Below are 57,671 nucleotides of genomic sequence, written 5' to 3'. Positions count from 1 at the left end.
GCACTTAATATCGCGAATACGCCAAAGCCTAAAAATATCCCTTGGGGTGAAAACTGATTCAGGGCGATAAGCCCTAACACTAGCGGTAAAAACGTGCCTAAGTCAGCAAAGGCGCCACTGGTTTCACCGAGTACACGGTTTAGCGGTTGAGTCGTAAAATGGGTTGGGGTTTTGCCCGCGGTCATAGAGGTTACCACAATTGAACATAGCCTCACTACGCAAAATAAATGCCAGATTTTTAAGGACTTCAGGGGGGAATAGGGAACGATTTTCTGCAGTTTTTTTAAGCGAAGAGACATTTTGGCTACCGAACGGATGGTGCCTTGGCCTAAATGTCAGCGATGGACTTTTAGCGGAATAGACCCTAGGGTCTATTGCGCTAAAGTTATGCTCTGCTAAGGGATTGAATGTTAGGTACTCTCGCCCCCTGATTACATTTGGTTGTGCATGTCGTTGAGTGCTGAATGTAATAGGTCATCGTCATTCGGATTCGTGTGAAGTTCTGTTACATCAAATAGGTCGAAATGACGATCTTTATGTTGCTCCTTGTCATTATCTAATAATGGGTTTTCAAAATGGTTCACCTCAGGGATAGCGTACATCGGTGCATCAATATCATTGAAGTGATCGCTTGAGGATAGCGATGGCAATAACTCCACTGGCACAGAAGGAGATAGGTTCACTGCTGTTGGGCTAAGTCCTAACATTTGCAGGTAGTGATCAACCGGTGAAGCTTGGGCTGCAAAGTGTGCATCCGTTGTAGTGAGAGGAGTTGTCCCACTAGTACCATGACTGGATGATAACGAAAGCTCGTTGAGATTCCCTTTATATTCCGTGGCAGCATTCAAAGGGAGAGGGTAGTCGTTATTACCTATTACGGCTTCATCACCGGCCTTTACTCCTGCCGCTGTCATGGACTGCATGCTATCTTCGTTTCGTATCACCTCATTGAAGTTCAATATTTGAATTGGCTCATCGTCCTGCTCGTCGCTGGCAGGGGGGGCGGGGTAGGCAATGGCCGGGCTTAATGATAGTTCACCGAGGGAATACTCTCCCACCCAACCATTGAAGCCGGTGCCGTTGGGCAAGATCACTTGGATATTGTGCATATCGCCAGTGTTATGCAGCCACATCCGCGTGGAATCGAATCCGCTATCGCTAGTAGCAATGATGCTGTGGCCTTGCGCGTGCCAGAGTAGTACATCGCTCATATGCAGAGTGGCGGCATTCTCGGCGGTGGGCGAAATGCTTTGTACCACCTGCCCGAACTTGTCGACCACTTGTGCATGCACCCCAGTGATACTCAGATCCATATTCCCCACAGCAGCTAAACTGCCTTTATCCAGCTCGTCGGCAAGACCCTGATACTGGTAGCCTCCAGCGCGGACTGCAGCCAAGATGCCAGCAAACACATCATGACCGGCCACAGGCTGCCCCTGCACTGCCCCCCAGACCTGCGGCAGGGCCACATGCTGGACATTGGCGCTGTCCGCTGGGGCGCTCAGTTGGCTGCCGGCTGGCGCGCCGCTGACCTCAATCTCGATGTCATGGGCCGTGCCATCCACGCTGTGCACCGTCAGCTGTTCGGTGATGTAGGAGTTGGGCAGCAGGTGCTGGACGAAGCTGTCATGCCCATCCACTTGATAGGTCCAATGGCCCTGGGCATCGATGCTCAGGCTGCCGAAGCTGCCCTTGACCGTGCCGGCCTGGAAGCCGCTCTGGCCGGCATCGTCATCGCTGGCGTGCAGATCGCCCGAGGTCTGGGGGTGCACACCGGCTTGCACATTACCGCTGTCCACGCCGTAGATGAAGGTGCTGTCGTTGCGGCCAGTGATGTGGATGCTAAGCATCTGGATAGAGCTGGCCCCGGCGCTGTCGGTGACGACGATTGGAATGTCGATGTCGCGCACCTGGCCAGCGGTCAAGCCCTGATAGTCATGGTGGCTAGGGTCGAAGCTGTAGCTGCCGTCGGCGTTGAGCGCGAAGCCCCCCACCGCAGCATGGGTGGTGAAGCGCAGCACATCGCCGTGATCCGCGTCCTGCGCCACCATCTGGCCGCGCAGCAGGCTGCCGTCCTCGGTGACTGACTGGCTTTGCGCTTGCAGCACTGGCGCATCGTTGCTGCCCTGCACAGTCACCGTCAGCACATGGGTGGTGCCGTCAACGCTGCTAACGGTGAGATGCTCGGTAAGACTCTCGCCAGCCTTGAGGGCTTGCACATCGGCTTTGTTGTTGTCGACTTCATAACGCCAGGCACCGCTGGCGTCGATGCTGATGTGGCCGAACTGCGTGGCCACGGCGTTCTGCGCTACGAAGGCGGCTTCGCCGGCATCTGCGTCCGTCACTGTCAACTGGCCGTGAGCCTCGAGGGTGCTGGCGGCACTGACGTTCTGATCTTCCACCAGCTGGCCGGTGTCGGCACCGCTGATCACCGCGCCGTCGTTCTGACCGTGAATGGTGATGTTGACCTCATGCGGGGTGCCGTCGGCACTGTGCACTGTGATGGTTTCGAGCAGGGTTTCGCCGGCTTTGAGCGCCTGCACATCGGGGCGGCGGCTGTCGAGCTGGTAGACCCAGTCGCCGTTGACGTCGATGCTGAAGGTACCGTGCGCCGCGTGGTGGTCGGTCATCGCCTGCATGGACGACTGGCCCTTGTCGGCGTCCTGCACCTCGATGAAGCCGGAGATCTGCTGGCCATTGTCTTCCAGCACATGCGCAGCGTCATACAGCAGCGGGGCGATGGCCGGCACGAAGGCGCCGCCTTGCACCGCGCCGCCGCTGCTGGCCGCCTGCATGTCCGGGTACAGCACGACGGCCGCATTGAAGGGCCCGCTGAAACCGGTCACGTACTGGTTGAAGCCCGACAACTTGTCGGGGTCGCCGGCGTCGTGGGGGAAGACATTGACCGGCATACCGGTGGCGTCCACCAGCACCACCTCATAGCCCTGGCCCTTGTTGTGCCAAGCTCTCAGGTCCATCACCGGCACGGTGGTCATGCCCCCCTCCGCGTGGTAGACCTTGGACAAACTGCCGTCGGGCGCACGCAGCGCCACCCCTGTGTTGGTGAACGACATTTCAGCATCGATGTAGTTGCGCGGGTCGGTATTGGCTAGCAGCACCTCGCCCATGAATTCGAACTCGCGGTGCTGGCTGTCCAGCAGCTGCACGCTAATCTGGGTGTAAACGTCGGCCGAGTCGACCTGCGCTGCTTGAGCCTGCGGCACAAAGGCAGCGACATCATCCTGGCCCTGGATAGTCACGGTGATGGTCTGCGGTGTACCGTCGATGCTGTGCACGGTGAAGCTGTCGGTCAGGGATTCGCCGGTCTTGAGCTGCTGGATGGCGGGCAATTTGTTGTCCGCCTCATAGAGCCAATAACCGTCCCCGCCAATGGTGTAGCGTCCGTACTGCGTGTTCACCGCATTCTGGGCAACGAATTTAGCCTCACCGGCATCGGGATCGCTGACATTCAACTGGCCAAAATGCTCGAGGAAACCCAGAGCATCGACCTGCTGATCCTCGGTCAAGGTGATGGCGTTTTCCCCACTGATCACAGCCGCATGGCTGACCGGCACGAGACGAAGCTCCAGGGTCAAGTCGGCCGCATTGGCCGTCTGGTGATTGCTGCCCTCTTCGGCATGGGCCGTTACCTGGATGCTGACTGTACCCTGGAAGCCCTGCGGCGCACGCACGGCCAGGGTGTCCTGGTTCCAGCCAGCGGTCTCAATCACTTGACCGGCGCTGCTGACGATGGCGCTGTGCGTTCCATCGGTGAGTGTGAAACCCACCGGCAAGCCATGAATCCCATAACTCAGCGTTTCGCTGCCATCGGTGTCGGCGAGCTGAAAGCCTAAGTAAGGCTTGAGCAGCGTGTCGTGATCGCCCAGTAACACATGCTCGGGCGGGCCGATCTGTATGTTGTCGATAAGGACGCGCGCTTCCCCCTGCCCGCTGGCGCGTAGCTCCAGCCGCGAATTGCTGCCGTTGGCGAGCAGATCGTAGTCATGGTGCAGCATGGAATAGCTGCCCGCCACCGGGGTGATGGTGTCGATCACCTTGCCTTCCCACAGAACCTCGAGGGGCGTCACCGCAAAACCGGGACGAGCCGAGAGATCAAAGCCCAAGTGCACTGCCTCACCGGCTTGGGTGGGAAGTTCGCGGTAGATATTGCTGCCCCAGCTGGCGGTCAGACTCAGTATCTGATTGTTGCCGCTGCCGCCGTAAAGCCGCTCCTGGCCGATTTCCACGCCGCTACTCTCGTCCGTGTGCCAGCCCGTCGGGGACGGGTCAGTCTGCGTCCAGCCAACACCGGGCAAGGAGATGCTGTCGAAATCGGTGGTGATAGTCGGCGCCGTCACCCGCAGCGGTGCATCAGCGACAGGTGTGATGTCCAGCTGCACATGGGCCTCGCGGGTGGCGCTGCCATCTGTCACGCTGAACTGCAGGTCGATGTCCTGGCCGCTGAAATTCGCCGTCGGGGTGAAGGTGAAGCCGTGGGCGGCATCGCCGGTGAACGTGCCGTGCGATGAGGTCAACGAGCCGGCGACGATGTGCAGGCTGCCGCCGTCGTCGGGGTCGGTCGCGCCCACGGCTTGCAGCAGCTCGGCTTCGGTGAACACGCGCGGCGTGTCTTCGTTGACCGCGCCCAGGTCGCCGGCCGTGGCCGCCGTGGCGTGAAGCACCTGCGGGCCGTCGTTGGCGCCGGTGAGGGTGATGGTCAGGTCCTGCACCGAGCTCGCGCCCATGTGGTCGGTGACGAACACCGGGATCACGAGCGTCTGCGTCTGGCCGGCGGCCAGATGCTGATAGGCCGCGTTGGACGGGTCGAAGCTGTAGCTGCCGTCGGCGTTCAGTGTGAAGCCGGCCACCGCCTGGTCGATGCGGAAGCTCAGGGTGTCGCCCGCATCCACGTCGCTGGCGTGCATCTGGCCGCTGAGCAGGGCGCCGTCTTCACTCACCGACTGACTTTGCGCGAACAGCACCGGGGCGTCGTTCTTGCCGTAGACCGCCACCGAGATCACATGGCTGCTGCCGTCGGCACTGGTCACCATGAAGCTGTCGGTCAGCTGGGCGCCAGCCTGCAGGTTTTGCACCGCCGCCTGGCCGTTGTCCACGCTGTAGACCCAGTGGCCGCTGGCGTCGATGCTGAAGCTGCCGTAGGTCCCGGCCACATCCTTCTGCGCGTTGAAGTGGTTTTCGCCGGCATCCGCGTCGCTGATGTTGAGCTGGCCGCTGGTCTGCAGCTGGCTCGCGTGATCGACGCTGATGTCGGTGACCGAGATGGTCAAGTCGCTGACATCGGGCACGGTCCCCGCCGCGCTCAAGGGGGTGGGCAGGCCGTCGATGGGCAGCTGGCCCATGGGGCTGTTGGCCTGGTTGTAGTGGGACAGGCCGCGGAAGTGCAGCTCCATCACGTCGCCGCTGTCGTGCAGATAGAAGCCACTGCTGCCGCCGACGTTGCCGTCCAGCACCAGCCGGGCGCCCGGGTGGCTCTTCAGCAGGTCCACCACCTGGCCCATGCTGATGTCGTGGCCGAACGCGCCGAGACTGCTGCCGCTGGCCAGCACATGGCCGTTGGCATCCACCACGCTAGGGTTGCCGCTGGTGAAGGCCAACCTCATGGAGCCAAGGGCGCCAACATCCCCGGCATCGATGGCGTGGCCGATCAGGTTGTAAGGCGCCCAATTGCTCTTAATGGTGCTGACGATGCTGGACCAGATGTCGTGCCGGGGCTCGTCCGCGCCCTGGATGCTCAGGCTCAGGGTGTGGGCCGTGCCGTCAACGCTGTGCACGGTGAAGCTTTCGGTGGCGCTTTGCCCGGCGTGCAGGGCCTGCACAGCGGGGCTGTTGTTGTCGGCCTTGTAGACCCAACTGCCGTCCGCACCCAGCGAGAGGTGGCCGAACTTGCCAGCCAGGTCTGAGAGGGGCGTGAACTGGTCGCCGCCGGCGTCAGGCGTGCTGGCATGCAGCTGGCCGTGGGCGATGAGCTGGCCGCCGCTGACGTTCTGGTCCTCGGTCAGGGTCTGGTGGTCCTCACCGGTGATGACCGCTGAATCGTTCTTGCCGGCGATGCTGATGTTGACCGTGTGCGCCGTACCGTCGGCGCTGCGCACGGTGAAGCTGTCGGTGACGTTCTGGCCGTCGCGCAGGGCCTGCACCTCGGGCTTGCTGTTGTCGATCTGGTAGTGCCACTGGCCGTTTTCATCAAGGCTGAATTGCCCATAGCTGCCCGCCGTGCCGCTTTGCGCGATGAAGTGGGCCTCGCCATCGTCGGCATCGGCCACCGTGAGCTGGCCGCTCAGTGCATCGGACCGGTCTTCCTGCGTGGCGCCGGTCTCGACCCCGCCAAAGGTGGCGGCGTCGTTGGCGCCCCTCAATAGGATGCTCAGGGTCTGCGTCGTGCTGGCCCCTGCGCTGTCGGTCACGGTGATGGGGATGCTCAGCGTCTCCCTCTGGCCGGCGGCCAGGTGCTGGTAGCTCGGGTGGGCCGGGTCAAAGCTGTAGCTGTCATCGGCGTTCAGCGTGAAGCCGTCCACCGGGTGCCCCAGGCTGAAGGCCAGAGTGTCGCCCACATCGATATCGCTGGCGTGGAACTGGCCGCTCAAGGCGGGGCCGCCTTCGGTGGCGGTCAGCAGGCCGCTGTCGGTGGCCGTCCCGGTACCACTACCGGCACTGGCCTGCCAGGCGTGGAAAGGCGGCCAGATCATGACCTGATTGACGTAGAGGCTGGCCTGGCCGTGCGGCCCGGTAATGTGGTTCGGGTCGCCGGCATCGTGGAGGCTGAGGTCCAGCTCGGTCGTGCCCTTGGGGCCGAACACGCGGAACTCGTGGCCAGGGCCCTGCTGCTGCCAGTCCACCAAGGTCTGCAGCTTGAACTCCTGCCCGGCCGCGAAGACCTGGGCCGCCTGCCCGTCCGGCCCGATCAGGGCCAGGCCGCCCAAGCTCACCGTGACGCAGGTGTTGGCATAGGCGCCGATGGGGGCCTGGCCTTGCAGGATCTGCTGAATGTCCAGGTACTGCGCGATCCGGCTGCTGCCGATGTTGTTGATGACCAGGGGCAGGACATCGCTAGATTCCACCTCGGGGTGGTAGTCCGGCGCCACCTGCAGATGGAACTGCGGCGCGTCATTGGTACCGGTCAGCGTCACCGTCACGGTGTGCTGGGCGCCATCGGCCCCTTGCACCGTGAAGGAATCGTTCAGGGTGGCGCCGGCGGCCAGCTGCTGGATGGCCTTCTGGCTGTTGTCGGCGCTGTAGCTCCATTGGCCCTGGGCGTCCAGGCTGAAGCGGCCGAGGCCATCACTGCCGAGCACATCGGTCTGCGGGATGAAGTGGCTTTCGCCGCTGTCGGCGTCGGTGATGGTCAGCTGGCCCGAGGCCTGCAGCTGACCGGACTGGACGGACTGGTCCTCGGTCACCGCGCCGGTGAAGGCACCACCGATCACGGCGCCGTCATTGGTACCGGTGATGGTGATCGTCAGGTTCTGCGTGTGGCTGGCCCCGGCGCTGTCGGTGACGGTGACCGGGATCACCAGATCCTCGGTCTGGCCAGCGGTGAGGTGCTGGTAGGCGGCATTGCTCGGATCGAAGCTGTAGCTGCCGTCGGCATTGAGCGTGAAGCCATCCACCGCCTGAGCGATGCTGAAGGTCTGCGTGTCGCCGTGATCCACATCGCTGGCCACCATCTGGCCTTGCAGCAGGCTGGCGTCTTCGCTGACGGATTGGTGCTGGGCCTGCAGCACCGGCGCGTCGTTCGTGCCTTGCAGGGTGACGGTGACGGTGTGGGCTGTGCCGTCGGCGCTGTGCACGGTGAAGTGCTCGCTCAGGCTGTCGCCGGCCTTGAGCTGCTGGACCGCCGCCTGGCTGCTGTCGGCGCTGTAGCGCCACTGCCCGTCTTCGCTGAGGCTGAAGCTGCCATGCAGGCCCTGGATGTGGGGCTGCGCGACAAAGTGCGCTTCGCCATCGTCGGCATCGGCAATGGTCAGCTGGCCGGTGGTGAGCAGGGTGCTGTCTTCGCTGGCTGTGCCGGTGCTGACACCGCCGATGGTCGCACCGTCATTCGTACCCGTCAGGGTGATCGTCAGGTTTGCGGTGCTGCTGGCACCCACGCTGTCCGTGACGATGATCGGGATGGTCAGGGTTTGCGTCTGACCGGTGGCCAGGTGCTGATAGCTGCCATGTGCAGGATCGAAGCTGTAGCGGCCGTCTGTGTTGAGCGTGAAGCCATCGACGGCGTGGGCGAGGCTGAAGATTTGTGTGTCGCCTCTATCCACATCGGAGGCAGTTATCTGGCCAGTGAGCAGCGTACTGTCTTCGGTCACTGCTTGGCTTTGCGCGGTGAGCACCGGTGCATCGTTGGTGCCCATGACCGTGATGGTGACGGTGTGGGTGGTGCCGTCGGTGTGGGTGATGCTGACCGTGTCTGTGGCCGTTTCACCGGCCTTCAGTGCCTGCGTGCTAGCGTGGCTGTTGTCCAGTGTGTAGGTCCAGGCGCCACTGGCATCCATCGCGAAATTGCCCAGCGTGGTGTGCTGCTGCAAGGGGACGAACTCGGCGCTTTCGCCGGTGGCCACCAGATGCCCTCCGGTGACCGCCGACACGTCTTCCTTAACCACGCCGACATCCACGCCGCCAATGACGACGTTATCGCGTTGCCCTTGGATGGTGATGGTGATGTTGTGGCTGCTGCCGTCAGCACTGTGCACCGTGAAGGTGTCGGTGGCGGTCTCGGTGCTCTTGAGTGCCTGAACTTCGGGCTTGGTGTTGTCGAGCTGATACTGCCACTGCCCATCTTCGCCGATCGTCAGGCTGCCATAGCTGCCCGTCGTGGCTGTCTGGGCGATGAAGTGAGCTTGGCCGTCGTCTGCATCGCTGATCGCCAACTTGCCGCTGACGGACAGGGTTTGGTCTTCGACGACCCGACCAACATCGGCGCCACTGATGTGGGGCGCGTCATTAGTGCCGGTCAGCCTGATCGTCAGGTTCTGCGTTGATGTAGCTCCCTCGCTGTCCGTCACCGTCACCGGGATCGTCAGGGTTTGGGTTTGGCCTGCCGCCAGATGCTGGTAGCTTGCGTGGCTTGGATCAAAGCTGTAACTACCATCCGCGTTCAGCGTGAAGCCATCGACCGACTGAGCGCTGCTGAAGGTTTTTGTGTCGTTTGCATCCACATCAGTGGCGACCATGCGGCCTTGCAACAAGGTGCCGTCTTCTGTGACGGCCTGCGTCTGCGCCGCCAGTACCGGTGCGTCGTTTGTGCCCTGAATGGTGACGGTCACGGTATGGGTCGTGCCGTCCGTGCTGCTGACGGTAAAGGTGCCCGTAAGCGTCTCGCCGGCCTTCAGTTGCTGGATTGCGCTTTGGGTGTTGTCTGCGCTGTAAGTCCAGTTTCCCGATGGGTCGAGCACGAAGTTACCGTAACCGTTTGCACCAGCGCCATGCTGGACGGCGAAAGCAGCCTCACCGGTGTCGACATCCGTCACATCAAGCTTACCGCCACAGCTCAGAGTGTGAGTGGCGCTGACGCCTTGATCCTCGGTGATCCTGCCATTGCTGACGCCGCTGATCACGGCGCGGTCGTTGACGCCGGTGACGGTGATGGTGAGGTTCTGCGTGCTGACTCCCCCTGCGCTGTCGATGACCGTGACGGGGATGACGATGTCTTGTGTCTGGCCCGCAGCTAGATGCTGGTAGGACGCGTGCGCTGGGTTAAAGCTGAAGCTGCCGTCAGGGTTGAGAACAAAGCCCGCAACTGGGTGAGCGACTGAGAAACGCTGGGTATCGCCAGCATCGACATCGGTGGCCAGCATCTGACCGGTCAGTCGCGCGCCATCTTCGGTGACGGCATGGGTCTGGGCTTGCAGCACCGGCCTGTCTTCAGCACCCTTGATGGTGATGGTGACAACCTGCTGCGTGCCGTCAGCAGTCGTCACGGTGAAACGGTCGGCCAATGTCTCGCCAGCCTTGAGTTGCTGGATGGCCGTTTGGCTGTTGTCGGCGGTGTAGCTGTAATGGCCGCTCGCATCGATGCTGAAACTGCCGTAGTGGCCAGCACCGGCCACGCCAGTTTGCGCCACGAAGACGGCTTCGCCTGCATCAGGATCGACAACCGTGAGCAGGCCGCTCGCTCTGAGTAGTCCGCCGGTAGACACCACGCCGTCTTCATTGACCGCATTGGCAACTCGACCGCTCACCACGGCGGCGTCGTTCGTGCCGGTAACGGTGATAGTCAAGTTCTGGGTGCTGGTTGCGCCCGCGTTGTCGGTCACCGTGACGGGGATGACCATGTCTTGCGTTTGACCGGCGGCCAAGTGCTGGTAGCTGGCATGGGATGGATCGAATTTATAGCTGCCGTCAGCATTGAGCGTGAAACCATCGACAGTCTGGGCCGTACTGAAAACTTGTGTGTCTCCGGCGTCTGCATCGGTGGCGACCATCTTGCCTGTGAGCAGGGCGCCGTCTTCAGTGACAGCCTTCGTTTGCGCCGCAAGCACCGGGGCATCGTTGCTGCCCTGGATCGTGACGGTCACGGTATGAGTTGTACCGTCTGTGCTGCTGACGGTGAAGGTGTCGGTAAGTGTTTCACCGGCCTTCAGTTGCTGGATCGCTGCCTGCGTGTTGTCGGCGCTATAGGTCCAGGTGCCCGATGGGCCGAGCACGAAGCTGCCATAGCCGTTCGCCCCTGTGCCGTGCTGGACGGCAAACGTCGCTTCCCCAGTATCGACATCGGTGACAGCCAGCTTGCCGCCGCAGCTCAGGATATGCGTGGCACTGACCTGCTGATCTTCGATCACCGAGCCGGAGTCGGTACCGCTGATGACGGCGCCGTCATTACTACCGGTGACGGTGATCGTCAGGTTTTGCGTGCTGGTCGCGCCCGCGCTGTCTGTCACGGTGATGGGGATGAGCACATCCTGAGTCTGGCCCGCCGCTAATTGCTGGTAGCTGGTGTGACTAGGGTCAAAGCTGTAGCTGCCATCGGCGTTGAGGGTGAAGCCATTCACCGGCTGCGCAATACTATAGATGAGCGTATCGCCGCTGTCGGGGTCGGTAGCGGTGAACTGACCAGTGACCTGCGCGCCATCTTCTGTTGCGTGCACTGTCGCAATGGGGTTGAGTGTGGGGGCGTCGTTAGTGTTGGCCACCGTGAGCGCGAAGGTGGTACTGACTTGTGCACCGTTGGCATCGGTGGCAGTGATAGTCACTTGCATGGTGCCGACATCGCCGTTGGTGGGCGTACCCGAGAAGGTGCCGGTGGCCGCATCGAAGTGTAACCAGGCCGGCAAGCTGCCTGCGCTCAAGGTCAATGTATCGCCGGCATCGATATCGGCAAAGGTGCCCGTAGGGATGCTGAAGCTGAAGGCCGAGTCTTCGGTGGCGGTGGTTGTGGTCAGCGCATGTGCCACTGTGGGGGCATCGTTGCTGCCGGTTATCGTGATGGTAATGGTGTGCGCCGTGCCATCCGTGCTGAGTACGGTGAAACTGTCGGTGGTCTGTTGACCTGCTTTGAGCGCTTGTACGGCGGTGTTGGTATTGTCAGCTTGATACATCCAACTGCCGTCGCTATGCAGAATGAAGTCGCCCAACTGACTTTTGGTCGAAGTCGCCTGAAACACCGCTTCGCCGGCATCCACGTCGGCTACCGTGAGTGTGCCAGTGACCTGCAAGAAGTGGCCACTACCTGCGGTTTGGTCTTCTGTGACTGCAGCGACATCTGTTCCTGTAATCACGGCGCCGTCGTTGCTGCCGTTGAGCTTGATAACCAAGTCCCGTGTACTGGTCGCGCCAGCCACATCGGTCACAGTAACTGGAATGGTGATAGTCTGCGTCTGGCCAGCCGCCAGATGCTGATAACTGGCATGGCTTGGATCGAAGCTGTAGCTGCCGTCCGCGTTGAGGGTGAAACCATCAACCGGCTGAGCGATGCTGAAGCTCAAGTTATCACCGGCATCGGCATCGGTCGCGACCATATGGCCGCTGAGCTGGGTGCCGTCTTCAGTGACGGCTTGGCTTTGGGCCGCGAGCACTGGTGCATCGTTGGTGCCCTGGATGGTCACGGTTAACGTGTGGATCGTGCCGTCGGCGCTGGTGATGGTCAAGGTATCGGTGAGGCTGTCGCCGGCCTTGAGCTGCTGGATAGCTGCTTGGGTGTTGTCGGCGCTGTAGGTCCAGGCGCCAGTGCTGTTCAGGCTGAATTGTCCGTAGCCGCTGCTGCCGGCCACATCCGTTTGGGCGGTGAAGTGGGATTGGCCAGCATCGGGATCAGAAATCGTGAGTTGACCACAGGCTTCGATGTTCCCTGCGATGACATTGGCATCTTCCGTGGCCGTCGCTGTATCTACACCTGCAATGATAGCGCCATCGTTGCTACCGTTAATCGTAACGGCAATAGTGTGTTGCGTACCGTCAATGCTGTTTATGGTGACTGTATCTGTGAGTGATTCGCCGGTTTTTAGGGCCTGAACTGCAGCGTTGCTGTTGTCGAGCGCATACGTCCAGTCGCCGCTTGCGCTGAGCGTGAAACAGCCATGCGTTGCGGCGAGATTATTTTGCGCAATAAATCCGGCTTGGGTTGAGTCCACGTCGCTGATGGTGAGTTTTCCGCTGGCGGTGAGCGTGTTGTCTTCGCTCACTGCGCCGATATTGACGCCACCAATTACTGCACCGTCGTTGGCACCCGTGACTGATATTGTGAGGTTTTGATAGCTGGTCGCGCCAGTGCTGTCGGTCACCGTGATCGCAATCACCACGTCTTGCGTCTGACCGGCGGTCAGATGCTGGTAGCTGGCATGGCTTGGGTCAAAGTTGTAGCTACCATCCGCGTTGAGCGTGAAGCCGTCAATGGCGTTGACAAGGCTGAAGGTTTGCGTGTCGCCCGCATCAACATCGGTGGCAATCATTTTGCCGCTGAGTTGTGTGCCGTCTTCCGTCACACTTTGCGTTTGCCCAACTAGCACGGGCGCGTCATTGCAGCCCTGTATCGTGACAGTCACTGTGTGGCTAGTGCGGTCGGCGCTGGTGACGGTCAAGGTATCGGTGAGGCTCTCGCCAGTCTTGAGTTGCTGAACGGCAGTCTGCGTGTTGTCAGCGTTGTAAGTCCATACCCCTGAGGAATCAAGGCTAAAGTGTCCGTAGCCGTTGCTGCCAGCCACATCGGTTAGCGCAGTGAACTGGGCTTGGCCTGCATCGGGGTCGGTAATGGTGAGTGTGCCATGTGCCTGTAATTGCCCATGCTGGGGAGATTGATCCTCGACAAGCGTTGCGGTGTCGGTTCCACCGATAATTGCTTTATCATCAGCACCTTTGATCAGAATCGCGATCTTTTGGGTTGTTCCATCCAAGGCTTGTACAAACAGGGTTTCAGTTAAGGATTCACCATGCTTGAGGGCTTGTATGCTGGGATTGTTGTTGTCTGCTGTGTAGGTCCAATGGCCATGGGTGTTGATGGATAATATGCCGAATTGACCTTGGAGTTGTTCAGCTGCAAATCCTGCTCGCCCGGTATCGGGATTGCTTACCCAGAGTTGACCGTCTGTATGGAGTTGTCCTTGAGAAAGGCGTTTGTCTTCAAACACTCTCATCACTGATGTGCCCATAATCACAGAGTGATCATCGGTACCATGAATGCTGATGGAGATGGTTTGCTGTGTGCCATCTTGGGTTTGTACCACAAGGGTATCAGTGATGGATTCTCCGGTTTTGAGTGCTTGAATTGCCGTCTGCGAGTTATCTGCGGTATAGGTCCAGTGGCCTAATTCATCAATGATGAGGGTACCAAACTGACCATATTGCTCGGTCGCTGTAAATAAGTGTGGTTCGTGGTCGTTATCTGTAATGGCAAGGTTGCCATTAGCCCTAAGCATGCCTTGATGAATGTTGTCATCTTCGGTGAGTGAGGCCGAGGTTGTACCTGATATTTCGGCCTTATCATCGGTCCCGTTAATCGTGACTGTGATGTTTTGCGCGGTACCATCGGCGCTGTGGATGGTAAAAGTATCAGTAAGATGCTCACCCGATTTAAGGCTTTGAACGGTGGCCAGTGAGTTATCGGCGCTGTAGATCCAATGGCCGTTTACATCGATCGTGAGATAACCATATTGTCCCTGTAATGAGCCTGCCGAAAAATGGGTTTGATCCCTATCTGGATCTTGGATGCTTAATTGGCCTGATACTGTTAATTGACCGTTGTTCGCCTGAGTATCTTCCGTCACTAAACCTATTATCTCGCCCTGAATGATGGCGACATTATCAGCGCCATTCACTTGAATACTGACTTGTTGGCTAACAGGATGGCCTGATTGATCTGTTGCGGTGACGGTAAAGGTTTCCGTCACTTGTTGGCCAGAGACTAGAGCAAGCGTGGCGGTTGCATGGGTGTTCAGTTGGTATTGCCATTGGCCCGTGAGTGGATTGATACTCAGTTGGCCATATTGACCTTGCCCGTCAAGTACAGCCCAAGAAACTGCATCGTTATGATCTGGATCGATACTGTGAAGCTGCCCTGTAACAGCAGGCAAGGAGTCCGCCGCATTAATGCTGGCGAGGTGCGACCCTAAAATTTGGGGCAGATCGTTACTGCCTTCGACATCGATGATGATGACAGTGTTTACTTGTTCGCCATTGGGGCTGCTGACGGTAATAGTAAATTGTTCGGTTTGATGCTCACCTTCGGCTAATGCATCAGTGCTAAGTGCATTATTATCGAGTTGGTAATGCCATTCGCCCGTTGTTGGATCGATATCAAGGCGACCAAATTGACCTTGATTAACTGCGACAGTCCATTGGAGTGGGGTTACTGTTCCCCCATGGGCATGCAGTTTTCCAGAGGCGCTCGCGACTGGGGCATCTTCTTTAACCGATTGATGGCCGGCTTGTTCGTCAATGGTGAGTGGGTTGTGCTGTTCAGTGCTAATGATTTGGGGGCGCACAATTTGAGTTAATGTGGTTCTTGCCATTGATACCGTTAATGCTGCCGGTTCAATCTGCTGCTTAACATGTCCAATTTCAGGGAGTTGGCTGAGGGTAACAAGGGGCAATTGTGTGTCGTCAAAATGTGGACCTTGCCCTAAATGGGTTGATTCACTCGAGCCATAATCTTGGAACTTAGGGGCATTTTTGGTTTGCGTTTCATCCGCTTGCTGCGGCAGTTCTGACAAGGTTTTTTCCGAGTCTGTGCTAGAGCTAGCTGACTGGGCTGTTAAATGACGGTTATCAATGTCTACCGTAGCGGATTGCGAATCAGGCTTTTGCTCTGTCGATTCTTCGGTATTAACAAGCTGCGTTGCTGCGTGCGAGGGTAAGCGCCAAGACTTGCTTGCCACAATATCTGGGGTTGCAGTGCTTTGGACTTCACCCTCTCTAAATTCCTTTACCTTGAGCTTGGCGACATCTTTATCGAGTTTTTTAGCGGCAATTTCAGACTTTTTGGCGAGTTTTGCTGAAATGCGACTTTTACGTTTTGCGGTTGAGAGCGTTAATGGTTTTTTTGGGCTCATAGTTCGTGCTCCCTAGCGTTCACCAAAGGCTTCTGTCACATTGGTAAATACGGGTTTCCACAGGTATTGGAAGACGGTTTTATCCCCAGTGACAATATCCGCTTCACCTGTCATACCGGGGATCAGTTCAAGCTTATCGGGTTGATCGCCAAAGTAGGGCTTATCAATCGAGATTTGTACTTTATAAAAGACACCGCCTTTTTCATCAGCATCAGTGCTTGGGGAGATGCGTTTGACGATACCATCAAGTGCCCCATAGCGACTGTAATCAAAGGCATCAATTTTTATGCGCGCTTTTTGTCCCACACTGACAAAGCCAATATCCCGAGGGGAGAGTTTGGCCTCAAGTAGGGCTGTCGGCGTGGTGGGAACAATCACCGCAACTGTGCCACCTGGTTGAATCACACTCCCTGATGAGGTGTTCGGAATGGATTGAATAATGCCATCAACAGGAGAGGTTATGGTGTTTTGTTGTACCTGCGAATCGGAGGATTTTAAACGTGCGGTAATCCCTAATAATTCAGCTTGTGCATCTGTGCGAGCTTCACCAACCTCTTTTAGCAATGTGGCTTGTTTTTGCTCCAACTGCCGTTGAAGATTTTCAATATCCCTTGCCAATACCTGTTGTTTACCTTCCATACTTTTTAGTTCACGTATGTAGGAGTCTAATTTTTGTTGCGATTCCAGCATAGTGAGCTTAGAGACTGCCTGTGATTCTTTGATCGACTCCATCATATTGATGGTTTGTTGGGCTGAAGTGATTTGATGTTTCAGTGGCGGAATTTCTTGATCAAGACTTGCCAACTCGGCTTTCGATTTCGCGATTTCCGCGAGGGAAGATTGAATGATGGCTTGTTTTTCGTTATTCATCCGTTCGAGATCACTAATATGTCCTTTCACAAGATTGGGATGACTTTCAAGGTAGCTAGCAAAGTTGGCCTCTCTGGATTCGATAAAAGCACTGTAACGTTCAATTTTGAGCACCAGATTAGCTTGTTTACTTTCCAGTTCTTCAGCGGCAGCTTGGCTATCGATGGCGATAAAGTTGGCGAGAACATCGCCTTTTTTCACTAAATCTCCCTCAGAGACCAAGATAGAGGCTAAGGTTCCCCCTGAAAAACTCTGAATCACTTGTTGATGTCCAAGGGGGATAACTTGACCTTTCGCTTTGGCAATTTCTTCAATATTAGTGAACAGTGACCACACAAACATAATGAACACTGAACCCGCAATAAAGTAGGTGATTTGTTTGATGATGCGCTTTTCTGCAGGTGCTTCAATGGCTTGAGTGAACTCGTGTTCTGGCAAAGAACGATGGTTAAGTTGACGATCATTCATTGTGTGTGGTCTCCATGCTAGCCATTGATTGGTTTTCATCGCTTGCTGCGGGTTTGTTTGGGATCGGACCTGCATAAACCACAGAGCCTTTATCTAAGATAACGACCTTATCAGCGTGCTGGATCAGTTCTTGATCATGGCTAGTAAATAAAATAGTGGTTTTGCCCTTTAACTTGGTTAAGGTTTCGATAAAGGTTTTTTTCGCAAAAGGATTACGGTTGGCGATAGGTTCATCCATGACAAGCAAAGGCGATTTTTTTAATAGGGCACGAGCTAGGCTGATATAGCCACTCCCTACCACCGAAAACATATTGGCTCCCTGTGCGGATAAACTGCGATGTAAATCGCCACCGAGCACCTCTTTTAAAGCGTCTCCACCTGCCTCATACAGTGCTTGGCACAACTCCTCATCGGTGGCATCGGGTTTAGCCAGACGTAAGTTATCTGCTAACGATCCCGGCAGTAGTTCGGTGTGGGTCGGGCTGAATGCGGCCCATTGGCGTAAGGCTTCAGGATCAAATTGTTTCAGGTTTTTGCCATCTAAAGTGACAAAGCCGGCTTGGGTATCAATCACGCCTACGGCTGTCAGCAATAAGGTGCTTTTACCACTGCCATTAGGGCCGATAATGGCGACAGTTTCTCCTGCTTCAACATCAAATGTGACGCCAGAGAGTGCAGGTTCTGCTTCAGCAGTGTAACGAAGGGTGACATGCTTAAAGTTGAGTGCAGGCGCTTTATTTAAGTTAGGCCCATCGAGGCGGAGTTGATTAAATTCGGTCGTCACCTCCATAAAACGATCAAACTGGGTGACAGTGCTGTTTATCATGTTAATTTTAGGCGCCGAAGAAAAGGCTAATTGGGCGGGGCCTGTGATGCGCCAAATCAACATTCCACAGGCGATTAAAGCGCCGGGTGAAATGCTCTGATTTAACACTAAAAAAATGCCACAAAACACGGTAACTAGGGCTGTTATTAGCCCCATGGCATGGGCTACTGCCGCATTAAGTCCATTACGTTTGGCATATATAAATTGTTGTCGGCAGTGCTCGCGGCAACGACGGATAAAATCTGCGTACCAGCCTTCGGTTTCCCCTGCGGTTTTCAGCTCTAATACATTCTTGGCTAGTTCATTGAGGCTGTTTTGGTAGTCATTGCTGATGGTTGGGCTGGTGGCTTGGGTATAACGGTTTAGGGCTTTCATCACTAGGTAAAACAGAATCAACATACAAAGTGGTACTAATACCAGCCAACCACTGAGAACTGTGATGGCAATAAGCGCCACGATCGTAAAGGGCAAATCAATCAGCCCACCCCCGCTAGGGCCTGACAGTAATCCTCTCACCTTTTCGGCGTTACGAAGTCGTGCCAAATGATTTGATAGTCCAACTCGGGATAACATCATCAAGGGCATACTGAGGAGTTGATTAAAGGATACGGCTGACAGATCTCGCGCCAATTTATTGCTTGCGCTGGCCAGCACTTTGGCCCGCAGCAATCGGCTAGAAATAAAAATGCTTAAAGCAAGGAATGCACCAATTGCGATACCAGGTAAAATATTGGGGGCTTGTCCTCCTATTACTCTGTCGTATACCGCCATGGTAAAAAGCGGTATCGCTAATCCGGTTAAGCTGGCTACGAGGCTTAATAAAAAAACGGGTTTGAACCACTTTTTTTGCTGCTTAAACTGGCTGGCAAAGCGACTCCTTTTTTGATTGAGGGAAGGCAGGCTGTTAATAATAAATACTTTTCCATCAGAAGGGAGTGTGATTGGCTGCCATTGATTGTGTGGGCCTAAATATTCAAAGGTGTGCTGGTTGCGCCGTCCTATCTGCGGCTCTCCCTCTTCAGGTAGGATAAGGAAAGGATAGATTGTATGGCTGAGCGTCTCGGGATCAATAGAGCGTAAATCGGCCACAACATGATGTTTTTTAAATAAGACATACGCATCTAAATAACTCGCATCATCCACTAATGCGCTGCGTTCAATATTCTTGGCTTGGGCATTAAGTCCGAGTTGAGTAAATAGTGTGACTAATAGGGATTTTAAGTTTGGGACAGACTGCGCTTGGTTATGCATTGTTAAAGCTCCCCATTTGACGACATAGTTGCGTCCCCTTGCGATGAAATATGGATGCGATAGTCACTGATCGCTGCAATTTCCGTAAAATAGGAGGCCACAATCAGGGTGATGTGGTTTTTGAGTTCGAGTAACAAAGCGAGTAGGCGTTGCTGAGAGTCTGCATCGAGGGAGACCATAGGCTCGTCGAGTAACAGTATCGAAGGGGATTGGGCAAGCGCTCTGACAATGGCGATGAGCTTGATAGCCCCCTTATTGAGCATTTGGCTGTCATTATTACCCACTAAGGTTTGATAACCCGCAGGTAACTGCGCAATCGTGGCAGATAAGCCCAGTTTGTCTGCGAGAACCATGGCATAGGCTTCCCGCTCATGGCGAAACAGAGTCAGATTATCCAAAATGGAGCCCGCAAGTAACGTAGCCCATGGCGACACATAGCTAATGGATTGGCGATACTCCAGCGGGTCATGTTCAGTTAATGGGATAGAATCAATCTTGATGGCACCCTCTGTCACCTGATGATAGCCGCCCACGGTACTTAACAATAAACTGGCATGTGTGAGTGGATTTGAGGTTACAGTGACAAGGCTACCCGCGGGGATTGTTAGGTTAATTTGCTTAAGTTTTGCCCCTGTTTGTTGTGCTGATACCTGCTCAAATTGAATGGGGCCTGAAGGTAATTTTTGCTGGTAAACCTGAGTACCATTCAAGGACTCTGGAGGGGAGGCTATGATTTCGTTAACATCTTGCATCGCAGACTGAGCGGTAACAAACTTCGCTTTTAAACTGCCAATTGCACTTAAGGGCGCGACGGCTCTGCCTGCAAGGATTGAACATGCCGCTAATCCCCCCGTTGTTAGATCGCCATTTAATACTTCAAAACAGCCAATCAGCACCAGTGCCAGTGTGGTAGCCTGCGAAGCCCCCTGAATCCATTCTTGTAACTGGGATGATAGCCAATCAACCTCATTTTGCTGCGCTAACCTTTGGTAGTTGATTTTTTTGTAGGCATAAGTAATTCGCGATTCCAACGCGAGGGATTTTGCCGTCGTTAAGCCTGATAACACTAAAATGAGTAAGCGGGTTCGTTCATCGTCACTGATGGCGAGTTCTCGGGTGGCGACGGAGAGTTTTTTGCCTATTTGCCACACGCCAATGCCAGCTATCCCCCAAACCAATATTGGGATAAAGACTAATGGTCCGCCAATATAGGCTACTAAGGCTAAAAATATGATAACAAATGGAAAATCCATTAAGGCGACAGCAGCTTGCCCTGAGTAAATCTCCCGCATGGTAGCAATGCTGGTGATACCGTGGAGTATTTTACCTGATCCTAATTGCTCTACGTGGTGGTAATCCGCCTTCATCAGTCGATCGACAAATTGAGCTGTGGTTTGTAGCTCATAGTTCGACGCGTTGAGGGCAAGTAACCAGCTGCGTGTATAGCGTAGTACTAGTTCTAGTAATATGGCGATTCCAACGCCAATCGCTAATACACTGGCGGTGCCGTAAGCTTCATTGGGCAAAATCCGATCATATATTTGTAACATTGTGAACGGTAATGCCAGTGACAGCACATTAATCAGGGTAGATGAAAGCAAAAGCTCGGTAAATGATTTGTGTTGTGCCAATAGACGTAAAGACTCAATCATGTTTCGTACACCTTAAATAGCATTACATTCATCACGAAAATCAAAAACCGCATTAACATCTTAATTAACACTATCATTAACAATTTGTAGTGTACAACACCAAGCAAATGAATTTTATTGCTTATTTAGTTTAACTTTTAATGTTTTTACTCTGCTTTGTTGTTAACATTATGTTTGCTTTATGTTAGTTGCTGTTCAGGTGTTTTCAGTGTTGTAAGGCAGCTTAATCATTATTTGGGGCGATAGTTGTGTATGAGTAAATTATGGGCAAAATAAAGTACATCATCATTTTTCTCGTCGTGTTTGCACTCGGATTGGTGCTGGTGAAGGGCGTGGATCGCATCATTGCTAATAGCGTTATCGCGCGTGATTCTGAGATGCTTGCAAGTAAATTTCAGATGTATATTACTGAGTCAGCAGAACAAATACTTGAAATGCCGCGCTTAGACCCAGGTGTGACTTGTACCGCAGAATTAGAAAGCCTATTGAAACAGAAAACCTTTGATTCCAGCTTTGTCCGCTGGCTGGCGATTTATAAAGATAACCAAGTGCTCTGTCAGTCTGGCGTAATACCCCATGATTTAACGGCATTGAAAGCCCATAAGGTGAGAGAGAATTTAAGTATTGCGGTGGCAAGCCATAATACTCAGACAAGTCACGAATTATTTTTAATGCGTCACATGGAGGGGATTGATTACATTGCCAGTATCACTCCCCTTAGGCCGAGGTATTTTGTTCCAGTGGATTGCGAGCGATGTCTTGAGTACAAGGTGAGCTTAGATTCAGATCCTTATATTGAGTTTGGATTTGATAATTTTGCTGATGAACCTGTGGTTTACCATGTCGTTCAAGAGCAAAATCCCTACTACCATGCGACCTTTGAGCTATCGGGGAATCGTGTTTTCCTTGAACAATATTCACAGCTAGGTTGGCGGGTCAGTGTGGCAACCGGGATTGTCTTAGGTTTGTTGGCGTGCTTAGTGTATTGGCGCTGGAACAACCATCAAATTTCCCTTGATAGTCAAATAAAACGGGGCATTCAGCGGGGGGAGTTTATTCCCTATTATCAGCCTATTGTCGATAGTAGTACGGGAATGCCTGTGGGGGCAGAAGTGCTGGTGCGCTGGCTTCGGCATGATAATCGGATGATCCCACCCAATCAGTTTATTCCCTTTGCTGAAGCGAGGGGACACATTCTTCCCATGACGACGAGTATGTTGAACAAGGTCATTAATGATATTCAACTGCTAGGGGGGCAATCCCCGCCGTTATTTTTTAGTATCAACATTGTGCCTGCTCATCTTGAAAATGATGATTTTTATCATCAATTACAAGAGATTGTCGAATCAGGAATGCTGGGGCATCACAGGTTGTCTTTAGAAATCACCGAGCGACTCCCAATTAAGGATATGACGCTAGCTCGCCAGACACTCGATAAGATTTATGCGCTGGGTATTGATCTTAAGTTGGATGATGCTGGCACGGGCTATGGCTGTTTTAGCTATGTTCAGCATCTAGGGATCAGTACATTGAAGATAGATAAGATGTTTGTCGATACCATTGGTCAATCCCATAACTTTAATGGCAAAACCTTAGATGCCATTATCTCGTTTGCAAACGAGTCTAAGTTGCATGTTATTGCGGAGGGGGTGGAGACGGTTGAACAGCAAGGATATTTAGGTGAATTAGGGGTTAAACTTATCCAAGGTTACTATTACTCTAAACCATTGGCTGCGGAAGATTTTTTCAAATTTACTCTTGCTTAATGCTTGTAAACTATCGCCGTGCGATGCGTAAATTTGTCTTGTTATCATCGCAAAGCACAAGTTGAGGTTAACTCATTTTGTAGATTGTATTTACCTATCTGTTAACCCGAGTTGAGGTTAGCTTGTTAGATAAAAAAAGAGAGCTTAGCCAACGGGATTCTAAGCTCTCAAAGGTTTGCAGGGGGAGCGATACTCGCGTTGGCCTCGATTAGGCTTTAGGCGAGTCAACATGGTTATTGCTTATGTTTAGGGCCTTGTTTGTTTTTCATTGGGTCGCCTTGATATCCTAAAGCTTGCCAGTCGAGGCGTGTGCCTTTGTTGTGGCAATCATTACAGTTAAGCGCTTGCTCTTTAGGTGACACCATGTGGTTGATACGCCACCACATTTCAGTGGCTGCAAAGTCATATTCACCGCTGTATTTGATGCCTTTTTCCAACATGGTTGGGTTAGCTTCCATACCCAGTTTCGCCGCTAAATTCCAATCAAACTCGCTCCAATATCCGCCTTTGCCATAGGTTTTTGGCGTGATAAAAATGTTGAGCTTTTTATCGTAAATTTGCTTACCAGTATGGACCTTAAAGGGATAAATTTTGGCTTTGGCATCGTTAATGTCGCCCATGGGGTAGGTCAGTTTAGTGACGACATTCGAGTCCATTTTGTCCCCAGCCATATATGCGTTTGCAGTGCCGTTATACCAAGCGTATTGAGGCTTAACCATTTTTTCCCAAACGAAGTTACCTTTTTTCTTCTGGTAAGTATGTTTGCCATATTGATCAACAGTTTCAGGCTTATCATCCCCCGCAGTTGACCAATCCCACTGCATCTTGGTGGGTTCATTCTTAGCAAAGAAGGGAATATGGCAGGTTTGGCAAGCCACGGTGGCGGTATGGGTATTGAGCTTTTTGTTGCTGTGCGGCGCGCTATCGTGGCAGTTTTCACAACCGATATGGTCGATACCACCTGGTGATACGCCCATGGCATTACCTGATATTTGATGTTTTTCAGTGGTATGGCAGTTTTGGCATTGGAAGTTATTGCCATCACTGTCCATGTGAACATCGGTTGCTTTATCGGGATAGGCCATGGAAGAGTCGAGATCGCCGTGTTTGACCGCATCACCACCGCCGCCGTAGAAGTGGCAGCTACCGCAGTTATCCCGCACTGGCGCTCCGACATTTTGGGCTATCTTCGCTAGATCGAGCTTAGCCATAGGTTCGCCAGCGCCCGCAGGATCTTTTACATAGGTGCCAGTAGTGTCGTGACAAATTAAGCAGTCAACTTTAGTTTTATCTTTAAAGTCAAAGGTATTGTCCTTCCAACCATAGCCAGCGTGACAGCTAGTACAGCGAGGCTCGTTGCTGGATATGGCGACACAGAAGTTATTAATACTGTTTTTCTTACCCCGAACCACGGTTCTATCGGGTAGCTTTTGTTCTAACTCCCATGTCCAGTGGGAGGTTTTCATCATATCTGTGGCTTGTTCTTCGTGGCAGGTTAAGCACTGAGTTGTCACCTCAGAACCTGTGGTGAAGGGCCCTTTGAGCACGTCTTTATGGGGATTGGCGGCTTGCGCTTGCAGTGCCATACCCGCTAAGGCGATAAAGAGAAGTTGTTTCATTTTTGGTACTCCTGCCCCCAGCGATGCCGTAGGCTGATAGCAATGATCAATGACGGATTAGAAGTTAATGGTCAGTGAGGCGTTAACATCAAAGGCCTTATCCACTACCGGCAGCATTGAGTAGGCTGAGCCCGCTAACACATCATCAATTTTTTGAGGGGCACCCACTGGCGTACCGCTGCCTGTGTATTCATAGTCGTAATAGAGTCCGGCCAGCTTGATAAACATTTTTGGATTGATATCAAAGATGTAATAGGCTTCGCCGACGTGTCCACGGGTGGCTAACTTGCTGCCGATAGGGTCATCTTGGGCTTGGGTAAAGGGCGTCCAATATTCGGAACCATAGTTATATTCCAAACCGAATTTGCCGTAGGGGGCGGGGATTTGAATGCCCACATAGATGCCATAGCCGTCTTTGGTATCGGTATCATCGCTGGTTTTAGGCACCATGATGATTTCAGTGCCAGTGCTATTTAACTCGGCTTCAAATACGGCGTCGGATAACATGCCGCCAAACATACCAGCATTGCCATTAGGCTCAGCGCGTGTCCAGCCTAGTGAGGCAAACCATTTGATATCGTTAGCCTCCTCACGCGCAAAGCCAATACCGCCGAGGTACATATCACCAATTACGCCGCTAGGTTGCACTCGGGTGACAAAGTTAAAGTTGTCGAACTTTTGCATATCTTGGTACATGGTGGGGGCAAAAATGCCCGCCAGTTGGGTTGGGAAAGCCATTGTGCCCTTAAAGCCGTCGTTCACGTCTTTGGCACCAAACAGGGTAAATTGCAGGAAGTTAGTGCCATCGTTAATGGCATCGATATTAAAGCCGCCGAGGTGAGTATCTTTGGTGACGATATCGCCAAACATTTCGCCATTACCCCATTGGGATTCAAAGCCTTGGCCATAGCAGAAGCGTACTATTTGTCCTTCAATTCCAGTGAGTTCCCCTAGGTTGTAACCTAATGTGGCACCGTCAAAGTTAAAGTTGACTAAATGGCCTGAAGGCGTGCCGCCGCGCAGTTCGTTTTCGCGGTAGTGGCTTGGTGGGCCGTAGGTGGATGGGCGACGACCAATAGAGAGGTAAAACTCAGAGCCATTGATATTTTTCCAGTCGAAATAGGCGCGCTCGACCCGTAGCCAGTCACCGCTGGTGTTGCCGCTGCTGGTGCCATCCATAGTGAATGACCGCCAAGAATCAAATACTTGTACGCCGGTTGAGTCGCCCCAGTTTTTATACATGCTCAAACGACCAGCAAAGCTGACGTTATCCCATACTTTGGCTTTCAGATTTAATCGCAAGCGAGTGGTGTAAAAAATATCGTTATCTATGTCCTGTACACTTTTGGGGGCGAGTACATAGGGCATCACGCCTTGTAACATGCCATTTTGGAAGGCGGCTGCAAGGTCTGGGTTGGCTTGCATCATTTTTCCGAGTGGCGAGTTAGGATCGTTTGGCATACCAAAAACGCCCGACATTGCTTTGGCACCAAAGTCATTGAAATTGACATTAATCGCAGGGTTCCAAACCACATCTCTGTAATGCAGCGAGTGGGCTTTGGTTCTAAAGTCACCAGTAATTTCAAGGCGATCTAATGACGTGTGTCGCTCGGTTTTATCGACACGACTATTGAGTTCATCGAGTTGTTCAGTTATATCGGTAAGCTGTTGTTTAAGCTCAGCCATCTTTTGAGTATCTGCTTGAGTGTTATTGGCTGCGGCAAAGGCTTGGCCTGACATAAACAGCGCATTGGCAACCAGTATCGAAATGAGTGTACGCATAGGGTTTCTCCCTGAGTATTGTGTTGGCACCGATTCAAGACCCTGTGCCAAATTTACCCAACAGGAGTCCCTGAGGTGTGCTCCCCATGTTGCTCTTATTGGGCTTTGATTTTTATATCAATGGGTTAACTTACAGTTGCAGGCCTGTGGTTATCCCTTTGCTTTAGGCTTGGCAGCGATTAACCGCAGGTTTGCGGCTGCTCAGAGTCGGCGGCATGGTCATACAGGAATTGTTGTATGTCCTTGAGGTCTTGCTCGGTGAGGCCGTTGAATGCCTCGGGTTTGAGTTTGTGCTTATCTTTATCGAAGAAACGATCCCATTGGCTCATGGTTTTGCTCATTGGGGTAAGCTCTCCACCTTCGCCTGCTTGGCTGTGGCAGGCTTTACATTCTTTTTTATAAAGGTGTTTACCTTTTTTAGGATTCCCACCTTCAGCAGCATAGGCTTGGGTAGCTAAGCAACCCATCAGCGCGGCTGCAATTGCGATCTTAGTTGAAGTTTTCATCATCTCATCCTTTCTTAGGTGTCATCTGAATGACTTTGTTGATGGAATGTAGCTATTGATTCCACCTTGTGAATAAATTTATCAAAGGTCGTGAATTGTTTATTTGAGGTGTGTCACTTTCATTAAAAAAATCTAATTGATAAAAATCTAATTGAACGGATGTGATGGTGAGTTTGGTAAAATTAATCTAATTAAAAACAATTAGTTATTTTTGGGTTGAAATTGACTTTTTGCGGAAGGTAGCGGCTGGTGGGAGAAAAAGTGCTAATAATGGACAGTGATCGAGCTAACATTTTGTAGAATTGGCTATATCTAAAGTAGTCGTTCGTAATCATTTCTCGAGATGAATGCGCATTTTTACTCTGCTATTTCGAGCACATTTTGACTCTAGTGTTTCGAATAAATGTTGGGGTCCAAAGCCGACGCTTGTTTGAGCCATAAGGGGGCTTTTTGTAGATACTGCGCGCTATCAAAAGCACGCAGCGTCTACATCAGAGTATCGCCCGTCTGTTCCTTGCGTTTACTGATTAAGGTTGTTGGCGAGTGGGAGCCAATACAATCTCACGTACACAAACATTTTGTGGTTGTTGCCAAGCAAATAATGTAGCTGCAGCAACGTTTTCGGGAGCAATCACGCCACCCATTTGTTCTTTCCAATCATGGTAACCCGCTTTGATGGCCTCATCCGTGGTATGGCTTAGGAGCTCTGTTTCAACTGCGCCAGGGGCGATAGTGATCAGGCGTACGTCATCCATTGCCACTTCTTCACGAATGTTTTCGGTTAAGGCATGCACGGCAAATTTAGTGGCGCAGTAAGCCGCATGATTGGGAAAGGTTTTACGACCTGCCACCGAGCTGATATTGATAATGGTGCCGTTTTTGTGCGCCTTCATGCCAGCTAATACAGCGTGAATACCATTGAGTACGCCCATTACATTGATATTGAGCATGCGGCTCCATTCGTTAGGATCTTGAGTATCAATTTGCCCAAGTAGCATGACGCCAGCATTATTGATAAGGCAACCCACAGGGCCAAACTGCGCTTCTGCTTGGCTAATCGCAGCCTTGATAGCGTCTGCATCGGTTACATCAACGCTGATGGATAAACTGTTTGGTAAAGCAAGGGCTTGCATTGCTTCTGCGCGGCGAGCCAGTAGCAACAGCGGATGTCCTGCTGCACTAAAACTTTTGGCGATAGCTGCGCCAATGCCGGATGAGGCGCCCGTGATAACAACGAGGGATTTATTAGCGTTGGTCATTTGAGTTTCCTATCTTTACTTACGGATAATAAGATTAATTGCTGAATATCTAGCTTGGGTATCAGTATAGGTGGGGATTTTTAGGCTGGAAAATACTTATTCCCACTGGATGTGATAGGATTTGCCTATGACATATGCTCGGCAGACAAGGTGAAGGCTGATGGTAGATTTACGCTTATTGCGCTTTTTTATCGCAATTTATGAGGAAAACAATATTACCGCGGCGGCAACACGTTGTTATGTCAGCCAACCTTCTCTTTCTGCAGGGCTCAAGCAATTAGAGGAAGAACTGGGCGGCCCCCTATTTGAGCGCAGTAAAAAGGGCGTTAAGGCCTTAGACAGTGCACACTATCTTTATCCTCTGGCGGTAAAGTTAGTGGAGGAGGCGAGTAAATTACCCGCGCTGTTTATGGCGAAAGCGAGTCGGCAAAAGTTGCGCTTAGCCGTGATGCCTGATTTGAGTCAACGCCGCCTAGCTGGGCTATTAACGCAAATTAATCAGGCCATTAGCCATTTAGATTTAGAGCTGGTGGACTATCAAAGCACTGCGGATTGTCGTTTGACTTTAGATAGCTTACGCCATGAGGATGAGGTGTTTTTTCCGCTTTGGGAGGAGGATTATGTGCTGTGCGTGCCGACTGAGCATCCGCTGGCACAGGCCAACCGTATTCGCCCCGAAGAGTTAAGCCAATATGACTTTATTGAATGTCCGCCCTGTGAAGCGCACCAGCAAACCATAGGGTTATTGGCATGCAGTAATTTGTCACTGAATCTGGTCGCAAAGGCAGATTCGAAATCTTTGGTGATGTCATTGGTGTTGGCGGGATTTGGTGTGAGCTTCCTGCCCGATGGATTAATCGAGGATGAGCCTCGGCTTAAACAGATTAAATTTGATGGTCCGAGAATGTTCCGCCGTATTGGGCTGTGTTATCCCTCCCATCAGGCAGTTGCGCCAACCTTAGCCAAATTGTTGCGGTATTTAACTCAAGCAACCGCATAAATACCGCTCTTAATCATAGGATTTGGCTAAGTAAAAAGGCCAAATCCTATGTGACTAAGATTCAAACTGACTAAGATTCAAACTGACTGATGAGTTTCTAGGTAAGGTGTTAACAGGGCTTCAATGCGCTCGATTTCGCTCTGGGCATACAAAAGCTCGGATTCCGTTAAGCGCGATTGAGCTTGCTGTTGATACAAGAGTTGATCGCTATTCATCCCGTATTTGCCAAAGTTGCGCAGCAGTATGCTCGACCAAATAAAGGCTTGTACGGGTTTATCCATCAATTCATGACGATAGATTTCTACCAAGGCTTGCATCGCATTCTGATTGCCCAAGTCGGCGGATTTACGGTACCAAGTTTCGGCGGTTTGCAGCCCTTCGCGACTCGGATGGTCACCCTTGCGGTAGATTTCTGCTTGGTTAAGGTAGTAATAAGCCTGCTGCTCATTGGGGATAGGATGTTGATGCAGAAAGTTATTACACAGGCTTTGGGCTTCGCGGATCTCTAAGGTTCCTAAGCGTTTACTGAGCTTATCGTATGCGGTGAGATAGTCGGTATTGTGGCTCATAGCCGCCAGTTGGTAATACATTAAGGCTTTAATCGGTTGGCGTGAGACTCCTAAGCCTTCTTCGTAGATTTTACCTAGGCCGAATAGGGCTTCCTCTTGCCACTGGGGCGCCAAAGCTTCGAACTCAGTTCGTGCCTGTAGATAGTCCTGGTCATTTTTTTGGGCTAGTAGCTTAAGGTGTGCCAGCGCCAACTTAGCAAAGACATTGCCAGCAGCACTGGATTTTTCTAACCAATGGCGTGCCTTGTCATAGTCGACTGCAAAATCTTCACCATAGAGGAAACGTTTACCTAGGTAATACTGGCGAAAATCATCTTCAGCCGCATATTCGCTGAGTAGGTGCTCGGCGCGAACGAGATCCTTCGGACCGCCCTGTCCTGTAGCCAGCATATGAGCTAGGTTATCCTTCGCTAATTCATCACCCGCGGCGACGGCTTTTTCAAAGTATTTACGAGCTTTATTATAGTCGGAGGTGATGCGTTCATCATCCTTGTAGAGTGTCCCTAAGTGGTAATTTGCCTCTTGTTTGTTTTGTGCTGCGGCTTTTTCGAACCAGTAAATGGCTTGACTCGCATCGGGATCGAGAAAAGGTTGCCTTAGATACAAGTAGGCGAGCTCATATTGAAATTCGGCTTGCCCCGCTTCGGCATTGGGTTTGAGCTGTTCTACCTGCGCGATTAACTCATCGGGGGTTTGCGCCTGCGATGAGAGCAAATTAGGTAGTGTTAGCATAGCTAAATATTGGGGATCTAATTCAGCGGCTTTTTTATACCAATCGTTGGACGCCTTGGCATCGGCGGGCACTTGTGGAAATCGGCCCGAATACAATTCGGCAAGGGCAATGGCCGCAATTGCAAATCCTTTATCCACCGCTTGATGGATAAAATCTAAGCCAGTTTCTACTTGATTTTGGTTGATCAGTGTTAGGCCATGATTGAGTAGTGCCGAAGGATCACCTGCGGCAAGCGCTGCGGCTTGAGCTTGTTTTTTTTGATATTTAGCAAAAAAAACAAACAGCACAACAAAAGCGATAATTATCAGTATCAACAACATAGTATTCCGTCACTATCGATATTTTGGCAGCACAGTAAACGTGGAACAGACTAAAATTGCAAGTTTACAGTAGGACGTAGAGTCGCAAAGTCCAATACCCGCCATAAACAAGTGCTGCTATTAAAGACGTATTTGCGATGCATTGTGAAGCGTATCATGTAATGACTCGGATTAAATGAGCTGGTTACGAGACTCAGGTATGCTATTGCCCGTATTTAAAATGGAGCTAAGTGTTTATGAGAAAGCTGTTGTTGTGCCTGTCCTTCCTTTTCACTCCCATGATGGCGTTGGCTGCAAGTTATGTGGCGGGTGACGCGATAAATCCTATTTCATTGCAAGATCAAAATGACAGGGCGGTCAGTGTTACCGACCAAACTAAAGTGGTGCTCTTTAGCCGCAGTATGAAAGGCGGTGATATCATCAAAGAAACCCTCACCTCTTTAGCGGGTGATAAGTTTCCTGCGCAATTAGTTTATGTGGCTGATATCAGCGGTATGCCGTCGCTGATTGCTAAGTTTGTTGCTGTGCCGCAAATGCAAGAATTACCCTTTGCGATTGGGTTAGACAGGGAAGGGGAAGTGAGCCGTTTACTGCCGGATTCTAAAGATATGGCAACTATGATTTTATTGAATAATATGAATATTCAGGAAATTGCCTACTTCGACTCCAGTGAAGCCCTAGGCCAAGCCTTAGCAAAATTAAATGAGTCACAGCAGTAATACCGCTGCAGTAAATCCGATTTGAGGGGGAATTTCCCCCTCGCTCATCCCCGACTTATTCCTGCATAATGTGCAGATGATGATTTTCCATTCACTATCATTTCAGACTCATCCTATCGCTCTTTCCCGATAATCCATCCTTGCATAAGGCAGGATTACCCGCTTTAACAATGCATTGTTGGGCGTTAACAAACATCAAGCTCTTTAGCGGGACTCTTATGCATAATTACTTGTTTTAAAAATAGTTTTTTTCAGCTTATTCGAACTTAACAATTGGTGGAATAAAAAGTTAGTTATTAAGCATAAAAATTCGTTGCGTTAACTAAAAAAATATCGTTTACTGCGCACGTTTTTATGACACATAGCGACTTTTTACCATCTGACCCAAAGGAGACTCTGGCCCAATGAGCCAATTTCAATCTATTGATGTTGCTGATTATTATGATGCTCAAACCTTCAAGCGTATCGAAGAGTTTGCCAAGGATAAAGCGACTCCATTCGTAGTGATTGATACCAGTATCATTGCGAAACAATACGATGACATGGTTAATAGTTTTCCTTATGCCGATGTTTATTATGCAGTTAAGGCGAACCCTGCGGCGGAGATCCTCACGTTACTCAAAGACAAAGGGTCAAACTTTGATATTGCCTCGATTTATGAGCTAGATATGGTCATGAATGTCGGGGTTACAGCTGACCGAGTGAGCTATGGCAATACCATTAAAAAGCGCCAAGATGTGCGGGCTTTTTATGAACGTGGCGTGCGTATGTATGCATCAGATTCTGAAGCCGATCTGCGAATGATCGCTGAGGAAGCACCGGGTTCTCGTATCTATGTGCGTATTTTGACTGAAGGTACAGACACTGCTGATTGGCCGTTATCGCGCAAATTTGGTTGCCAAAACGAGATGGCCTACGAGTTATTAGTGTTGGCGAATGAATTAGGCTTAGAACCTTATGGAATTTCGTTCCATGTCGGTTCACAGCAGCGTGATATCGGTGCGTGGGACTCTGCGATAGGTAAAGTGAAGAGCATCTTCGACCGTTTACGTGATGAGCATAATATCGTCCTGAAGATGATCAACATGGGTGGCGGCTTCCCTGCTAACTATATTGATAAAACCAATCAATTGGGTGTGTATGCTGAGCAAATCACTCACTTCCTGAAGGAAGATTTTGGTGATGACTTGCCACAAATTATTCTGGAGCCGGGCCGTTCGCTAATCTCTAATGCTGGAGTATTGGTGTCTGAAGTGGTGCTAATCAGTAAAAAATCTTACACCGCATTAGAGCGTTGGGTGTTTACCGATGTGGGTAAATTCTCTGGGTTAATTGAAACGATGGATGAGGCGATTAAATTCCCAATCTTCACCCATAAACAGGGTGAGTTGGAGAAATGTGTTATCGCTGGCCCAACCTGCGATAGCGCCGACATCATGTACGAACACTACAGCTATGGTCTGCCGAATGATTTAGCGATTGGAGATCGTATGTATTGGTTAACTGCCGGCGCGTATACTACGACCTATTCGGCAGTGTGTTTTAATGGTTTTCCGCCACTGAAAGATTACTATCTGTAATTGGCTTAATGGCAACAAAAAGGGCGCTTAGGCGTAATGCCGTTCACTTAAGAGTGAACGGCATTTTTCTTTGATCTAACCGGAAACTTATTTTTGCTCATTTTAAGGATCCTTGGATAAGCCCTTTCCCGTTTACCATCCAATTTAAATTGTCGTGCATTGCGTTCTATATCCAATACGTCTCTGGGAACATTTCCCGGCGTTTGTGATGACAACTGTGTCAACTTGAAGATGATATGACTCGCTGCATCACGAAAACTCAGTTGATTGGGATGAACCGATGGTAAGCTTTTGGCCATCAGTAACATCTTGTATCTAATGAGATTGTAGGCCAGTAGCACCCCCCATAGCTCTTGGAACACCAGCTCAGGCAGTTGGCTGCGGAGCGTAAAACGGCTCTCCAGTAAATGTTGTTTCATCTCTCTGTAGCCCAGTTCGATTTCCCAACGATGGGCATATAAGTCGACGATGTCTTCACTTGGGTAACGCATTGGGTCTGTTAACGAGGTCAATATGGCGACTGACTTACCTTTCACCGTCTTAGTCAGTAAGCGCGCTTCAAGGGTGTCAGGGAGCTGCGGCCATTTCTTTCTTGCTTGAGGCGTGGTGGTGAGTTTCACCCACTGGTCATGTTTTCCCAGCGTTCTAACCACCTCATATTGAGTGCCTTTCTTCAATGGCAACAACCAGTGGCTATTAGGTTGTGCTTGCTGCCAAGCGTGCAGCAGGCCGAGCGAATAAAATCCTCGGTCAAATAGGGTTAGATTGTGATTGGGGATGCTAGAAATGAGCTGAGAGGCTAAGTTCATTTCATTTTCGACAACCGAATCAAAGGCGCTGTTGACCAACAAATGGCTGCTTAACTCCATCAGGCAAACCATGCGAATTTGCGGATAAGCCGCTTCGCCGGAAGCGTTGGCGGTTCGTCCAAAGGCTGCTTGATTTTGAACACTATCGGGTGTCCGCCACACCACACTATCGACGCCATACAGGTTCAGACCACACCAATGAGGGTGTTCGGCTCTCGCGTGCCAGGTATTCGCGCTACGGCTGAACACTTCTCGAACGACCTCACTGCCTAATCGTTTACGCGCCTGAGTCACGGCACTACGGGCAACATAATCAATCTCTTGCGGCAAAACAATGTCGAGTTTGTTGATGAGTGACCGAACAGACTCCCCTCGGAACAAGGCCATTCCGATAACGGCCCAAATCATCGCGTCCATCGGCAATTTGCGTCGTCTGAGAGTAGCAACGCCTTGTGAGTCTAAACAGGATTGAATTAACTCAGGCTCTAACACATCAGCGAGGCAGGTGAATTCGGTTAGGCGGGTAATATGAGTGCGAGCAAGTGCTTCTGAGAGTTGCATAAAAAATCCGATGACATGAGGTCATCGGATTTTGATCTTTTTAGCGAGATCGTCAAGCGATCTGTCTTAACTGATCGGCATTACGCTTAGGCGCCCTTAGTTTTTCCCGCGATAAAAACTTAGCTATGGGATTTGAGAATTTGATAGATCTCTTCTTTTAAATGGAGCTTTTTGCTCTTAAGTTCTTTTACTGCTGGATTGAAATCACTGCCAACTCGTTTTTCCAGTTGTTTGATTTCCTCATCTAATTGATTGTGCTCGTTGAATTTACGTTGAAAATGAGCATCTTGAGTCTTTAATGTGCTAATCAGATCTCGATATTCTGGAAACATTGGCGTACTCCTTGTCGTCTTTTATCGTGCTTTGGTCTCGTCTTAACCCTAACCCTGAGCACGGCTATGAAACGTGATCTGGATCAATATTTATCCTTCTACAGATTAATACTAAAGCGTGATTTCAGCAAACTTTAAATAAATCAATGTCATATATCTTTTGTGCTGCCGGCAGTGGCGATAGAGTCAGATCTGACTCACACTTTATTCCTCGAAATTGATACAAGCCGACAGAAGCATCACAGATTTGCTATCTTTGTGATCAAGCTGTAATAGGTTTGGTAATTACATTACGGATGAACAATTCTTCTTGCCGATAATTCTGTGATCAAGTTAACCTTCACCGCTTCGATACTAGGTTAAAGTCGATTATATAAGAATTTTACTATCAAAAATGAAAGGGGTTTTCACGATGGCTGATGTATTTCATTTAGGTTTGACCAAAGCGATGCTCGATGGTGCAACGTTGGCGATTGTGCCAGGCGATCCTGAGCGTGTAAAACGTATTGCCGAGTTAATGGATAATGCAACATTCCTTGCAAGCCACCGCGAGTACACAAGCTACTTAGCCTATGCTGACGGTAAGCCAGTGGTAATTTGTTCCACTGGTATTGGTGGTCCATCAACCTCGATTGCTGTGGAAGAATTAGCGCAATTAGGCGTGAATACCTTCCTGCGCGTAGGTACGACAGGCGCAATTCAACCCCATGTAAATGTGGGTGATGTGATTGTGACTCAAGCGTCAGTGCGTTTAGATGGCGCGAGTTTACACTTTGCACCAATGGAGTTCCCAGCGGTAGCCAACTTCGAATGTACCACTGCTATGGTTGCAGCGTGCCGTGATGCGGGCGTCGAGCCTCACATCGGTGTGACGGCGTCTTCAGATACTTTCTACCCCGGTCAAGAGCGTTATGACACTGTGACTGGTCGTGTGACTCGCCGTTTTGCTGGCTCAATGAAAGAGTGGCAAGACATGGGCGTGCTGAACTATGAAATGGAGTCTGCGACACTATTTACTATGTGTGCGACTCAAGGTTGGCGTGCTGCCTGTGTGGCGGGTGTGATTGTGAACCGTACTCAACAAGAAATCCCTGATGAAGCGACAATGAAGAAAACCGAAGTCAGTGCGGTTTCTATCGTGGTTGCGGCAGCTAAGAAATTACTCGCGTAATTTAGGTTTGATATCACTCCCCTGCAAAGCGAGTGGCTCGATAATAAAAAAGGTGCCTTTGGCACCTTTTTTATTATATTTCAAATTGTTACTTGAAAACGTGTCATTCTGCGCTTAAAAGTGATACTGGGCAATCACTGAATAAGTGTCTTGGTCGACACCTTTTACGCCATACTTATTGGTCCATAAATCGTATTCAATACCTACCAGCAGCTTATTAGCCTTATGATCACCAAATAGGCTCTTACCTAAATCGTATTTTAGCTGAGGGTTGAAGTGGAAGTTTTCTTCATAGCCGTCATTGTCGCTGGCAAATACCCAATCGATAAAACCATCGAGGATAATATTGGCTGAACCCACTGGAATATCGATTCTAAAGACTGGGGTAAACTGCCAGCCATCACTGATATTGCCTGAACTCATTCCATTACGGCGATAGGTGTTGAAGTTCAGATAGGTAAAATAAGGAACCGCGACATCCACACCTAAGCCATAGAGTAAGCTATGCACAGGGCCTTCACCTTCTTCATAGGTGAGTGCTAATGAAAGATCGGTAATCGGGCCGAAGGCAATCTTCTCGCCAAGGATTTTGCTGGCACTAAAGCGCGGTGAAATTTCACCATAGGTGGTGCTATCCATGCCCGTGTGGTCGCCTTTGAAATAAATAAAATCTTGGAAAGCAAACCAATCACCGTATTTCCATGCACCAGCGGTTTCGAGTGTGACTGTGGCTTGTTTGTCCGAAGGAGCCAAGTCGTAGTCTTCGCCATAAAGGGCAGTTGCACTGAAATCCCACCACTGTACTAAGTCACCAGCAAATGCTTGAGGTGAAAGCATTAATGCTAGACATAGGCATGTCTTTTTCATTGTTATTTCCTGTTGTAGGGGTAGAGGCTAAATAAGGTTGTACTCAGTTCCTGCTCGGTAAACAGTACGGCAAAGCGACTCAGAATTAGTGGCTTGAATCGGCTCCGACAGAGAGCGAGGTAAAAAGTGCGGGCAATATATGCAAAAATTTACAATTGTTCAAAGTTTTTTATCGAATGTTGTTGTGAAAATCACATAATCATATTGTGGTTTTATGTGCGTTTAATTTATTGATTTTGTATGATTATTTTTAAATTCATGCTTTGTTGTTGATGTTTTTTGCTAACTTTTTGAATTGATTATGCTTAATTTTAAAACATAAAAGGCCCACTTTTACCATCACGCTACCCAGATTCTTAGCAAGCTTTGGTGATTACTCTTGCCGTTATTTTATAATCAGCGTATAACAATTGACATATTATGTCGCATATCTATTGTTCTGCTGCTATAGTGCGGCACAGGATGCTCTCATTTCAGGGGGGAATATGGAGTTTTCGAATCTGATTGTAGTCTGGTCTATTATCGGGATTATCTTGATGCTAGCCGAACTCGTGATACCGGGCGGGATAGTTGTGCTTCTTGGTGCGGCCTGTTTAGTGGTGGCTGGTGCCTTAGGCATTGGGCTCGTGGAAGGGCTGGTGCAGAGCCTGACACTGTGGTTCATTTCTGCCATTGTCTTATTGCTTGCCTTTCGGCAAGTCACACAAAAACTTGTCGGTGGAGATTCCCATGTGGATAACACTGACGAAGAACTTGATATCTACAATAAAATCGCCCGCGTTAAGCAAACCATAGGTCCAGGACAAACTACAGGAAGAGTTGAGTTCCAAGGGAGTGAATGGCCCGCACTGGGGGATGGTAGTATCATTGCGGTGGGGTGTGAGGTCAGGATTATCTGTCGTGAAAACATTGCCCTTGTGGTTGAGCCTGTGAATCAGGCAGCGTCTTAAAACTAAAGGATGAGTCTATGTTTGTGTTTACCTTAGTCATTTTATTTGTCTTATTTATTCTCTATAAGCTGATGTTGATTGTGCCTATGCGTGAGGTGCATGTCATTGAGCGTTTAGGGAAATTTCGTACCGTACTGCAACCGGGATTTCATTTCTTAATTCCTTTTTTTGACCGCGTCGCCTACCGCCACGATACCCGTGAGCAAGTGCTTGATGTGCCGCCACAAAGCTGTATCTCTAAAGATAACACTCAGCTTGAAGTCGACGGTCTAGTGTATCTCAAGGTGATGGACGGCAAATTAGCGAGCTATGGTATTGAAAACTATCGTAAAGCTGCTGTGAATTTGGCGCAGACCACTATGCGTTCTGAAATCGGTAAACTCACATTGAGCGAAACCTTTTCTGAGCGTGACCACTTAAATGAATCAATAGTGCGTGAGATTGATAAGGCGTCTGAGCCTTGGGGGATCAAAGTATTACGTTATGAGATCCGCAATATTACGCCATCGCGCCATGTGATCCATACCCTTGAAAAACAAATGGAAGCCGAGCGCCGTAAACGCGCCGAAATCACCTTAGCCAATGCGGAAAAGGCCGCGATGATCAATATGTCAGAGGGCGAGCGCCAAGAGGCGATTAACATTTCCGAAGGCCAAAAACAGAAGCGCATTAACGAAGCTAAAGGTACGGGACAAGAGATTGCCATTATTGCTAAGGCTAAGTCTGAGGGGATGGCGATGATTTCCCAAGCGTTAGCGGTGAATGGTGGTAACGACGCGATGAACATGCTGCTAAAAGAGCAGTTCATCGCTCAGCTCGGTAAGATCCTCAACGATTCTCAAGTGTCAGTTGTCCCCGCTGAAATGGCAAAACTTGAAGGTTTCTTCGAAGGGATGGAGCAAGTCACTCAAACCGTGGGTGGCCATAATGCAATGAGCAAAGGAGCACGCTAATGGATAATTTACCACTGAATACCGATGTCGCAGTTATGGCTATTTGGGGGCTGATTTTTGCCATCTTCGTCATTAAGTTGTTTCAATCGATTCGTTTAGTGCCGACAAAATCGGCCTATATTGTTGAGCGTTTAGGTAAATATCACTCAACCTTGGATGCGGGGTTCCATACACTGATCCCCTTTGTTGATAAAGTGGCTTATATCCATGATTTAAAGGAAGAAACTATCGATGTTCCGCCACAGGAGTGCTTCTCAAGTGACGAAGTGAATGTAGAGGTTGACGGGGTAATTTATATCTCTGTTACCGATCCTGTTAAGGCCAGCTATGGTATTACTGACTATCGTTATGCGGCGATTCAGCTGGCGCAAACGACAACGCGCTCTGTGATCGGTACATTAGATTTAGACCGGACTTTCGAAGAAAGAGATGTGATTTCAGCTAAAGTGGTTGAGGTGCTCGATCAAGCGGGTGCCATGTGGGGGATCCGCGTGCATCGTTATGAGATTAAAAACATCACACCGCCAGAGACAGTAAAAAATGCCATGGAAATGCAAGTGAATGCTGAGCGTGAGCGCCGCGCATTACTGGCAAAAAGCGAGGGTGATAAGCAGAGTAAGATCAATCGTTCCGAAGGGATTAAAGCCGAAACTATCAACCGTTCTGAGGGTGAAATGCAGCGCCGTATTAACGAGGCTGAAGGTAAAGCGGAAGAAATTTTAACGTTGTCGCGCGCAACGGCGGAGTCTATTGAGCGTTTAGCTAGCGTGATTGCCGCGCCCGGCGGCCATAATGCATTGCGTATGCAGCTTGGTGAGCAATACTTTAAACAACTTGATGGGTTAAGCCAAAAGTCTAGCCGTATTGTGTTGCCCGGTAATATGGTTGATTTCGACTACTGGATGAATAGCATCGGCTTAAAAGAAGAACGCTGAAATTGAGTAAAGCGAGTGAGTCTCATCGCATCACCAGTTGATAAACCTAAGGCCAAATATTGATATTTGGCCTTATTTTTTTACGGTTTAGCATGGTTATTTACAAGGAAAAAGCTGTTTAAGGCAAGCGCTGGCGTGATGATAGATAACGCTTGTGCGGCAATACAGATGCTTAAATCATGGCGCATCAAGCTGACTTAATAGGCTAAACGCTCGGAAATCAAAGAATGGGAATGGGTTTCTATGAGGCGCGCAATTGTGTCTTGTTCGAGTTCCGCGAGCGCTGAGATCTCATGGTATATTTTATCTTGTACATCTAAAGGCATGTGCACATGCTCCATAAACATTCTGATACTTAAGGCATCGCCGCTTTTGAACAGTTGGCTGAATTCAGAAGCTTCAATCTCTATTAATGCATTCATAATACGTCACCCTAGGGTTAGTTTTTGATGAGTCAACAACAGGTATTGCTGTTATTTAAGGGATACGCCTAAGTTTGATTTAGGTCAATTAAACGCAATATTAACCTTTCTTAATAAATAAATTTTTTATTTAAAAATAGATAGTTATTATTTTCATAAAATGAAAATTTAATGTTGGCAGTGTTTGAAATCTAGATGCTGAGGGGCGATTTTTGCCATGTTTAAATGAAAAAAGATAAAAAATCGCGGCGAATGATGATTCATTCGCCGCGATTCGTAGCCTACTTTAGATAGGGGATGATTATCCTAAGATGAGGTTACTTGGGTATTGGCAACAATTGACAGCCATTTATCCCAGCGTTTTGCAAGACATGGCGTTTACGCTCGGCATCACGCTTACGTTCGTAAGGACCTAAAATCACCTTGTACCACGTACCTGAGGTGCCTTCAATCTGTCTTACCTGCGCTTCTAATCCTTGGAAGGCAATCACAGCTTTCATCTGATTCGCCTGCGACTCTTGGCGGAACGAGGCACACTGTAATTGATATTGCTGGGGTGCTCGGGTTGCTACAACGTCGGGAATATCCACTTCGACGTGCTTGTTTTCAAGCTCATCCAGATAGGTCCATTCTTCCTTCGGTTTTGGCGGCAAGGCATTAGGATCTTTCTTCGGCGCTTCAACAACAGGTAGTTCTTCTACCGGAGCGACGACGGCGACCTCTTGGCGTTCAGTCTCTTTCACCTTTGGTGTAAGGAGCGCTGCAGGTTCTTTTGGCTTCACCTCTTTTTCGGTTTTGACTTCAACAGGCGCTTCCTGCTTAGCTGTGTCTTTAATGCTCCACAGAAAATACCCAAAACTGCCTACTGCTACAAAGGCAAACAGGATCAGAGGAATTGGAAGCTTACGGCGAGGCGGGGCCTTTTTAGCCGCAGGCTTCGCTCGTGTCGCGCGAATGGGGCGCGGTTTTGCGCCCGATTGCGGTCTTCTGTTGGCATAGTCACGATTGCTCATGGCTTACATCCGTTCTAGGGTTTCGATACCTAGTAGATTTAGGCCTTTTTGCAGAGTGCTCGCCGTCAGTTGTGACAGCAGTAAACGACTGTGTTTTTGTTCATCATTATCGGCAGCAAGCACAGGGCAGGCCTCATAGAAGCTAGAGAAAGCACCTGCTAATTCATAGAGGTAGCCGCAGAGCACATGTGGTTGGCCCTTGTCGACAACACGGCTTAGGATTTCACCAAACTGCGCCAGTTTGTTGCCTAGATCTTTCTCTTTTTCGTGTTCGAGTACGATTTTGGCTTGGCTTAAGTCAACATCGGTCGCACGCTTGAAGATGCCCGCTACGCGAGTGTATGCGTACAACAGGTAAGGCGCGGTATTGCCTTCAAAGCTCAGCATTTGCTCGAAGCTGAAGATGTAATCGCTGGTGCGGTTTTTCGACAGATCAGCATATTTCACTGCGCTGATCCCGACTACGCGGGCGATTTCAGCAAGTGTCGCTTCATCCATATCTGGATTCTTGCTGCGAACTAATTCCAGCGCGCGGGTGTTGGCTTCGTCGAGCAGATCAACTAATTTCACCACGCCACCAGTGCGGGTTTTAAATGGACGACCATCTTCGCCATTCATGGTGCCAAAGCCTAAGTGCTCAAGTGACATATCCTCGCGGACAAACTTGGCCAGTTTGGCGAGGCTAAATACTTGCTGGAAGTGCAGCGCTTGGCGTAAATCAACAAAATACAGCACGCGGTCAGCCTTGAGCACGTTTGAGCGGTAACGCATAGCTGCTAAGTCGGTTGTGGCGTACAGGTAACCACCATCGGCTTTTTGAATGATAACCGGCAGTGGCTCGCCTTCTTTAGTGCGGAATTCTTCTTGGAATACCACTTTGGCGCCGTTGCTTTCAGTCAATAAACCTTTGGCAGCTAAATCGTTAACGACTTGCTCTAAATCGGCGTTATAGGCGCTTTCACCGTGGACATCGGCGCGGGTTAAACTCACACCTAAACGCTCGTACACTTCATGGCAGTGGCTTAGCGAAATATCGTTAAATTCGCGCCACAGTTTGTTGCAGTACTCATCACCTGATTGCAGTGCAACCACGAGCTGACGGGCGCGGGTAGCAAATTCGGCAGACTCGTCAAAACGCAGTTTGGCGGCGCGGTAGAAGGTTTCCAGATCCGATAACTCTAATTGGGCTTGCTCGCCATTGGCTGCACGTAATTCTTCCATGTAAGCCAGCAACATACCAAATTGGGTGCCCCAGTCGCCTACATGGTTTTGACGGATGACTTTGTGACCTAAAAACTCGAGGGTGCGAACCACGCTATCGCCAATGATGGTTGAACGCAGGTGACCCACGTGCATCTCTTTGGCGAGGTTTGGTGAGGAATAATCCACCACAACAGTTTGTGGCGCGGGCAGTTTAATCCCTAAATGCTCATCGCCAATGGCGGCTTGTAACTGGTTAGCGAGTGCGCTGTCATCGATGAAAAAGTTGATAAAACCTGGGCCTGCGATTTCAACTTTTGCCACATAAGCGGAGGCGGGAAGGTTGTCGATGATCAACTGCGCTAATTCGCGCGGATTTTTACCCGCCGCTTTGGTTAGCATCATGGCTACGTTGGTTGCCAAGTCACCATGGCTCTTATCCTTGGTTCGATCTACTTGAATTCGGGCCTCAAAATCCGCAGGTAAAATACCTTGTTGTTTAAAGGATTCGATAGTTTGTTCAAGTAATGATTGGATATGTGATTTCATGGATTAATTAGCTACTAACTTTAAGAGTGAATACAGGGAATAACCGCGTATTTTAGCCGTTTGTGATGACTAATTGCTATCTTCCCGATGATTTTTTATCAAATTATTGAATCACAACAGATCCTGCGGATCCCTATCTAAGCTCCAGCGGCAGCGTTTGGCTTCGGGCAGTTGTTCCACAAGCGGATAAATACGCTCAAACTCCTGCTGCAACCTATGTCTGTGCTTGGCCTGAAACATCAACTGGCGGCGGAACTTACCTGCTTTTCGATCGAGTGGCGCGGGCATAGGGCCGATAATCTCAAACTCTTTATCTTGGGGCAGCAAGGATGCAAACGAATTAAGAAAATTGTCAGCATCTAAGGCAGAATGGGCCTCGGCGCGCACCAGTACCATATGCCAAGCGGGTGGTAAGAGCGCCATTTGCCGTTCTTTTAATTGGCTGCGGGCAAACTCACCATAACCTCGGTGGAGTAAATCCCTAAGGATCGGGTTATCGCTCTGGTGAGTTTGCAATAGTACGGTACCGAGTTTATTGGCCCGCCCTGCGCGGCCTGCGACTTGGGTATAAAGCTGGCCGAAGCGCTCTGGCGCCCTAAAATCGGCGCTAAAGAGTGCGCCATCAACATCAAGTAATCCCACTAAGGTGACATCTGGAAAGTGGTGCCCCTTGGCCAGCATTTGGGTACCGACGAGGATCTTATACTCGCCCTTATGAATCGCACTTAAATGGCTTTCAAGTGAACCTTTAAGGCGAGTGGTATCGCGATCGATACGCACCACTGGATATTTTGGAAACTCTAATTGCAGTGCTTCGGCGAGCTGCTCGGTACCAATACCTTGTCCCATCAACATGGTACTGCCGCAATTGTGACACTGCCTTGGAATGGCATATTGATTACCGCAGTGGTGGCAACGGATCTCGCCTAAGGATTGATGCACAGTAAAAAATGCATCGCAGCGGTCGCATTCATGTAAGTGCCCACACTCGTGGCAGAGCAGTGCTGGCGCAAAGCCGCGGCGGTTTAAAAATAGTAATACTTGATTTCCGGCATCCAAATGGCTGCGGATTTCATTGATCAGTGGCGCCGACATGCCCGCTTTGAGCGGCAGGTTTTTAATATCGATAATGCCTTGGCGTACTTTTTTAGCATTGCCAGCCCGTTCACCGAGTTGCAGATGATGATAGCGGCCACTGAGTGCATTTTGCAGGCTTTCTAATGACGGTGTTGCTGAGCCTAAAACCACAGGGATCGATTCTAAATGCCCGCGCATCACTGCTAAGTCGCGGGCGTGATAGCCAACACCTTCTTGCTGTTTAAAGCTACTGTCGTGTTCTTCGTCGAGGATGATGACGCCAGGAAATGCCATCGGCGTAAACAACGCGGAGCGAGTGCCAATAATAATGGCAGCTTGGCCGCAACGGGCTTGGCGCCAGGCTTCGAGGCGCTGATTGTCGGTTAAACCCGAGTGCAGCACGGCAACATTCACCCGAAAACGGCGCTTAAAGCGATTGATGGTTTGCGGGGTGAGGCCAATTTCAGGTACAAGAATAAGTGCTTGCTTACCTTGCTTAAGAATATGTTCGAGCAAGGCTAAATAGACTTCGGTTTTACCCGAACCGGTAATGCCTTCGAGCAGAGTACAGTGGTATCCTTGCTGCTGCGTTAATACCGTCACGGCGACGGCTTGCTCTTTATTTAGCCTGTGAGGCGTTTCATCGAGTTCGAGTTGGCTGCGCCAATCGAGATTGAGCTGCGCGATTTTTTCGTGCTGGGCAATCCAGCCTTTCTCTTCTAAGGTTTTGAGCGCGGTCTTATTCAGCTCTAAGCTGATGACTTCTTCCTGTGTGAGACTGGTTTGCTTTAAATGCTCGAGTAATTTTTTTTGAGCGGGCGCGCGCTTTAATGTTTCTGGCGCAATATTGCTGCCTATTGTAGTGATTTGCCAGTATTGGATTTTTTGTGGTGCGGCATCTAAGCCCTTGCGCAGTGCCACCGGCAAGGCTTGCGTGAGCATTTGTCCTTGGCTGCAAAAGTAATATCTTGCGGCCCAGAGGGTTAATTTATAAAGCGATTCTGGCAATAAGGGGGCGTCATCAATAAACTCTATGACGGATTTGAGTTGTGTTGGCGCCAGATCGCAGCTGTCGGTGATGGCGGTAACGAGACCAATAAGTTGCTGCCGCCCAAAGGGCACTTTTACCCGTACGCCAATCTGTGGTTTGGCTTGGGGGCTATCATCGTTTTGTTCGTTTGTCTTTACGCGATAAGTAAAGTTTTGCCGCATAGGCACAGGTAACGCAACTTCAACAAACAGTGACATATGCTGGGCGAGTCTAAAAGGGAAATGAGGTTTAGTGTACTCAGCGCAGCGAGTTAGGGCTAGTCTTTATCAGGGAGTGTCTAGGGATGGTTGGGAGTATGTATGAGTAACGTATTAAAGTTACTAGGATTGTTAGCCTTAAGCTATAGTTTTTCCTGCTTAGCTCAAGTGTCTCATGTTAGCTTTAATGGACCTATGTTTGAGTTAGGGTCCCACCCTAAGATGCGCGTTAATGTGGTCACTGATGATCAGGATATGACGCGTTTGGAGTTTGTATTGCGTCAGTCAACGCGGGAAGAAAAGTTGATGGCGCTGCCAGTGAATCGTTTTATGTTGTTACTGTTCGGGTTGGAGAATGTGACAGATCCTAAAGCGCGATTGTTAGTTCGCGAATATCGAGTCGATCGGTGGTATGAGGTGAAAAACCTGCCACTGTTTGAGAATGCAGGCTCTGGCGAATCATCGACATTGCTAGCAAAGACAACGGTTGTTAAGCCGATAAAGGCCTCAAAGACGGAAGCTAATTCGCTGACTGCAAATGATAAAGCCACAGCTGTTAAATCAACCAAGAATGCGACCGAGGTTAATCTCGTGACCGCTGAAAAAGAAGTGGCGCCTATTGTTGTTGCCGCCGCTAGTGAATCGGCAGTGGTGCCTCGTTCCAGCGGATTTACCTTCCCAGGGGATAAGCTTGAAGCCGAGGTATCAAAGCCGCAGGCCTCTACAACAGATAAATCAACTGCCACAGCACAGGCAACGCCGGATGTGAATACTCGTGGATCTGATAAGGTTGGCTCGAGTAATGTGCCCGAAACTCAAACACAAAAATCTATGCCAGAAGCGGCATCATCAGCCGACAATAACGTTGTGATTGCGGCCAGCTCGGGGGGATGTACTCTGGATTATCATAACGAAACCCTATGGCGTATTTCCAATCGCTATGCTGTTGAATGGCAAGTGAGTGTGTATGGCGCGATGTTGGCAATTCATGATGCCAATCCTAAGGCATTCTTTAAGAACCGCATTAACGCTTTAAAGAAAGACGCGACTTTGTATTGTCCATCAATCGAGATACTCGCCCGCTATCCCGATGCAAAGGCTGCGAAGGCAAGTTTTGAGGATCGAGAAACTGGGAAATAGAAGCAGAGAAATAATTATTAGCAAGCATCGATTATCGAGAAAATGCGCAGATAATCTACTTGTATCCACTTAGGCGATACTGTAATATCCTGCGCCCTAACATATCGTTATTAACTGCATGTGGTGTCCGACTTCGGGTTGGAAGAGCGACATGGCCTTACTTGAGGTAACCCAAATGAAACCAGGTATCCACCCAGAATACGCAGAAATCACTGCAAACTGTACTTGTGGCAACGTAATTAAAGTGAACTCTACTGTAGGTAAAGACCTGCACTTAGACGTTTGTGGTGCATGTCACCCATTCTACACTGGTACACAAAAAGTTGTTGATACAGGCGGTCGTATCGACAAATTCAACAAGCGTTTCGGTATGCTTGGCAAGAAATAATTGCGTTCGCAATGTTTCTAAAAAGGCGCCTCTGGCGCCTTTTTGCATTTCATATCTCCGCTGGCACGTAATCGGTACTTTTTTACCTTTCTGGTACGACTTCAATTAAAAATCATCATTATCGCTTTCTTCATGTTTCCATTGCGATAAATCGACTTATTTATAGCAATAAACTATAAGATAACGCTGTTAGCTGTCTTTATTGTAATTTAGTCAACATTTTTTGGCTTTTTATGGCCTTTTTACCATTGTTTTATTATATATTTTCGTTTGTTTTCTACAGTTTTAAACGGGTAATCGTCCTTTATTGGGTCACATAAGATAATAAAACATAGCTTAGAATGGTTGTTCGCTGGTAAAGGCGAAATTTCTCAAGATCTTATTTAAAATGTGACCTAATTGACGTATCTTACCGCGACCTGCCACACTGTTTAAATCACCCACAAATGAGGTGATCTTGAGTCGGTCGGCTTTACTTCACTTCCATACTTATAAATGTCGCATTTCAGGATGTTAAAATGTCAGATATTCGTCAACAAGCACTCGATTATCATGAATTCCCCGTTCCCGGTAAAACTGCAGTATGCCTCACTAAACCCGCTGAAACGAGCCACGATCTCGCACTAGCCTACAGTCCTGGTGTGGCCGAGCCTGTCCGTGAAATTGCCGCTAATCCTGAAAATGCATATCGCTATACAAATAAAGGTAACACTGTAGCCGTTATCTCTAACGGTACTGCGATTCTGGGCTTAGGCAACCTAGGCCCATTGGCTTCAAAACCTGTGATGGAGGGTAAGGCGCTGTTGTTTAAACACTTTGCTAATATCGACTCGACCGATATTGAAGTGACTCACAACACTGCGCAAGAGTTTATTAACACAGTTGCGGCCATTGCTGGCACATTTGGTGGGATTAACCTTGAAGATATTAAAGCGCCAGAATGCTTTGTTATCGAACGTGAGTTAATTGCGCGTTGTAATGTGCCTGTGTTTCACGATGACCAGCATGGTACGGCGATCGTAACCGCTGCTGGCATGATTAACGCCTTAGAAATTCAAGGTAAACTGATTAGCGATGCGATCTTTGTGTGTATGGGCGCTGGCGCAGCGGCTATCGCCTGTATGACCATGTTAGTGAAGTGTGGCGCCAACCGTGCCAACATCTACATGCTAGACACCAAAGGTGTTATCCATTCGGGGCGTACTGATCTGAATGAATATAAAGCCTTATTTGCGAATGAGACTGACAAGCGTACCTTGCAAGATGTGATTAAAGGCGCCGACGTTTTCTTAGGTTTATCTGGTCCTAATGTGATTGGTGCCGAAGAAGTAGCCATGATGGCGGATAAACCGGTGATTTTTGCTTGCTCAAACCCAGATCCTGAGATCAAGCCAGAGCTTGCCCATGCTACTCGTAGCGATCTGATTATGGGAACTGGCCGCAGCGACTATCCAAACCAAGTAAATAACGTGCTGTGTTTCCCGTTTATTTTCCGCGGCGCATTAGATGTGCGCGCATCTTGTATTAACGATGAGATGAAGATTGCCGCAGTGCATGCCATTGCCGAATTAGCGAAAGAAGCGGTACCTGCAAGTGTCCTTAAAGCGTATCCAAAGGTGAGTTCATTAAGTTTTGGCTCTGAATATGTGTTGCCAAAACCCATGGACCCACGTTTATTACCTCGTGTGGCCCGTGCTGTGGCAAAGGCGGCCATTGATTCGGGTGTTGCGACAATTACCACTTTGCCCAAATATGCGGATTAAGCAACTGTACGGTTAATGAAAAAGAGGCTAATTAGCCTCTTTTTTGTTTTAGCCTTGGATGATATTTCTGCAATTGACGCGATTTTTAGCGTCTTTGAAAATAAATCCTGGGTTGCCTTTTAGCTTATGCTACTGAATAATCTTGAGTAGCATTTGTTTAGCTCATGTTAAGAGTGCGCCGATAATTATAATAATTCTGCAGGATAGCGGATCGATGAAATTCACTCGAATGTTAACAACAAAATTAACCAGCTTTTGGTTGATGTCTTTGGCCGCTATCGCCTTTGTATTTTTACTTTGCGCCATGATGAGCTTTGTGCAGTTGACCTATAAGTTTCAGCAGCAGAAAGTGGCAGAGCTTGAAACCTTGCTGATAGAGCATTACCACACTCAGCCAGATTGGGAGTTAGAATCCTGGCTGCCTCCCATGTTGCTTGCCTTTAACGCCGTCGAATTTCGTTTAACCATGAAGAGCGAAGTGCTATTTGCCTATCAAGGCAATGTGCAAACTCAAAATCCCATGGTGTATACCCATTTGCTTGATCCTCAGTCGGGCCTCAGTATGACATTGAGTTTGCCGCAACCTTTCGACCATTACAGTATCAGTTGGTATGAGCTGCTCATTTTGGGCGTTGGCTTGCTGGCGGTTATCGCGCTGGTGCGTTTCGGGCATATATGGTTATCACAACAGTTGGATGGGATTGAGGAGCTTGCACAGCGTAGTCGATTGATTTTACAGGGTAAACATGAGCAAGCCCTCGCTACGCCCGGTAATGGCAAACCAAGGTTAATCAATCGAGCGCTGACCAAGCTGCTTGAGGAATTGCAGGATGCTCACAAAGAACGCGGTCGTTTCGATAAATTTATTCGTTCCAATACTTTTTTAGATGCACAAACCCGTATTGGTAATCGGTTGTTTTTAAATAACCGTCTTGATGCCTTGAGTCACGACCAAGGCATGGTCGCTCATGGGGTGATTTATCTGCTAGAAATGGATGACCTCGATTTTATACAACAGGCAAAAGGGGAGGGCGCTGTTAAAGATCTACTCCATGCGACGGTCAATGGCATTAACTCCATTTTGCAAAGTTTACCCAATAGCATATTTGCGCGACGTACCCACAATCAATTTGCGATTGTAGTGCCCCATGTCTCCCTGATTGAAGCCGACCAGCTCGCGAGCAAATTGCTGAAAGTCTGCTTGAGCCAACCTTTGCCCGATGGCGTTGACAATCGGGATAACTTTTACCATTTAGGCTGCGCTTACTTTACGGCGGGGGATAATGTTAATCAGCTGCTCGATGAAGCCGATATGGCGTTACGTGCAGCCCAATTACAAGGTAACAGTAATTGGTTTATGTATGATAAAGGTGCGATTGATGAAGAGTTTGCAAAGGGTTCGGTGCGTTGGCGCAGCTTCTTAGAGAATGCTTTAGTTCAGCGGCGTTTTTATCCCTTCAGTCAGCCGATTATGGATTCCGACGGGGTTGAGCACCATAAAGAGATCTTTACTCGGGCGAGGGATAATCAAGGAGCATTAGTGCGGGCGACGTTGTTTATCCCTATGGCTAATAAATGTGGTTTGATGCCGCAAATTGAGCGGCAAATGATTGAGCGTGTGTTGGTTTTGCTTGGGCAAGAACAGCATAAAGGCCAAGTCTACAGTGTGAATCTTAGCCTAGATACTTTGATGAGCCGCGCTTTTACGCATTGGCTTAAAACCACCTTGCTTGAATATCGCCATTTGACGCCTCAACTGATTTTTGAGGTATCTGAGGACATAGTGGTCCAGCATCAAGATAAACTGCAGCCTAAACTCGATATGATCAGTAAGATGGGGGCTCGCCTCTGTGTTGACCATGTAGGGCAACAGGTTGTTGGCACTTACTATATCCGAGAGTGTCATTTCGACATGATTAAATTGCACCGTTCTATCGTGCGACATATTCATTTGCGCCCTGAAAATCAATTATTTATTCGCAGTTTAATCGGTGGTTTATATCGTACTGAAGTGCTAGTGAGTGCTGAAGGCGTTGAAGTATTTGAAGAATGGCAAACCCTGCAAATCCTTGGGGTGGGGATGGCTCAGGGCATGTATTTTAGCGATCCCGTAGAGTTGCAATAGGCCATATTTCTCTCTGTGAGTGATGTGATCCCTGTGGAATAATAGGGCCGAATTGTAGGATTTCTCTATAAAATTCACTGATTAGCGGCTAAACTAGCTTGTGCCAAAATTATGACGCTGGATATAACAGCTTTCACATTTCAAATGCAGTGAGCTTATATCCTCCTCGTGGTTTAGAAATAGTGCTATTTGCAGGCTTATCACTCAAGCTTTAACTTTATCGGAAGACAGGCATTTTATGGATAAAGGACTTTTTGCTCGGTTGGCCTTTTGGCAAGCCAAACAGGCCAGTATCACACTGGGTGTGTATGTCTGTGCCGATAAGCTTTGGGTCTACGCACCTGCCACTGACCGTCAGGATGAGCAGTGGCTTTCTTTTGAGCTACAACAAGATCAATGGCAAAGTGCCTTCACCGAACTTGCCAGCGCTTTTCCCCACAGCGCATTGCAAATCGTACTTGGTAGTGGCCGCTACCAATTACTCGTCGCCGATAAACCAAATGTCGATAGTCAAGAATTATCCCAAGCCTTGATTTGGTCTATTAAAGATATGGTCACGATTCCTGTGCCGCAAATCCACTTAGATTATTTTGAGTCGCCCCTACCCAGTAATAAGCTCAATGTTGTCGTGGTCGATAAAGACAAATTGACTAATATGGTTCAAGCCATCAATGAGCAAGGGCTCACTATTTTAGGCATCAGTATTGAAGAGCTCGCGATGACTAATCTGTTTATGGATGATAATCAGGCAAGATTGGTGGTTAGTCATCATCCAGGGCAGGAGTTGTTGCTTACTGTGGTTAAACAGGGGCAGCTATACATGCAGCGCCGTGTGCGCGGCTTTAGTCAATTAGATAAGGCTGAAGTGGATGAGCTTAATTATGGATTGGCAGATAACTTAAGCCTAGAAATTCAGCGCTCTATGGATTACTTTGAGAGTCAACTGCGCCAGTCTCCCGTTAACTCAATTGAATTATTTGCCGATGGCGCGGTAGATGCCTTAGCTAAGTTGGTTTCGGCTAACTTTAATCAAGCTGTTAATGTGGTGAATAAGACCTCCGTTGGCGCAAAAATGGCGGGATTAGCCTTCAGTGAACTTTCACGGGGTGCCGAGTGATAAAATCGAGAGTTAACCTATATTCTGCAGCGCTCTTACCGCCAAAGCAGAGCTTAACCTTCGCGACATTAATGAGTTACACCGCGGGCTTATTATTCGTCTGCGGTGCAGTCGCTGGCTTTAGCTATTGGCAATTAACTGAGTCTGTACAGGCGTTAAGCCAAGCGTCAGCGCTAAAACAGCAGTACGACCAACAAAAAGCCGATCTCGAAACGCAAATTGCCAACCGTAAGCCCGACCCTGATTTAGTCGCTCGGGTCACACTTGAGTCACAGCAGTTGGAGTTAAAGCAATTGTTGTTGGGCGAACTTGCGCTGCGTTCATCCCTCACTAGCCGAGGTTTTGCACCTGTGCTGAAGGACTTAGCCATGGTGTCCGATGCGAGCGTTTGGCTGAATCATATTGTGATTAACGAACAACACTTTATGTTTGAAGGTTTTGCCGACCATCCACAGAACATCCCGCTTTGGGTAAGCAAGTTAAAAACGACCCAAACCTTAAAAGGGCAGGCGTTTTCTTCCATGACGATGGATCGCGGCGAGGATAAACCTTTGGCGTTCACGCTGACTAGCGAGACACCTGAGGAGAGCGCACGATGAAAGCACAATTTAATCAATTAGCGCAAAAGTTTGATGCGCTGAGCCAGCGGGAGCGGGGATTAATAGCACTCGCCGTTTTAGTGCTTCTCGGCATGCTGGCATATATGCCAATCGAATCTCTGTGGAAACAACAGCATTCAACCACGCAGCAATTAGAAGCACTAGAGCAGGAAAATAGCGTGTCGTTGCAACAGATTGATTTATATCAGCAGCGATTAGCGATGGATCCCAATCAGGACTATCGTCAGCGTTTAAATCTACTACAGCAACAAAATCAACAGATTGATGCGCAGCTTAACGAGCAGATGGTTGATATGGTGCCCGCCGATTATATGCCAGAGTTGCTGGGTAATCTGCTCGGGCAGGTGCAAGGAATTAAGTTACTGAAGTTTACCTCTATTGCACCTGTTCCATTGCTCGCCGTGGGTGATGAGAAAAAGTTGAATCTCTATAGCCATGGGATCCGCATGAGTTTAGAAGGGGATTATTTCTCCGTGTTGCGTTTTGTTGAAGCGGTAGAGGCCATGCCTGACAAACTTTACTGGAAACGACTCGACTATAAAGTGGCCGATTACCCGAAAGGGAAAATCGACATTGAACTTTATACCTTGAGTATTAATAAGGACTTTATCAGTGTTGCTCAATAAGTCTTATATTTTCATTGCATTACTGGGTATTTCAGCACAAGTGTCGGCCGAAAGCTTACGGGATCCTACTTTGCCCGGCAAAGGCTATTCGGGCGCAGGCGCAGTGAGCCAAAATCAGCATCAAGCCTTAATACTCAATAGCATCGTCAGCTCCGGCAATACGGCTTACGCTGTGATTAATAATAAAATTGTGTCCGTGGGTGATAGCATCCAAGGGGTCAAAGTGGTGCGCATTACTCCCGCGTCGGTATCACTTTCTGACGGACGGAAATTAGCAGTATTTCAAGCAATAATAGAGAGATAGGGAATAACATTCAGATGACAGCCATTAAATACTTCACACCTCTACTCTCACTTTGCCTTATGGCTTGCCAAACAACGGATAGGCCGCAACCTACGGCTTCAAAAGAAGCGCTTTCCGCCTCGATGCAGACCGCGAGCCAGCCAACGCCGCCCCCGCCAGCCACTATGCCAGATGCGGTGCAGCGTGAGCTGAATGCCAATACTTTAATGGGTGGCTTAACTGCTCCCATGGAGACTGAGCGTCGTATCGATGTCTCTGCCCATGATGTGGATGCGAGGGTGTTTTTCCCTAGTCTCGTGCAGGGCACTCCCTTTAGTGTGGCGGTGCACCCTGATGTGCAGGGCACTATTTCATTATCGCTAAAAGGGGTGACACTAAGCGAAGCCATTCAAGTGGTGGAAGATATTTATGGTTATGAAGTCAGCCGTGAAGGACGTATTTTGCGGGTATTCCCTGCGGGGATGCGTACTGAGACTTTCCCTTTAAATTACTTATACATGGAGCGTGATGGCCTGTCGTTAACCTCGGTAAGTTCGGGCCGAATTTCCGATAATAACAACTCAAATAACAATAACGGCAATAGTAACTCGAATAACGGCAACTCAGGTGGAAATAATAGCAATAGCAATTCGAGCAACGGCAGTAATGCTAGCAGTAACAGCAGCGATAGCACCAATGGCACCTTTATTCGCTCGCGTACCAAAACCGATTTTTGGGGCGAGTTAAAAGAAACCTTAACCGCCATTGTGGGTGACACGGGCGGCGGCCGCCAAGTGGTGGTGACTCCGCAGGCGGGATTAGTGACTATTCGTGCTTATCCAAATGAGCTGCGCCAAGTGCGTGCATTTTTAAGTTCGGCCGAGAGCCATTTACAGCGCCAAGTGATCCTCGAAGCGAAAATCCTCGAAGTGACCCTTTCTGACGGTTATCAGCAGGGTATTCAGTGGGATAATGTGCTGGGTCATGTAGGCAACACCAATATTAATTTTGGGACATCAGCGGGTACTGGCTTAAGCGATAAAATCACCTCCTCACTGGGTGGGGTGACATCGTTGAGCATTAAAGGCTCAGATTTTAATACCATGATAAGCCTGCTCGATACCCAAGGTGATGTGGATGTATTATCCAGCCCAAGGGTGACGGCATCTAACAATCAAAAAGCGGTGATTAAAGTCGGTACCGATGAGTATTTTGTTACCGATGTTTCATCGACCACGGTTGCTGGTACGACACCTGTCACTACACCTCAGGTGGAATTGACTCCATTTTTCTCAGGCATCGCGCTGGATGTCACTCCGCAAATCGATAAAGACGGCAACGTATTACTGCATGTTCACCCATCGGTTATTGATGTAAAAGAACAAACGAAGGACATCAAAGTCAGCAATGAATCCTTAGAATTACCTTTGGCACAAAGTGAAATCCGCGAGTCTGATACCGTCATCCGCGCGGCCTCTGGCGATGTGGTGGTGATTGGCGGACTGATGAAGAGTGAAAATATTGAGGTGGTGTCCCAAGTGCCGCTGCTTGGTGATATTCCGTTCGTGGGCGAACTGTTTAAAAACCGTAGCAAGCAGAAAAAGAAAACCGAGTTAATTATTATGCTTAAGCCTACCGTGGTGGGTAATGATACTTGGAAAACTGAGTTAGAGCGCTCTAAGACGTTGCTCGACCGTTGGTATCCAGAAAATAAGTAATTTTTCATGTACTTGAAGCACTTTGGACTGGGCCAAGCACCATTTTCGTTAACCCCTAATACCGGATTTTTTTTCGGGTTATCCCCGCACGTAGAGGCATTGCAAGTGCTGCAGACCGCCCTACAAACCGGGGAAGGTTTTATTAAAGTCACGGGGGAAGTGGGGACGGGTAAAACCTTAATCTGCCGCAAGTTGATTAACGAACTTCCGCAGGGATTCCACTGTGCCTATCTTCCTAATCCTTATTTAACTCCCGCGGAGCTGCGCTGGGCGGTAGCCAATGAGCTTGGCCTTAAATATACCAGCGAAATTGATCAGCAGCAGTTGACTGGGCTTATTCAGCAGCAGTTGCTCGCCTTAAGTACCCATGGTCATGCCATTGTGTTAGTGCTTGATGAAGCGCAGGCGTTGCCCGATGAAAGCCTCGAAGCCCTGCGACTGTTCACTAATCTTGAAACTGAAAGTCGTAAGTTATTGCAGGTGGTGTTATTTGGTCAGCCCGAGTTGGATGAAAGATTAAAACGCCAAGCCTTTAGGCAATTAAGACAACGTATTACTTTTAGTTACAATCTGCGGCCGTTAACCTGGGATGAAACCGATGCCTATATCCGTTACCGGTTAGCGGTGGCTGGACATGCGGGGCAAGCGCTGTTTAGCCCAAAGATCACCCGCAAGATCGCTCAGGCATCCCGTGGGATCCCTAGATTGATCAATATATTAGCCCATAAAGCCCTTATGCTAAGTTTTGGTGAGGGTGCAACGCAGGTGCGGATGTCCCATTTGAAAGGCGCCATTTGCGATACTGAAGATGCCAGTCCGACTAGAGTACAAAAGTGGTCGACCTATTTCGCTATCGCCTTTATGGTATTTGCTGTTGCAATGTTGGCATTGCTGCTATCGGGTACTAATTTCCTGCAGTGGTGGGGAGATGGCGCATGAGCGTGATCAACAAGATGCTGCAGGATCTGGACAAGCGCCAGCAGGGGCATTCGCTGAGTAATATCACGGTGAATCAAGCCCAGTATCTGGGTCGGACAAGCTCGTCACGTAAATGGTTAGCGATTTGTTTGCTATCTCTGTTACTGGGAGGCTTATCTATGTATGCCTTTCAAGCGAGTTACCGGTCGCAACAAACGACGATCATTCCTTCGAATACTGTTGCAACTCCGTCAACTCATCAGCTTGAGTCATCGTCCCAATCAAGTGTGCCCATAGAGGCAACAACGAATACAGCCTCTATCGCGACAACGACTGAAGTTGTGCAAACCAAGCCGCAGCAGTCGACGGGCACTCAAGCCAGCGATAAGCTTGATACCAGTGTTGCCCAGCCAAGTCCTACTGACAAAGCGACACTCGAGGCGACTTCACAAAGTGTGCCTGCGCTGGCTAAAGAGTCTTCCGCCCCTGTTTCTGCGGTCAATCTTCCTTCGGCAAATGTTGCGCAGGCTCAAGCGAGTGATACTAATCGCCTTATCGATCGCGCTAAAGTTCACCAAACGGAGCCAAATGCAACTGTCTCCAATCAAACAGCGCAAGTCGCTCCTGAACCAAGCCAAGCTAAAGCCACTGCAAACGAACAGGCAGAGTTTACTGGTGTTCAATCAAAGGCGGCTGGTCAAATGGCGGTCAAGGAAGTAAAGCTTTCACCGAGTCAATTAGCACAAAAACAGGTGGCACTGGCGAGCGATGCTGAAAAACAAGGTCAGTTGCTCAAAGCCATGGGCTACTATGATAAAGCGCTCAAGTTAGATCCGAGCTTGCATGAGGCGCGCAAACAACTCGCGGCACTACATTATGGCCAAGGCGAGCTAGCACAAGCGGCTGAAGTGCTCAGTCAAGGTCGATTACTGTACCCGCAAGAGTATGAATTTTATCTACTATTAGCAAGGATACAACACGCAATGGGCGATACTGACTTGGCCTTAGCGAGTCTTGCACAAATCCCTGATCGCCATGTATTAGCAAGGCAAAAGTGGTTAGCTCAGACGGATTTAGCCCAAAAACAAGGCCAATTTACATTAGTAGAACAGGCGTACCGCCAGTTATTACAGCAGGAGCCACAGCAGGCGAAATTGTGGATGGGATTGGCCTATGCACTAGACTCACAACAACATTTCGCTCAAGCCAGCCAAGCCTACCGCACAGCATTAAGCTATTCCGGCTTATCAACTCAGGCCACGGCTTTTATTGAACAACGCTTACTACAACTAGGAGATAGCCAATGAAACCCAGATTAAAGATGCGTTTGGGCGATCTGTTAGTTCAAGAATCCATTATTACCGAAGAGCAGTTGCAGCAGGCTTTGGGTGAGCAACGCAAGACTGGCCATAAACTCGGCCGAACATTGATCGATCTGCGTTCGATTACCGAAACTCAACTACTGCAATTTTTGTCGCAGCAACTCAACCTGCCCTTACTCGATATCAGTAAACGTTCGATCCCCTCTGAGGTGGTCAATCTGATCCCTGAAGTACAAGCAAGGCGTTTTCGTGCCCTAGCGGTAGAAGATAGGGGCGATAGTGTACTGGTTGCTATGAGCGACCCTGCAGATTTACAGGCGCTCGATCACTTAGAAACCATCATCGCGCCTAAAAAGCTCAGTGTCGCGGTCGCGCCTGAGCAGCAGTTACTGCAAGCCTTCGATAACCTCTATCGCCGCACCGACCAGATCGCACAAATTGCTGGCAAGCTAGAAGAGGAATACGCCGCCGATAAAATGTTTGATTTGGCAAGCTTAACTTCGAGCGACAGTGATAATGAAACCACTGTCGTTAAATTGCTCCAGTCTATCTTTGAAGATGCGGTGCAAATGCGTGCCTCGGATATTCATATCGAACCTGGGGAAAAGGTGCTGCGGATCCGTCAGCGGATCGATGGTCAGTTACATGAGACCATACTGAATGAGGTTAATATCGCCGCAGCTTTGGTTCTGCGTCTTAAGCTTATGGCGGGCCTCGATATTTCTGAAAAACGTCTGCCGCAGGACGGGCGTTTCCATATGGAAATTAAGGGCCACAAAATTGATGTGCGGATGTCGACCATGCCGATTTACCACGGTGAATCCGTGGTAATGCGTTTGCTCGATCAATCCGCAGGACTACTGACCTTAAACGAAACGGGTATGCCGCCGCATATTTTGGCGCGTATTCGTAAGCAGATTAAACGTCCGCACGGCATGTTACTGGTAACAGGCCCTACGGGTAGCGGTAAAACCACCACCTTGTATGGCATCTTAAGTGAGCTCAATACCGCGGATCGCAAGATTATCACGGTAGAAGATCCGGTCGAATACCAATTACCAAGGATTAACCAAGTTCAAGTTAACCATAAGATTGGACTTGATTTTTCGAACGTGCTGCGCACTACATTACGTCAAGACCCAGACATCAT

General features: G+C 49.6%; 37 protein-coding genes (2 of these 37 cut by a window edge). 20 read left to right on the top strand and 17 right to left on the bottom strand.

Translation table 11 applies throughout. The annotated features are described in order from the left end of the window. The 5 genes from SO_RS19230 to SO_RS19210 all read right to left on the bottom strand — a co-directional run. Positions 1-185: the 5' end (the start) of a putative sulfate/molybdate transporter gene (locus tag SO_RS19230; protein WP_164925781.1), read on the bottom strand. The gene continues 976 nt to the left of window position 1, outside the view; the window shows 185 of its 1,161 coding nt (coding positions 1-185); it begins with the start codon at positions 183-185; its stop codon lies beyond the left edge, outside the window. A gap of 246 nt (positions 186-431) precedes the next feature. Further along, positions 432-15,494, bottom strand: a complete 15,063-nt coding sequence (locus SO_RS19225) for a VCBS domain-containing protein (protein ID WP_011073846.1) — start codon at positions 15,492-15,494, stop codon at positions 432-434. A gap of 12 nt (positions 15,495-15,506) precedes the next feature. Next, positions 15,507-16,832: an HlyD family type I secretion periplasmic adaptor subunit gene (locus SO_RS19220; protein WP_011073845.1), complete on the bottom strand. Its 1,326-nt coding sequence runs from the start codon at positions 16,830-16,832 to the stop codon at positions 15,507-15,509. Next, complete coding sequence (locus SO_RS19215; RefSeq protein WP_011073844.1) at positions 16,825-18,909, bottom strand: peptidase domain-containing ABC transporter; 2,085 nt, start codon at positions 18,907-18,909, stop codon at positions 16,825-16,827. Before SO_RS19215 ends, SO_RS19220 begins: the two co-directional genes overlap by 8 nt. Positions 18,910-18,911: 2 nt before the next feature. After that, a complete protein-coding gene (locus SO_RS19210; protein ID WP_011073843.1) occupies positions 18,912-20,561 on the bottom strand; it encodes an ABC transporter transmembrane domain-containing protein in 1,650 nt (549 codons plus the stop codon). A 263-nt stretch (positions 20,562-20,824) separates the two neighbouring features. On the opposite strand from SO_RS19210, the gene SO_RS19205 reads away from it, so the two are divergent. After that, positions 20,825-22,327 (top strand): EAL domain-containing protein, encoded by a 1,503-nt coding sequence (locus SO_RS19205; protein ID WP_011073842.1) that lies wholly within the window; start codon positions 20,825-20,827, stop codon positions 22,325-22,327. A 233-nt stretch (positions 22,328-22,560) separates the two neighbouring features. Here the strand turns inward: SO_RS19205 and SO_RS19200 are convergent, their stop codons facing one another. From SO_RS19200 to SO_RS19185, 4 genes are all read right to left on the bottom strand, one after another. Continuing rightward, positions 22,561-23,946, bottom strand: a complete 1,386-nt coding sequence (locus tag SO_RS19200; protein ID WP_011073841.1) for a tetrathionate reductase family octaheme c-type cytochrome — start codon at positions 23,944-23,946, stop codon at positions 22,561-22,563. Positions 23,947-24,003: 57 nt separating this feature from the next. Further along, entirely contained in the window at positions 24,004-25,728 is a 1,725-nt protein-coding gene (locus tag SO_RS19195; RefSeq protein ID WP_011073840.1) for a DUF3373 domain-containing protein, read from the bottom strand. 179 nt (positions 25,729-25,907) lie between these two features. Further along, positions 25,908-26,237, bottom strand: a complete 330-nt coding sequence (locus SO_RS19190) for a c-type cytochrome (RefSeq protein ID WP_011073839.1) — start codon at positions 26,235-26,237, stop codon at positions 25,908-25,910. A gap of 524 nt (positions 26,238-26,761) precedes the next feature. Next, positions 26,762-27,493, bottom strand: a complete 732-nt coding sequence (locus SO_RS19185) for an SDR family oxidoreductase (protein WP_011073838.1) — start codon at positions 27,491-27,493, stop codon at positions 26,762-26,764. Between the two features lie 160 nt (positions 27,494-27,653). On the opposite strand from SO_RS19185, the gene SO_RS19180 reads away from it, so the two are divergent. Beyond that, positions 27,654-28,493, top strand: coding sequence for a LysR family transcriptional regulator (locus SO_RS19180; protein ID WP_011073837.1), 840 nt, complete (start codon positions 27,654-27,656; stop codon positions 28,491-28,493). 77 nt (positions 28,494-28,570) lie between these two features. Here the strand turns inward: SO_RS19180 and SO_RS19175 are convergent, their stop codons facing one another. Continuing rightward, a complete protein-coding gene (locus SO_RS19175) occupies positions 28,571-30,115 on the bottom strand; it encodes a tetratricopeptide repeat protein (RefSeq protein ID WP_011073836.1) in 1,545 nt (514 codons plus the stop codon). A gap of 236 nt (positions 30,116-30,351) precedes the next feature. Between SO_RS19175 and SO_RS19170 the strand changes: the two genes are divergently transcribed. Together SO_RS19170 and SO_RS19165 are read left to right on the top strand one after the other, a co-directional pair. Next, complete coding sequence (locus tag SO_RS19170) at positions 30,352-30,834, top strand: periplasmic protein (protein WP_011073835.1); 483 nt, start codon at positions 30,352-30,354, stop codon at positions 30,832-30,834. Between the two features lie 404 nt (positions 30,835-31,238). Beyond that, positions 31,239-32,414: a type III PLP-dependent enzyme gene (locus SO_RS19165; RefSeq protein ID WP_011073834.1), complete on the top strand. Its 1,176-nt coding sequence runs from the start codon at positions 31,239-31,241 to the stop codon at positions 32,412-32,414. 47 nt (positions 32,415-32,461) lie between these two features. On the opposite strand, the gene SO_RS19160 is transcribed toward SO_RS19165, so the two are convergent. Then, complete coding sequence (locus tag SO_RS19160) at positions 32,462-33,784, bottom strand: IS4-like element ISSod7 family transposase (protein ID WP_011073833.1); 1,323 nt, start codon at positions 33,782-33,784, stop codon at positions 32,462-32,464. Between the two features lie 119 nt (positions 33,785-33,903). After that, a complete protein-coding gene (locus SO_RS19155; protein ID WP_011073832.1) occupies positions 33,904-34,116 on the bottom strand; it encodes an HP1242/YdcH family protein in 213 nt (70 codons plus the stop codon). Between the two features lie 412 nt (positions 34,117-34,528). Here SO_RS19155 and udp point away from each other — a divergent pair, with 412 nt between their 5' ends. Next, positions 34,529-35,287 carry a uridine phosphorylase gene (gene udp, locus SO_RS19150; protein ID WP_011073831.1) on the top strand — a complete coding sequence of 253 codons (759 nt, stop codon included), beginning with the start codon at positions 34,529-34,531 and terminating at the stop codon, positions 35,285-35,287. Positions 35,288-35,401: 114 nt separating this feature from the next. Here the strand turns inward: udp and SO_RS19145 are convergent, their stop codons facing one another. Then, positions 35,402-36,154: an outer membrane protein OmpK gene (locus tag SO_RS19145; RefSeq protein WP_011073830.1), complete on the bottom strand. Its 753-nt coding sequence runs from the start codon at positions 36,152-36,154 to the stop codon at positions 35,402-35,404. A 485-nt stretch (positions 36,155-36,639) separates the two neighbouring features. On the opposite strand from SO_RS19145, the gene SO_RS19140 reads away from it, so the two are divergent. Genes SO_RS19140 through SO_RS19130 form a run of 3 tightly spaced genes read left to right on the top strand, consistent with a single transcriptional unit; the run spans position 36,640 to position 38,992 of the window. Continuing rightward, positions 36,640-37,104, top strand: coding sequence for an NfeD family protein (locus tag SO_RS19140; RefSeq protein ID WP_011073829.1), 465 nt, complete (start codon positions 36,640-36,642; stop codon positions 37,102-37,104). Between the two features lie 17 nt (positions 37,105-37,121). Beyond that, complete coding sequence (locus SO_RS19135; RefSeq protein WP_011073828.1) at positions 37,122-38,057, top strand: SPFH domain-containing protein; 936 nt, start codon at positions 37,122-37,124, stop codon at positions 38,055-38,057. Then, entirely contained in the window at positions 38,057-38,992 is a 936-nt protein-coding gene (locus tag SO_RS19130; RefSeq protein ID WP_011073827.1) for an SPFH domain-containing protein, read from the top strand. Before SO_RS19135 ends, SO_RS19130 begins: the two co-directional genes overlap by 1 nt. A gap of 197 nt (positions 38,993-39,189) precedes the next feature. Here SO_RS19130 and SO_RS19125 read toward each other — a convergent pair whose 3' ends face one another. The 4 genes from SO_RS19125 to priA form a co-directional block, all read right to left on the bottom strand. After that, entirely contained in the window at positions 39,190-39,414 is a 225-nt protein-coding gene (locus tag SO_RS19125) for a hypothetical protein (RefSeq protein WP_011073826.1), read from the bottom strand. 317 nt (positions 39,415-39,731) lie between these two features. Beyond that, positions 39,732-40,427, bottom strand: coding sequence for an SPOR domain-containing protein (locus SO_RS19120; protein ID WP_011073825.1), 696 nt, complete (start codon positions 40,425-40,427; stop codon positions 39,732-39,734). Positions 40,428-40,430: 3 nt separating this feature from the next. Beyond that, positions 40,431-42,176 carry an arginine--tRNA ligase gene (gene argS / locus SO_RS19115; protein WP_011073824.1) on the bottom strand — a complete coding sequence of 582 codons (1,746 nt, stop codon included), beginning with the start codon at positions 42,174-42,176 and terminating at the stop codon, positions 40,431-40,433. Positions 42,177-42,287: 111 nt separating this feature from the next. Beyond that, positions 42,288-44,501, bottom strand: coding sequence for a primosomal protein N' (gene priA / locus SO_RS19110; RefSeq protein WP_011073823.1), 2,214 nt, complete (start codon positions 44,499-44,501; stop codon positions 42,288-42,290). 102 nt (positions 44,502-44,603) lie between these two features. On the opposite strand from priA, the gene SO_RS19105 reads away from it, so the two are divergent. From SO_RS19105 to SO_RS19050, 12 genes are all read left to right on the top strand, one after another. Next, complete coding sequence (locus tag SO_RS19105) at positions 44,604-45,641, top strand: FimV/HubP family polar landmark protein (RefSeq protein ID WP_011073822.1); 1,038 nt, start codon at positions 44,604-44,606, stop codon at positions 45,639-45,641. Positions 45,642-45,816: 175 nt separating this feature from the next. Next, a complete protein-coding gene (gene rpmE / locus SO_RS19100) occupies positions 45,817-46,029 on the top strand; it encodes a 50S ribosomal protein L31 (protein ID WP_011073821.1) in 213 nt (70 codons plus the stop codon). A 518-nt stretch (positions 46,030-46,547) separates the two neighbouring features. Further along, entirely contained in the window at positions 46,548-47,792 is a 1,245-nt protein-coding gene (locus SO_RS19095; RefSeq protein WP_011073820.1) for a malic enzyme-like NAD(P)-binding protein, read from the top strand. 214 nt (positions 47,793-48,006) lie between these two features. After that, positions 48,007-49,917, top strand: coding sequence for an RNase E specificity factor CsrD (csrD, locus tag SO_RS19090; RefSeq protein WP_011073819.1), 1,911 nt, complete (start codon positions 48,007-48,009; stop codon positions 49,915-49,917). Between the two features lie 238 nt (positions 49,918-50,155). Beyond that, positions 50,156-51,034: an MSHA biogenesis protein MshI1 gene (locus SO_RS19085; RefSeq protein WP_011073818.1), complete on the top strand. Its 879-nt coding sequence runs from the start codon at positions 50,156-50,158 to the stop codon at positions 51,032-51,034. After that, on the top strand, positions 51,031-51,633 hold the full coding sequence (locus SO_RS19080) for a PilN domain-containing protein (protein WP_011073817.1): 603 nt from the start codon (positions 51,031-51,033) through the stop codon (positions 51,631-51,633). Before SO_RS19085 ends, SO_RS19080 begins: the two co-directional genes overlap by 4 nt. Next, positions 51,630-52,280, top strand: coding sequence for an MSHA biogenesis protein MshJ (locus tag SO_RS19075; protein ID WP_011073816.1), 651 nt, complete (start codon positions 51,630-51,632; stop codon positions 52,278-52,280). The genes SO_RS19080 and SO_RS19075 overlap by 4 nt, the downstream gene beginning before the upstream one ends. After that, positions 52,267-52,584, top strand: coding sequence for an MSHA biogenesis protein MshK (locus SO_RS19070; protein ID WP_011073815.1), 318 nt, complete (start codon positions 52,267-52,269; stop codon positions 52,582-52,584). The genes SO_RS19075 and SO_RS19070 overlap by 14 nt, the downstream gene beginning before the upstream one ends. A gap of 14 nt (positions 52,585-52,598) precedes the next feature. Continuing rightward, positions 52,599-54,281 (top strand): pilus (MSHA type) biogenesis protein MshL, encoded by a 1,683-nt coding sequence (gene mshL / locus SO_RS19065; protein ID WP_011073814.1) that lies wholly within the window; start codon positions 52,599-52,601, stop codon positions 54,279-54,281. A 6-nt stretch (positions 54,282-54,287) separates the two neighbouring features. Next, a complete protein-coding gene (locus tag SO_RS19060) occupies positions 54,288-55,220 on the top strand; it encodes an ExeA family protein (RefSeq protein ID WP_011073813.1) in 933 nt (310 codons plus the stop codon). Further along, positions 55,217-56,506, top strand: a complete 1,290-nt coding sequence (locus SO_RS19055) for a tetratricopeptide repeat protein (protein ID WP_011073812.1) — start codon at positions 55,217-55,219, stop codon at positions 56,504-56,506. The genes SO_RS19060 and SO_RS19055 overlap by 4 nt, the downstream gene beginning before the upstream one ends. Further along, positions 56,503-57,671 carry the 5' portion of a GspE/PulE family protein gene (locus tag SO_RS19050; protein ID WP_011073811.1) on the top strand. 592 nt of this gene lie beyond the right edge of the window, so only the first 1,169 of its 1,761 coding nucleotides appear in the window; it begins with the start codon at positions 56,503-56,505; its stop codon lies off the right edge, out of view. The genes SO_RS19055 and SO_RS19050 overlap by 4 nt, the downstream gene beginning before the upstream one ends.

The sequence above is a fragment of the Shewanella oneidensis MR-1 genome, from assembly GCF_000146165.2.
Taxonomy (GTDB): Bacteria; Pseudomonadota; Gammaproteobacteria; order Enterobacterales; family Shewanellaceae; genus Shewanella; species Shewanella oneidensis.
This window is presented reverse-complemented; position numbering and strand designations above follow the sequence as displayed.

Bases quoted from the DNA above. Each gene is read 5' to 3' on its own strand.
- SO_RS19225 (WP_011073846.1), bottom strand. From the start codon at position 15,494: ATGAGCCCAAAAAAACCATTAACGCTCTCAACCGCAAAACGTAAAAGT.
- SO_RS19220 (WP_011073845.1), bottom strand. From the start codon at position 16,832: ATGAATGATCGTCAACTTAACCATCGTTCTTTGCCAGAACACGAGTTC.
- SO_RS19215 (WP_011073844.1), bottom strand. From the start codon at position 18,909: ATGCATAACCAAGCGCAGTCTGTCCCAAACTTAAAATCCCTATTAGTC.
- SO_RS19210 (WP_011073843.1), bottom strand. From the start codon at position 20,561: ATGATTGAGTCTTTACGTCTATTGGCACAACACAAATCATTTACCGAG.
- SO_RS19205 (WP_011073842.1), top strand. From the start codon at position 20,825: ATGGGCAAAATAAAGTACATCATCATTTTTCTCGTCGTGTTTGCACTC.
- SO_RS19200 (WP_011073841.1), bottom strand. From the start codon at position 23,946: ATGAAACAACTTCTCTTTATCGCCTTAGCGGGTATGGCACTGCAAGCG.
- SO_RS19195 (WP_011073840.1), bottom strand. From the start codon at position 25,728: ATGCGTACACTCATTTCGATACTGGTTGCCAATGCGCTGTTTATGTCA.
- SO_RS19190 (WP_011073839.1), bottom strand. From the start codon at position 26,237: ATGATGAAAACTTCAACTAAGATCGCAATTGCAGCCGCGCTGATGGGT.
- SO_RS19185 (WP_011073838.1), bottom strand. From the start codon at position 27,493: ATGACCAACGCTAATAAATCCCTCGTTGTTATCACGGGCGCCTCATCC.
- SO_RS19180 (WP_011073837.1), top strand. From the start codon at position 27,654: ATGGTAGATTTACGCTTATTGCGCTTTTTTATCGCAATTTATGAGGAA.
- SO_RS19175 (WP_011073836.1), bottom strand. From the start codon at position 30,115: ATGTTGTTGATACTGATAATTATCGCTTTTGTTGTGCTGTTTGTTTTT.
- SO_RS19170 (WP_011073835.1), top strand. From the start codon at position 30,352: ATGAGAAAGCTGTTGTTGTGCCTGTCCTTCCTTTTCACTCCCATGATG.
- SO_RS19165 (WP_011073834.1), top strand. From the start codon at position 31,239: ATGAGCCAATTTCAATCTATTGATGTTGCTGATTATTATGATGCTCAA.
- SO_RS19160 (WP_011073833.1), bottom strand. From the start codon at position 33,784: ATGCAACTCTCAGAAGCACTTGCTCGCACTCATATTACCCGCCTAACC.
- SO_RS19155 (WP_011073832.1), bottom strand. From the start codon at position 34,116: ATGTTTCCAGAATATCGAGATCTGATTAGCACATTAAAGACTCAAGAT.
- udp (WP_011073831.1), top strand. From the start codon at position 34,529: ATGGCTGATGTATTTCATTTAGGTTTGACCAAAGCGATGCTCGATGGT.
- SO_RS19145 (WP_011073830.1), bottom strand. From the start codon at position 36,154: ATGAAAAAGACATGCCTATGTCTAGCATTAATGCTTTCACCTCAAGCA.
- SO_RS19140 (WP_011073829.1), top strand. From the start codon at position 36,640: ATGGAGTTTTCGAATCTGATTGTAGTCTGGTCTATTATCGGGATTATC.
- SO_RS19135 (WP_011073828.1), top strand. From the start codon at position 37,122: ATGTTTGTGTTTACCTTAGTCATTTTATTTGTCTTATTTATTCTCTAT.
- SO_RS19130 (WP_011073827.1), top strand. From the start codon at position 38,057: ATGGATAATTTACCACTGAATACCGATGTCGCAGTTATGGCTATTTGG.
- SO_RS19125 (WP_011073826.1), bottom strand. From the start codon at position 39,414: ATGAATGCATTAATAGAGATTGAAGCTTCTGAATTCAGCCAACTGTTC.
- SO_RS19120 (WP_011073825.1), bottom strand. From the start codon at position 40,427: ATGAGCAATCGTGACTATGCCAACAGAAGACCGCAATCGGGCGCAAAA.
- argS (WP_011073824.1), bottom strand. From the start codon at position 42,176: ATGAAATCACATATCCAATCATTACTTGAACAAACTATCGAATCCTTT.
- priA (WP_011073823.1), bottom strand. From the start codon at position 44,501: ATGTCACTGTTTGTTGAAGTTGCGTTACCTGTGCCTATGCGGCAAAAC.
- SO_RS19105 (WP_011073822.1), top strand. From the start codon at position 44,604: ATGAGTAACGTATTAAAGTTACTAGGATTGTTAGCCTTAAGCTATAGT.
- rpmE (WP_011073821.1), top strand. From the start codon at position 45,817: ATGAAACCAGGTATCCACCCAGAATACGCAGAAATCACTGCAAACTGT.
- SO_RS19095 (WP_011073820.1), top strand. From the start codon at position 46,548: ATGTCAGATATTCGTCAACAAGCACTCGATTATCATGAATTCCCCGTT.
- csrD (WP_011073819.1), top strand. From the start codon at position 48,007: ATGAAATTCACTCGAATGTTAACAACAAAATTAACCAGCTTTTGGTTG.
- SO_RS19085 (WP_011073818.1), top strand. From the start codon at position 50,156: ATGGATAAAGGACTTTTTGCTCGGTTGGCCTTTTGGCAAGCCAAACAG.
- SO_RS19075 (WP_011073816.1), top strand. From the start codon at position 51,630: ATGAAAGCACAATTTAATCAATTAGCGCAAAAGTTTGATGCGCTGAGC.
- mshL (WP_011073814.1), top strand. From the start codon at position 52,599: ATGACAGCCATTAAATACTTCACACCTCTACTCTCACTTTGCCTTATG.
- SO_RS19060 (WP_011073813.1), top strand. From the start codon at position 54,288: ATGTACTTGAAGCACTTTGGACTGGGCCAAGCACCATTTTCGTTAACC.
- SO_RS19055 (WP_011073812.1), top strand. From the start codon at position 55,217: ATGAGCGTGATCAACAAGATGCTGCAGGATCTGGACAAGCGCCAGCAG.